Raw genomic sequence first — 57,671 nt, 5'->3', positions numbered from 1 at the left:
GCGCAATAGGTAAGCCGGGTGATGAATGACAATCAGCGGAATATCGTGTAATTGGTGTTGAACGCCGCGTAATTTTGCCAGAGGTTGTTGGGTGGTTAGCAAGCTTTGCGCAGCAATCCGGCCTACCGCCAAAATTATTTTCGGTTGTATCAATTCGATTTGCTGCTGCAGAAATCGATGGCAGGCGGCGACTTCTTCGGCTTGCGGATCACGGTTATTCGGCGGCCGGCATTTCAATATATTGGCTATATAGACTTCTTCCCGCTTTAAACCTATCGCCCGCAACATTTCGGTTAATAATTGGCCGGCTTTGCCGACGAACGGTTCGCCTTGTAAATCTTCATTTTGCCCAGGCGCCTCACCAATCAACATCCAGCTTGCCTGTTTATTACCGACACCGAATACGGTTTGGGTGCGGGTTTTACACAGCGAGCAGGCTTGGCACAAAGAAACCTCGAGTTGTAGGTCTCTCCATATTTGATCGTTGGCGTGTGATGATGGCGACGAAGCAGGATGTCGCGGAAATTCGATATTAACGGTTTCGATGATGCTTGATACCGTTTGCTCGGAAGGCTCAACTTCGTGGGCTGCAAAGGGGGTAGACGGTACTACGTGTTCGATTCGACTTTCACAATGAACGGCCGCTTGCGGAACTGCGATGGGTAGACGCCTGGGTGTCCAGACGTCAATGCCCATCGCCTCCAAGTACTGCAAGCGGGTCGCGTTATCCATGGCGGCTCAAAAATCAGACATCGCCTTTTTGCGGATGCTGACGTTGGTCGGGCGTTTGCAGTTTGTTAACCGCGTTAATGTAAGCCTTGGCCGAGGCGATCACGATGTCGGTGTCGGCGCCGGAGCCGTTAACGATACGGCCGGCATTTTCCAGTCGGACGGTTACTTCACCCTGAGCATCCGTGCCGGTGGTGATGTTGTTAACCGAGTACAACGCCAAAGTCGCGCCGGTTTTTACCAAACTTTCGATGGCTTTCAGGCTGGCATCCACTGCACCACCGCCTTGCCCGCTGCCGGTGACTTCCTTGCCGTCGACACGTATCGTGACGGTGGCGTTAGGGACTTCGCCGGTTTCGGAACAGACTTTTAAGGCTACTAGTTTGATATGTTCGTCTTCCGCTTCGAAGCCTTGCTCGGAAATTAAGGCCTGCAAGTCTTCGTCGAAAATATCGTGCTTTTTGTCGGCCAATTGTTTGAAGCGGAAAAAAGCATCGTTCAAATCGGCTTCGCCGGCAAAGTCCACGCCCAGCTCTGCCATTCGGGTTTTGAAGGCGTTGCGGCCGGAATGTTTGCCTAAAACCATGCGGTTGGTGGTCCAGCCCACATCCTCGGCGCGCATAATTTCGTAAGTCTCGCGGTTTTTCAATACGCCGTCTTGATGAATGCCGGATTCGTGGGCAAAAGCATTGGCGCCGACGATGGCCTTGTTAGGCTGCACCGGAAACCCGGTGATGGATGACACAAGCTTTGAGCAAGTGACAATCTCGCGCGCATCCAAGCCGGTATCGCAGCCGAAGAAATCCTGGCGGGTGCGCACCGCCATCACCACTTCCTCCAAAGAGGCATTGCCCGCGCGTTCGCCCAAACCGTTGATCGTGCATTCTACCTGCCGCGCGCCGTTCATCACCGCCGACAAGGAGTTGGCAACCGCCAAGCCCAAATCATTGTGGCAATGTACTGAGAAGATAGCCTTGTCGGAATTGGGGATGCGCTTGATCAAATTGGCGATAGTCGCACCGAACTGCTGAGGCATGCTATAGCCGACCGTGTCCGGGATATTAAGTGTCGTCGCTCCGGCATCGATCACAGCTTCCAGGATTCGGCACAAGAAGTCTTCTTCCGAACGGCCGGCATCTTCCGGGGAGAATTCGACGTTATCGGTGTACTGGCGGGCGCGCTTTACTGCCCGAACTGCGTATTCGATGACCTGATCCGGCTGCATATTCAACTTCTTTTGCATATGGATCGGCGAAGTCGCGATAAAGGTATGGATGCGCGAGCTGTTTGCGCCTTTCAAGGCTTCGCCAGCCCGGTCGATGTCTTTGTCCAGCGCCCGCGCCAAGCCGCAAACTGTGCTGTCTTTGATGGCATCCGCCACTGCTTGCACCGCTTCGAAATCGCCTTGGCTGGCGGCTGGGAAGCCGGCTTCGATGACGTCGACTTTCATGCGCTCCAGAGCTCGGGCAATGCGGACTTTTTCATCGCGGGTCATTGAGGCGCCTGGGCTTTGCTCACCATCGCGCAAAGTTGTGTCGAATATAATTAATTTATCTTTCATGAGAACTCCGTTCATGAAATGTTCGGCGCTGAGGCCGAGGAACAGAAAAGGGTGGTATTGTTTAAATGAGGATAGAGTGCGCCCCTCAGGGCAGCAATCTTAAAGACAGGCCGAACAATTGTCTGCCAATGGCTGGCATGAAAACTAAGTGACTATGAAATTCGTTTTTCTGATTGTTCATGGTTGGAAACTATACTTGATTGCCGACTAAGGCTCAAGCTTGCGATGCTGCGGCGTTTGAGGCTGCTAAATCCATTTTACCTTTTGTTTCGATTCGGAATCTAACTAGGCTATCGTCGTATTTTAGAAAATAAACTCAATCCGCAGCTATAAAGAGCGTGCGCTAAAAACTTAATCTGCAGAAAGTGAATGCCGTATTGGAAACTAGCCAGCATGGTTTTGACCGCTAGCAAGCCTTGGTTTTGATTGATGTATTCCCAACTCAAATCTTGGGCGGATTGGATGTAGTTGAGCCTGATCAGCTTGGCTAGATCAGGTCTGACATTTCGCTTAATCAGTTGTTTTTTTATTTCCAGATTGGATAAGGAGTGATCCATCCGGCGGCGAGGCTGAGACGAGTATCCCTGGCCCGCGCTACGTTGCAGGTACAAGCCTTCTGTCACTAATCCGCATCGGCCATTCAGCGCAGCGCGCAAAGCCCAATCGCAATCCCAAAGTAGGCAGTCTTCCTGATATAAGCCGATTTGCCTAACCTGTTCCCTGGTTGCCACTGGTCGTTGAAACGCCATAGGGACCCTTTTTAGCAAAGCTTTGAATAGACGGTCTGCGTCAAATTCCAGTAGGGTTTCCGTCACTTGCGTTCCAGCCAGATCTGCCAATATTTTGTTCATGGCGTCAGTGTAGGATTCGTGCGTCCATTTTGAATTTGGACCAAACCAAGCGACGCTCATGAACAGCGTGTTAATTTCTGGATGGTTTTCTAAAGTTGAAACAGCTTTTTCTAAATAAGTCGGTGCGTAAAGGTCGTCGTCGTCCAGAAACGCAATGTATTTGCCAGAAGCGGCTTTGATGCCGGTGTTTTTTGCTGTGGCTCCCCCCAAAGAGGCTGGGTGCCGCAAAACTTTAATCTTCGTTCCGAACTTTTCCTGGATCTGAGCGGGGTTTACCGGAGGGGTTGAGCAATCGTCAACGACAATGATCTCGCAATCCGCCAAGGTTTGATTGACTACGCTGCTTATGGCTTCGTCCAAAAGGTCGGGGCGGTTGTGGGTGGGTATGATGACGGTAACTAAGCAGCTCATAGCATCGATTAGGCCGATTAAATTACAAAAGGTTTAACGGAAATATTGTGATGCATAAGATGAATCAAATAAATGCTGGTAGTTGGGCTATTATATCTTTAAGTTGATGATGGTGTCGCTTATTATGTTTAAGTAGTATCGGGCAGTGCCAGTAAGATAAATAGGTTGTTGGAGCTGATCGGAATTAAGCGGTGCTTTGTTCGAGAAATTAAAACAGATAGGCATTAAAATAAATTGAACGATTTTTTGAGGAGGCTTATTTTTGAGTAATTTTTAACAATAGTGCAGGCTTCTCGGAAGTTTAGGTGCTGTTTTGTTGAAAGATATTCATTCATTAGCACAGATTCTTTTGCGGTCGAATATGCCGCGCCCTGAGGTCTCAGGCTGTGCTGTACAGGAGTCGCATCGATAATCCCCATGGTTTTTTCCGATGCACTCACCTTTATTGGCCAAACGAGGTCATATCCCCATCCCATTGGACTTTCAAGCTCAAACGGTAGTAATTCATTTACAATTGATTTATGCATGCTAAATAGCGGGCCAATTTCAACAAAATGTGTTTCGCGTGCATTTAGCCAAGGCCTGGAAACAACAAATGTATTATCAGCTGTACTGGTTCTCGTGCGGGCGGGTTGAGCCAAGCAAAAGTTTAAATGCTGTTGCCATCCGATAAAAGCATCGAGAAAGTTATCGTCAACAAAAATGTCGTCATCGGTAAAGACAAGATAATCGTATTTGCTTATGTCAACCTCTTCTAGAATTTCATTTAATATCGTAAATTTTGGTTTAAGCTCAAATATCTGCTTAACCAGAATTAGGTTGGCGTGGTTTTTATATTCGGCTTGGTTGTCTTTTAGAGAGTTTTTAGGGTTCAATGATACCCAGATTTGATCAACCGCACATGCTGTTGATTGATTAAACGCACTTATCAGGTGATTAAATGTGTTTTCTCTGTATTCTAAATATATTCCTAAAATTAGTACCTTCGGTTTGTTTTTAGGCACATGTTGTATTTTTAGTGGTTTGTGATGGGTAGGGCACCGCATCAATATTTGGGAAATTTTGATTTTTAAATAGCATTTAATTTCGTCTAAATAGTTCACGAATAATTCCTTGGGCCGTCAGCTAGTTGCGAAATGCTGTTCTTAAGGAGGTTGGCCGAACTCAGTTTCCAATTGGAGCAAGGAAACTTATGTTCTCATTGAATAAGATCTGCTGTGTTGTTTTGGATAGTCAGCATTTCGCCATTGCTGAATGGCGAATTTTAAAATATTTTTCGCCTATGAATATCCCAGTAAAAGCGTTTCAGACGCATGAAATAATGGGGGTAGAACAGAAATGTTTTGCAGCGGATTAACGGAGCGGAAATTAGCGTAAGCCAGTCTTCTAAGGCTGTAGGCGATAATAGCCCCAAACTTCTGACACCGCCTGGCGGCATCTCGATGCCGCGCTCGCGCTTAAATTCCTGCCAAATCTCTATACCTTTATTGACGGGCTCAACTTGATCTATTTTTCGAGGTTTTTGTTCAAGCCATTCGTCCGGGTTTACGCAAGGTACCGAATCAATTACCGCCACTCCGGTTTCGCGCTCTTCATCGGTCAGAAGGTGTAAATACCACCAATCAGTTCCGAAGGCAATTAAGCCCGGGTCGTAAGTTGCCATAAACCGATCCAGAATAGGCTTAGAGAACATTGGCACGCAGTTTTCCACGAAATTGGTAAGCCTCGCAAATCTGAAATGATTTGCTTTTGTGACTTCATGGCTTATTTTGCCGATGCTCAAGAAACCAGGCTGTAGCAAGACGAGTTTGTAGCGTTCTAAAATGCGGAATAACTGGCTAATTTGGCTGGCGCTCAATTCTATATCGTCGTCAAGTACGAATATTGCTCGATAGGGGGTGAGTAACTCTCCCCAGCGGTTATATATATCGTGTAGATTTGGATATTTGCCGCCTTTTCGCTCGTTGTAAAAATCAGCAACGCTCCGGTGATAATCACTTTCGCCTTCGTATTGAGTAACCCATAAGTCGAAATTTTTTTTGCCCGTGACCCATTTTTTTATATTGGATCGGTGGCCGGCTGAGGTGTAAACCAGATAGGGTGAAGACGGAACACCTATTTTAGGTGAGTTTCTATCATCTGATGCCATTGAAACCGCCTCTAATATTTCGTAATGCCACGTTATGAACTTTTTCTTGTTGATTTTGACGTTTGGGGATAGCGTTTAAGTTTGACGGCTTTAGTTTTTTCGGTAGCAGCTGATTGTCCTGAGGCAATGATAAAAAATAAACTCAATTGACAGTAGAGTTAATGGTTCGTAAGGTTTGCCGAGTCACATTGTTTTTCAATTGCTTAATAGAAAATTTTTTATTTCTGGTAGATCATCTCGTCGTTGGTGCCAATAAATAAGCCGACAATGAGTATAGCTAGTTTCTACGCGGATTCAAAAACCCAGTTTCTGTCGTTTTGGGTCACATGCCGAAACACCAAAATCTCCGAGCAACAGGTTATAAATGAGTCGATCAACTCTTGTTGTTGTCGTCGATAGTACTGCTCTACTGCGCTCGGTATCTGATGTTGAAAAAATAGCTCAAGGGTTTGCAACATGATTACAGAGTTTTGAATGTCACCCATGCGAGTTAACTGGCTTTTCAACAGGCTTGAGTCCATTTCAGCGTGAGTGGAATCAAGGCATTGCGCTGCTAAAAGCGTATAGCGCAATTTTTTAACAGCGATGCGCAGATGATGAATGCTGGCAGGTATGGTGGGATCCAGTGCTTCATAACGATTTATCACTAGGCCATAAATATTGTTAATGGCGCTTGGCAATGCCTGTTCAAGATCGATGTCGGTTGTTTGAGTTTTGAAGTATTTACCGGCTTTTTTCAACTTGCGACGCAGTTTCGGTTGATACAGGGTGGCAATAAATGAATGGTTTTCCAGCAGTAAACGCTGTTCGCAGCGATGCATGTACGCTAAAAAAGGCTCTAGCTCAGGAAGTATAGGCAGGGTCTTGGCCGCCTCGAACAGCATGACCTGGGTATCTCGCAATTCGTCGAAACCGTCGAGTTGCTTTTTCAACGCTTTGCGAATGCTTAGTAATGTGGGTTGTGGCTCCAAGGCATGTAGCAATTCTATCAGCGCCAACAAGCGCCGGGTGCTAATGCGTAATTCGTGGACGTTATCTTCGCTGGCGGTTTGGCGGCAGGCTTTCAAGCGTTTGCGATATTGGCGCCAGTGTATTTCCAAGGCGTCGAGCAACAGTTTGCCGCCGGTATTTTTCATCCGCTAACTTTTACGGCTTTGCAGCTTACGTTTGCGCAAAACCAAGGTAACTATAGGGCCGGATATGGCATAGCCGACCGATAGCAGGAACAGCATTCGCTGTGGTTGCGCCATTATGAAGCTGATAACCAGCATCGCGATAATGGCAACGATGAATGGCACTTTGTTTTTAAAATCGATTTCTTTGAAGCTGGAGTAACGGAAGTTGCTGACCATTAGCAAACCGGTAGTGATGGTGGTCAGCAATACCAGATACTTGATGTTTTCCACGTCATAACCGTTTTCCACGCAGAACCATAATCCACCGGCCAAAATAGCCGCCGCTGCCGGGCTGGGTAGGCCTTGAAAATAGCGTTTGTCGGCCACTTCCACTTGCGTGTTGAAACGCGCCAAACGTAACGCTCCACCGGCCATATGCACAAATGCGGCGAACAAGCCTGCTTGGCCCATGGTGGATAGAGTCCACAAATACATGACAATAGCCGGAGCAACGCCAAACGAAACCATATCGGACAAGCTGTCGTACTGCACGCCGAATTCGCTTTGCGTGTTAGTCAGGCGGGCAACTCGGCCGTCCAAGCCATCCAGTACCATCGCAATGAACATCGCAATCGCCGCTGTTTCGAAACGGCCGTTAATTGCCGAGGTGATTGCATAAAACCCGGCAAACATGGCGCCCGTGGTGAATAGATTGGGCAGTAGGTAAATGCCACGATGACGAGTAAGCGGTTGCTTCTTGATCATAATGTGTCTACAAAGGTTGAAAAGTTGGCGGCATTGTACATGCTGAATATGACAGATGCTTAACTAATGTGGCCGGTTTCGTGGGTATGAGAGAAGGCTTGTGATTATTGAGATTGTAGCCCGTATGCCGCGTAGCGATAGACATCGGTGATGTATTGCCACTATTGATAACGTTTGATTTTCAACCTGGATTTCCGTTGCGCTTCATCCAGGCTACGCTGACTGTCACGTTGACCGGAAGGTTAGGCCAATTTCTGGGGCGGGAAGTCTTCATATGACTTTGGAAAATAGCCCCAGATTCGTGCGACATCCCCCTTTACCTCATAATCAAAGCCGATGCTGGAAAGTTTTGAAGCAATCTCAGTGCTGTGATCAATAATCCTGGGCGGCGTTAAATGCCCCATGAATTTATGCTGATGCAGCCCAATATCAAACCACTCTACGCCAACAAATGGAAATGGCAGATGGTAATGCCACTCGGAATCCCATTCGGAGATATGACCATTTAGCCATTTACTTCTATACGAAGGCCGCCAGCCCGGCTTTTGCCGAAAGTAATTGATTAATTCATTCCACTTTGTGTCATTGGCAAGTGCGCCAAAATACTTGCATTTAGCTTGGAAAATGATCTTGTCTCGGTCCGAACCAAGTGGTGTTGCCGCGGCGTCGGGAAGTTCGCGCATCGAATTGGCCTACAGTAATGTTAATCTGCGCGGCGCTGTTTGCCGCGTTCGGTGGAATGAAGTGTTATATGCATGCTAACCAAATAGTTAATTGCCACGGCTGCTGTTCATTTTCATTTGCCTCAAAACTTCCACAACACCAGCGCCTGAGGCACGCTGTCCTGTAAGCCTCTAATCCCGTATTTGTTATGCCAATACTGGTATTCGATGCCGATATACAAATGGTCGCTATCGCCCCATAAGTTGCCGATGTCCAATCTAAGTTGTGGCTGCGCCAGGGCTTGGCGGGCGGCGGTGTGGTTATGGCCGATGAAGTCGGCAAAGCCTTCGAAGCTCCATTTGGTGCCGGCGATTTCGAACGGCAGTTTCCACACCGGGGTAATCTGCCAGGAGGTGCCGATGTCGGCGGTTTCGGTGACGCGCTGCCGTAAAAAGTCGATGTTGAAATAGTCGAAGCCCGGCAGGTCGAAATCGACGGTAACGCCATAAAGCCAAGCGCGAAAGCCGCTGTGCGAGCTGTTCATATTTTCCCCGAGGTTGACGCCGGCGGTCACGCCGAAATCCTTGAAAATGCCGTAAGACAAGTCCAAGCCGATGACTTTACCGAGGCTGAAGGTGCTGTATGCCTCGCCGTAAAGATTGGTTTGCGCGGTTTGGCCGGATTCGGTAAACAGCGTATCCATGAAGAAGAAATTGCGACCGTAAGCCCAGCCGTGGGCGTGGGTGACGGTGATAATGGACTGGCTGACGTCGTTGGCGTTGAACGGTTCCTGGTAGTTGCCGCCGTGCAGATATTGGATCTCGCTGTTACTCCATTGCATGAAATCAGCAGGGCAGGGCTGGGCCAAGGTTGCGGTGATGATGCCGAGATAAAACGGGTTGAAGCGAGAATGATCGGGCATTTGGCAAAATCCAGCGGGCAAAAAAAAGCCCATCGTGTAGATGGGCTTTAATCCTAGCCGATAAGCTTAGTTTTTGCTTTTATCGACGATTTGGTTAGCTTTAATCCATGGCATCATTGCCCGCAGTTTGGCACCGACGGTTTCAATCGGATGCTCGGCGTTCAGACGGCGTCTGGCGGTCATTTCAGGATAGCCGGTTTGGCCTTCCAGAATAAATTGCTTGGCGTATTTACCTTGCTGAATGTCTTCCAGCGCTTGTTTCATCGCCCAACGGCTTTCTTCGTTGATTACTTTCGGGCCGGTGACGTATTCGCCGTATTCCGCGTTGTTAGAGATCGAGTAGTTCATGTTGGCGATACCGCCTTCGTACATCAAGTCGACGATCAGTTTCAGTTCGTGCAAGCACTCGAAGTACGCCATTTCCGGTGGATAGCCCGCTTCGGTCAGGGTTTCGAAACCGGCTTTCACCAGTTCCACCGCGCCACCGCACAGTACAGCTTGTTCGCCGAACAAATCGGTTTCGGTTTCGTCGCGGAAAGTGGTTTCGATGATGCCGGAACGGCCACCGCCGATGGCTGATGCGTAAGACAAGCAGATGGCTTTGGCCATGCCGGAAGCGTCTTGATGAATCGCGATCAAATCAGGAATGCCGCCGCCTTTAACAAACTCGGAACGCACGGTGTGACCAGGTGCTTTTGGGGCAATCATGATCACGTCCAGGTCTTTACGTGGAACAACTTGGTTGTACAGAATCGCAAAACCGTGCGCGAAAGCCAAGGCCGCGCCTTGTTTGATATTGGGTTCGATTTCTTCTTTGTACAGTTTGGATTGAAACTCGTCCGGGGTCAGAATCATCACCACGTCGGCGCCGGCGATGGCTTCCGGTACGTCTTTGACAGTCAAGCCGCTGGCTTGAGCTTTGGCGACTGACGCTGAATTGGCACGCAAGCCGACAACGACGTCAACCCCTGAGTCTTTCAGGTTGTTGGCGTGCGCGTGGCCTTGGGAGCCGTAGCCGATGATCGCTACTTTTTTGCTTCTGATAACAGAAAGGTCGGCGTCTTTATCGTAATAAACTTGCATAGGTTTTCTCGTTGCTGGGTAAATAATAAATGTTACAGGTGTAAGCCTTTCTCGCCACGGGAGATGCCGGTCGGGCCTGAGCGCACCACTTCGATGATGCTGCCTTCTTCAAAGCCGTGGATAAAGGCGTCCAGTTTGCTGGATTGGCCGGTCATTTCCACCACGTAGCTGTTGGCGGTGACGTCGATAATCTTGCCGCGGAAAATGTCCACCATACGCTTTACTTCTTCGCGGGTATCGTGGCTGGTTTTGATTTTTACCAGCATCAGCTCGCGTTCGATATGCGCGGATTCCGCCAAATCGATCAATTTCACCACGTCGATCAACTTGTTCAGTTGCTTGGTGATTTGCTCGATAATCTCGTCACTGCCGCTGGTAACCAAGGTCATCCGCGACAGGCTGGAATCCTCGGTGGGGGCCACGGTCAAGGATTCGATGTTGTAGCCACGCGCGGAAAATAAGCCCGCGACGCGCGACAAAGCACCGGATTCGTTTTCAATCAGGATCGAAATGATGTGTCTCATTTATGACAACTCCCTGTCTACCGGTGTGCCGGGTGCGACGCGCAATTTCATGTCGTGATGGCCTTTGCCTGCTTCAATCATGGGGTAAACGTTTTCGGTGCGATCCGTGATGAAATCCAGGAATACGGTTCTGTCTTTCATAGCAAACGCCTTTTCAAGCGCACCGCGCACGTCTTCAGGTTTCTCGATCAACATACCGACGTGACCGTAGGCCTCCGCCAATTTAACGAAGTCGGGGATGGTATCCATGTAGGACTGCGAATACCGGCTTTGATAAGAGAATTCCTGCCATTGCCGCACCATGCCCATGTAGCGGTTGTTCAGGTTGATGATTTTCACCGGCGCGTTGTATTGCAGGGCAGTGGATAGCTCCTGGATACACATCTGGATGCTGGCTTCGCCGGTGATACAGGCGACATTGGCTTCCGGAAACGCCAGTTTCACGCCAATTGCAGCCGGCAAGCCAAAGCCCATCGTGCCCAGGCCGCCAGAGTTGATCCAGCGCCGAGGTTTGTCGAAGTGGTAGTACTGCGCGGCATACATTTGATGTTGGCCCACGTCGGAGGTGACGAATGCTTCCCCGCCAGTCACTTGATACAACTGCTCTACGACATATTGTGGCTTGATGACACTACTGGTGCGGTCATAGTCCAGGCAATGTACGTCTCGCCAACTGCCTATCAATTGCCACCAGGATTCCAGCGCTGACTTCGACGGCTTGGTTTTGCTGTCTTTGATCAGTTCTATCATTTGCTCCAATACCGGTTTGACTTCGCCGACAATCGGCACGTCGACTTTGACGGTTTTGGAAATCGAGGCCGGATCGACGTCGATATGGATAATCTTGGCGTACGGGCAAAACTCAGCCAGTTTGCCGGTGACCCGGTCGTCGAAGCGCGCGCCGACTGCCAGAATGACGTCACTCTCATGCATCGCCATATTGGCTTCGTAAGTACCGTGCATACCCAGCATGCCGACGAACTGTTTGTCGGTGGCCGGATAGCCGCCCAAACCCATCAAGGTGTTGGTGATCGGGTAACCCAGCAATTGGGTCAGTTCGGTTAGTTCTTTATGGGCTTCACCAAGAATCACGCCGCCGCCGGAATAAATCATCGGCCGCTGCGCGGTTAACAATATATCTACCGCGCGTTTGATCTGGCCCTTGTGGCCGCTTACCACCGGGTTATAAGAACGCATGCTGATCTTTTTCGGGTACTTATAAGGCACCTTGATGTTTGGATCGGTTATGTCTTTCGGCACGTCGACCAATACCGGGCCGGGGCGGCCGGTGGTTGCCACGTAAAAGGCCTTCTTCATGGTTTCGGCCAAATCGTTGACATCCTTGACCAGGAAGTTGTGCTTAACGCAGGGCCGAGTAATGCCCACCGTATCGACTTCCTGGAACGCATCGCTGCCTATTACCGGCGACGGCACTTGGCCCGAGATGATCACCATCGGGATAGAATCCATATACGCGGTGGCAATGCCGGTGACGGCATTTGTCGCGCCTGGGCCCGAGGTGACCAGCACCACGCCCGGTTTGCCGGTGGCGCGCGCATAAGCGTCAGCTGCATGGGCCGCCGCTTGTTCGTGGCGGACCAGGATATGTTTCACTTCGTCTTGATGGAAAATGGCATCATAGATGTGCAAGACAGAGCCACCCGGATAGCCAAATACAAATTCGACACCTTCATCTTTAAGACATTGGACAAGAATATGTCCGCCACTGAGTTCCAATTTTACGTCCTCAAAAAACTAATCGATCGGGGGAAATGCAGATTTTACAAAAAAGGTTGGATAAGCTACTGTTTTTGACCCTTTTCGTCAAGGAAAACCAAGGATTTCACTTGGGTTTTCTTGCCTACAGATAGGTTTTTCCGTTGGAAATTTGGTCAAATTTACAATTGGCGGAGCGGGACAGCGGCATTGTTTAACAGTTTACGCCACGCCAACGAGTGGCGAGCACATAAAGGATATTCAAGCTGGATTACCGTACTCTCGATTTGCTCAAACAAAATCATCCGGCGTGGCGGCTACTTAATTCGCCGCATGCGCCACTGGTTGCCGGCTTTTTGAACCGGGTGTTTGTCATCCCAAACCAGCGCTTGATTGCCCAGGCCGATCTTGCCGAGGCCTTGGAAGACGAATTATTCGGCTTGCGGGAACAATTCGGTAACGACATCTTTCCAAAGTCGGCGCTGGACTACCTCAGTGATTGGGCCGGCAACGACAAGGGCTGGCTGCGCAAATTTTATCGCCAAGGCTCGGATGAACCCTATTTCGACCTGACTCCGCCCACCGAAAGAGCCATCGCCTGGCTGGGTAGCTTGACCGAACGCAGCTTCGTCGGCACCGAGTCGCGCTTGCTGACCTTGTTCGAACTGCTCAAGCAAATCAGCGCAGGTAGCGAGACCGATCCCGAGACCCGCATCGCCGAACTGCGCAAGCGCCGCGCCGACATTGACGCCGAAATCGCCAGAGCCGAAGCCGGCGAACTGGCCTTGTTGGACGACACCGCATTGAAAGACCGCTTTCTGCAATTCACCGCGCTGGCCCGCGAACTGCTCGGCGACTTTCGCGAAGTCGAGCATAACTTTCGCGGCCTGGACCGGCGGGTGCGCGAGCGCATCGCCTTGTGGGAAGGCGGCAAGGGCGAATTGCTGCAAGACATCATGGGCGAACGCGATGCCATTGCCGATTCTGACCAGGGCCGTAGCTTCCGCGCCTTCTGGGATTTCCTGATGTCCAGCCGCCGCCAGGAAGAATTATCGGCCTTGCTGGAAAAAGTGCTGGCCTTGCAGCCGGTCGCCGAACTGCGCCCCGAAGCCCGCTTGCGCCGGGTGCATTACGACTGGCTGGAAGCCGGCGAACATACCCAGCGCACCGTCGCGGAACTCAGCCGGCAATTGCGCCGTTTCCTCGACGACCAAGTCTGGCTGGAAAACCGCCGCATCATGGAAATCCTGCACGGCATCGAGGCCAAAGCGCTAAGCCTTCGCGAAAGCCAACCGGCCGGCGAAGTGATGGCTATCGGCGAAGCCGCCGCCGACATCGAATTGCCGATGGAGCGGCCGCTGCACATCCCGGCCGTCAAACCGCGAATCGATAGCATCGTCCCGGAAACCGGCGACGGCGACCTGGACGCCGCCGCGCTATTCTCGCAAATCGTCATCGACAAGGCGCAACTGGCCCGCCACATCCGCCACGCCCTGCAAGACAAAACGCAAATCACCCTGGCCGAACTCTGCCGTAGCCGCCCCTTGCAACACGGTCTGGCGGAACTGGTCTCCTATCTGCAACTCGGCGGCGACAGTTTCAAAACCACGGTCGACGAAGGCGTGGAAGACGTCATCGTTTGGCAAACGACGGACGGTGAAGGGCGGGAAGTGAGCAAGCAGGCGCGCTTGCCGAGGGTGATTTTTGTCAGGTGACGCAAGCGGCACAGGATGTTCTTATCGAATAGGGGGGCGGAAATCTTTCCAAAATTTAGGCATATGCTAGGATAGGTAGGCGCTACATGCTGGCAATTAGAGTGGTTGTAGACACAAATGTCCTGGTTGCCGGCTTGAGCGGCGATAAAGGACCAAATCGAGAAGTTCTTCGCCGCAGCCTCCAAGGCGATTTGCAGTCATCTAGTCCGCGTCGAACTCTCCGCAGGCATGCTGAAACGAGTCGGCGAACGCTGTACGATGATCTGGCGGAAGCCGAACTCTGTCACTAGCTGGAAAACCATCCCGGTTCGATGTCATCGTTTCCGCCGACACCTTCCTCTATTTTGACCAACTCGAATCCTTGCTTACCCCTGCCGCGATGAAACCGGCAGGAGTTTGGCGTTCAACTTGGAGCAGGCTGTCGATGGTGCTCCGGCTTGCTTCGTGCGGTTTGACGTGCATGGGCGTTATGCTCACGGCAAGGACTATGTTGTGCACGCGCTAGCTTGGCCGGCTTGAATAGTAACAGCCGCGGTGACGATCCTTCCGCAGAGAAGCCGGCGCATCGACACCTGGATTGCGGGTTTTGGCGGTGAAACCCTGATTAAGGGCAGTGGTAGCGTGTAAATTTAAATTTAGCTGGAACGGGGGCATCAAGGCGGGCAATCTAAATACAAGATCGATAGTTCACCCATTAACTCGCAAGGAGAAATAATGAAGCGAAGAAGTACGAAAGAAAACCTTTTGAAGGCATCTGTGGGAGACGGCGCAGCCAACGATCCCAAGGACGTCCTAATCGTCGAATATCTATTCAATATCTGCAACAGCGTCATTCGCCGGCCGTTTCCGGAATCCGGGCGTTGTTCCACTGATTTGATCATGGAAATTCGGCGCTTTCAGCGCAACGAACTTAGATATCCTCATGCCGACGGGCGCGTCGATCCGGCGGGTAGAACTCTCCACGCCTTGGTCGAAAAGGCGCGGACGCTACGGCCTAAACGTACCGATCTGAACAAATCGTCGCGCCCCTATCTGGCCGGAGGATCTTGGTGCGGTCCCAGTGGTGAGGTCGCCGGATTATTGGAATTCTTGGAATTTAAAAGGCCGCCTGCCAGCCAGCAAACGCAAGAGCCCGGTACAGCGCACCGCGCGGTTGTTGATAGCTATTTGTCCTTGCGGGAGCGCGCTGCGGCCGGCAAGCTTCACCGTCTCAAAGCGGTCGTCAATAGTGGCGGTTCATTTTCCAAGTTGACCGATGCGGATTTTCAGGCCGCGTTGGTGGCTCTGGGTAACGGCATTACCCTGGCCATGGTCAAGGCCTTTGCCGAAGTGGAGTCGGGCGGGAAAAGCGGATTCGGCCCCGCCGGCCTGCCGGTCATTGCCTTCGAAGGGCATTGGTTTAGGAAATTGACGAATAAGAAATACGACCAAACGCATCCCATGCTGTCTTACAAATATGTCAAGAAAGCGGGGCCGGAGTGGCAAGCCAATAATAAGGATCAGGAAACCGCCTGGAAAACCCTCAACGACGCCATCGCCTTGGATTCCGACGCTGCGTTGCAGGCTTGTTCGTGGGGTATGTTTCAAGTAATGGGCTTCAACTTCAAAGATTGCGGCTTTAGCAAAGTCGAGGACTTTGTGGCATCCATGAAAGCGGGCGAACGCGGTCAACTCGATGCTTTCGTTGGCTGGTGCAAGGCCAAACCTGCTCGCTTACAAGCCCTTAAAGACAAGAAATTCGCGACCATTGCGACCTTATACAACGGAGAGGATTATGGAAATTATGATGTTTTGCTTGAACAAGCCTACAAGCGCCACGGGGGAAGCTGATCATGTTTAATCGTTTTGGTTTCATCATGGCAATATTGATGGCGACCGATGTCGGAGCCGTCGAAACCAACCAATTTCACTCGGGTGTTTATGAGCAACTCCGCTTGGCGGTGGCGCCGGACGGCCAAATTACCGGTTACTATCGTGAAGAGCAAGGGGAAGGCGTGAGCAAAACCTGCAGCTTTTACCTGCGTGGACAATCAAATGGAGATTCGGCCTCGCTGACGACATGGAATGTTGATCACTTTCCCGGCGAACTCCGCATCCAGGCCGCCGGAGTCAATTTGAAGGTGGAGCACGGTAACGAACATCCAGGATGCGGAATGCTGTTGCCACCGGCCATCGAACAAGGCCTGAATTACGATAAGGTGACGGAAACCCAATGGACTGAGTTGAGGGTCATATCGAGTCCCAAGACTTACTTCCATTCCGAACCTAAGGCTGACGCCAAACTCAAGTCTTATTTGGTGAAAGGGGATGTTGTTGGCGTGGTGGGTGCCGAGGGAGACTGGCTGCAGGTTGAGTACCCAGGGACAAAGAAAATGATCCGCGGCTGGATCAGTAACAGTGATTTAGCCGTATTTAAGTCAGGTCAATAGTCGTAGGCAAGATTCCCCTCTACGAGGAGGGTTTTGCTACCCAGCCATAAACATTTAAATATGGTCAAAGCAGCCATCCCCGTTTATAGCCGGTTGAAAAACCCGTCTGAAGATTCATGGGGCTTTGTTTGTTAAGCGCGTAAAATTCCGTTTTTCCAGTCCAGTTGGTCATGGATAGTGGCATCGAATCACAAAGCAGATTATCTCTGTTGGTTTTAGTTTTGCCCTAAAATACGCGCAATTCAACGCCTGCTCAATCAATACGAGATAAACATGACGGAAACCGACCTAGAGATGGCGCCGCAATACGACCTGTCGGCCTTGGTCATTCCGTTATTGAAAGGAGTGATCTACCAGGAAAGCGACGGCGGTTTGTGGAACGCCTTGCTGAATCTGCAGGCCAGGGTGCGGGATTACGTGGCGGTGTTGGGTTTGGAGTTGGTGTTGGATGAGGCCGAGGGTTATGCGTTTTTGCGTTCGCGGCAGGCGGATGCCGAAGACGACGAAGCGGCCGCCAAGTTGCCGCGTTTGATCGCGCGCCGGCCGTTGTCGTTTCCAGTCAGCTTACTGTTGGCCTTGCTGCGCAAGCGTTTGGCCGAGTTCGACCGCGGTGGCGGCGAGACTCGGTTGGTCTTGTCGCGCGAGGACATCGTCGAGTTGATCCGGGTGTTTTTGCCGCCACGCAGCAACGAGGCGCGGCTGATCGATCAGATCGAAACTCATATCAACAAGGTGGTCGAACTGGGTTTCTTGCGCAAACTCAAGGCGGCTTCCGGGCAGTCGGCCAATTATGAAGTCAGGCGGATATTGAAAGCTTTCGTCGATGCTCAATGGCTGTCGGAATTCGACGCCCGGCTGGCGGAGTATCAAACGCAGTTAGTTAGCGGCGGGGAAGGCGGAGAGTGATTGTTCGTAGATTGATCCCCGCCGCTCTTTCTCGCCGGGATAATCCCGTTAGGTATATCGTGGTTTATCCCCCTCTTTTTCAAAGAGGGGCTAGGGGAGATTTTCTAAATAAATCCCCCTCGATCCCCCTTTTGCAAAGGGGGAGGCTCCTTAACCTAAGCGGCATTCGCGCAGGGAGGGAGTACGTCCATTCCGTTTTACAGCGTCTTGACCAAAATTCCGCCGCGCCATGACCATCAATAACGACCTGCAATTCTCCCTGGACTTCGTCGACGACGACGCCTTGTCCGGCTTTCGTTTGCAACGCCTGGAAGTCTATAACTGGGGAACCTTCGACGGCCGGGTTTGGGTCTTGCATTTGAATGGCCGCAACGCGCTGTTGACCGGCGACATCGGTTCCGGCAAATCGACGCTGGTCGATGCGGTGACCACTTTATTGGTGCCGGCTCACCGTATCGCCTACAACAAAGCCGCCGGCGCGGATGCCAAGGAGCGCAGCCTGCGTTCCTATGTGTTGGGCCATTACAAATCCGAGCGCAACGAGGTCAGCGGCAGCGCCAAACCGGTGGCCTTGCGCGGCGACAATAGTTATTCGGTGATATTGGGCGTATTCCACAACGCCGGCTACGACCAGACCGTGACTTTGGCGCAAGTGTTCTGGATCGCCGACCGCCAGGGTCAACCGGCGCGGCTGTATGCCGGTTGCGAACGCGACTTGAGCATCGCCGCCGACTTCGCCGATTTCGGCAGCGACATAGGCCAATTGCGTAAAAAGTTGCGCGGCCTGGGCGCCGAGTTGCACGACAGCTTTCCGCCTTACGGTGCCTGGTTTCGCCGCCGCTTCGGCATCGACAACGAACAGGCGCTGGAACTGTTCCATCAAACCGTATCGATGAAATCGGTCGGCAATCTGACCGACTTCGTGCGTAGCCACATGCTGGAACCCTCAGAAGTCGCGCCGCGCATCACCGCGCTAATCAATCATTTCGACGACCTGAACCGCGCCCACGACGCGGTTCTGAAGGCCAAACGCCAAGTTGGCTTGTTGACGCCCTTGGTCGGCGACTACGACAAACACACGCAATTGACCGAACAAACCGAGGAACTGCGCGCCTGCCGCGAGGCGCTGCGGCCTTATTTCGCCGGTCTAAAGCTCGGCTTGCTGGAAAAACGTTTGGCCGGTTTGGCCGACGAGTTGAGCAAACAAGGCGCGCAAGTGGAACGCTTGAGCGAACGCAAGCAGCAACAGCAAAGCGAGGAACGCGAACTGCGCCGCAACATCGCCGACAATGGCGGCGACCGCATCGAGCGCATCGCCGAAGACATTCTGCGCCTGCAAGGCGAACTGAGCCGCCGCCGCGACAAGGCCAAACGTCACGAACAACTGGTGCGGACCTTGGACTTGCCGGCCCCGGAAGACGCCGACGCCTTTCTGGCCCAGCAACAGCAATTTGCCGCTTTGCAGGACAGCGCGGCGGCGCGCGAGGCGAATTTGCAGAATCTAGCCAGCGAAACCGGCGTCGCCTTCGCGCAAGGGATGAAGGAACATCAAGCTTTGCAAGCCGAAATCGACAGCCTGAAGGCGCGCCGCAGCAATATCGACGATATTCAAATCCAACTGCGGCGGATGCTGTGTTCGGCGCTGGGCTTGGCTGAAGACGAGATGCCTTTCGCCGGCGAACTGATACAGGTGCGCGACGAGGAAAAGGACTGGGAAGGCGCGGCGGAACGGTTATTACGCAGTTTCGGCTTGTCGCTGCTGGTGCCGGAGCAATATTATGCCGCAGTCGCCGAATGGGTGGACCAGACTCATCTAAAGGGCCGGCTGGTGTATTTTCGGGTGCGCCCAGGCCAACGCGCCGAACTGCCGAATCTGCATCGCGATTCCTTGGTTCACAAGCTGGCGGTCAAGCCGGATTCGGCATTTTACGACTGGCTGGAGCGGGAAATCGCCCACCGTTTCGACGTGGCCTGTTGCGCGACGCCCGAACAGTTCCGCCGCGAACAAAAAGCCATCAGCCGCGCCGGCCAGATCAAGGCGCCGGGCGAACGCCACGAAAAAGACGACCGCCACCGCCTCGACGACCGCAGCCGTTATGTGCTGGGTTGGTCGAACTCCGCCAAGATCGCCGTGCTGGAACATAAAGCCAAGGTTCTGGAAAACCAGTTGGCCGAGCTGGCCGCCCAATTGGCGCAACTGGACAAGGCAGCAACGGCCGTCAAAGAACAATTGAAAACCTTGTCCAAACTGGACGAATACCGCGACTTCCGCGAACTTGACTGGCGGCCGCTGGCCGGTGAAATCGCCAGACTGGAAGACGAAAAGATGCAGTTGGAGTCGGCGTCGGATCTGCTTAAGCAACTCACCGAGAGTTTGAATACCTTGGTCGAGACCTTGCAGGATACCGAGCGGCAGCTGGAGGAGCACAAGGATAGACGTTCGAAAACTGAACAGAAAAAAACCGACGCAGAATTACTGCTGCAACAAACCCAAACCCTGCTCGACAAAGCCGGTGATGCTCATGCCGAGCGTTACCCCAAACTGGAGGCGATGCGGCCGGAAGCCTTGGGCGAATATCATTTGTCGGTGGAATCCTGCGACAACCGCGAACAAGACATGCGAGGCTGGCTGCAGACCCGCATCGAAAACGAGACCAAAAAGCTCAATTATCTGCGCGACAAGATCATCGACGCGATGCGCGGCTATTGCGCGGCCTTCCCGTTGGAAACCCAGGAAGTCGACGTCGGCATCGCCGCTGCCCACGAATATCAAACCATGCTGGAAGGTTTACAAAGCGACGACTTGCCGCGCTTCGAGGCTCGCTTCAAGGAATTGCTCAACGAAAACACCATCCGCGAGGTCGCTAACTTCCAGTCGCAACTGGCCCGCGAGCGGGAAACCATCAAGGAGCGCATCGCCCTGATCAACGAGTCCTTGACTCAGATCGACTACAACACCAACCGCTTCATCGTGCTGGAAGCGCAACCGACGCCGGACGCCGACGTGCGCGACTTTCAAAGCGAGTTACGCGCCTGCACCGAGGGCGCGCTGACCGGTTCCGACGACGAGCAATATTCGGAAAACAAGTTTCTGGAAGTCAAAAAAATCATCGAGCGTTTTCGCGGCCGCGAGGGCCAGGCCGAGCAAGACCGGCGCTGGACAGCCAAGGTTACCGACGTACGCAATTGGTTCAATTTCGGCGCCAGCGAGCGCTGGCGGGAAGACGGCAGCGAACACGAGCATTATTCCGACTCCGGCGGTAAATCCGGCGGCCAGAAGGAAAAACTGGCCTACACGATACTGGCCGCCAGTCTGGCTTATCAGTTTGGTTTGGAATGGGGCGCGGTGCGTTCGCGTTCCTTCCGCTTCGTGGTGATCGACGAGGCCTTCGGCCGCGGCTCCGACGAATCGGCGCAATACGGCTTACGGCTGTTCGAAAAGCTCAATCTGCAATTGCTGATCGTCACGCCGCTGCAGAAAATTCACATCATCGAGCCCTACGTCGCGGCGGTCGGCTTCGTGCATAACGAGGAAGGACGTGCGTCCAAGCTGCGCAATTTGAGCATCGAAGAGTATCGTGCCGAACGCGCGGCACGCGGCGGATGAGCAAGCCGGCCTGGACCTCGCCGGCCGAGTTGCGCGGCGAACTGGACAAACGCTGGCAGCGCGGGCAAATCCTGACGGAAAGCTTGGCGCCCAGCGGATTGTTTCCGCTGCGGATTCCGTTAAAACCACCCAGCCCGGCGCAACTGGCCGCCGATTTCACCGCCGTACAGGTTTGGGTGGAGCCTTGGTTGGCCGTTGACGCCAAGCATTTTGCCGTCGAATGGCGCGACATCAATCATCGGCTGTCGGGGCGCAACCGTTTGCCGGCGGCGGTGGTTTTCGACAAGCCGGACGACGCGGCGGCGTATTTGAAAAAAGCCAAGGAATTGGCGGTTTTCGGGCAATTGGCGGCATCGCTGGTTGACGATTTCGCCGCCCTGCGGCCTTGGTTATTGAAATATCCGTTACGTGTCTTGGAGCACGCCGACGAATGGCAAAAATTGTTGAGCGTGGCTGGCTGGGTCGTAAAACATCCTCGGCCAGGCATTTATCTACGCCAAACCAGCCTGCCCCGTATCGACAGCAAATTCATCGAAAGCCGCAAGAAGTTGCTTGGCGAATGGCTGGATTTGCTGTTGCCGGCCGCGGCGATCGATGCTACGCAAACCGGCGTCGCCGGCTTCGAGTTGCGCTACGGCTTTTTGGCGAAGCCGGCGACGATTCGTTTCCGCTTACTGGATAGCCGGCTGCGGATTGCCGGCTTGAGCGATCTGACGGTGACCGCCGGGGAATTCGCGACTTTGAATTTGCAGGTCAAGCGGGTATTCGTCACCGAAAACGACATCAACGGCCTGGCGTTTCCGCCGTTTGCCGATAGCATGGTGATCTTCGGCAGAGGCTACGGGTTCGATGCCTTGGCGCAAGCCGAATGGTTGAAGGATAAGGAAATTCACTATTGGGGTGACATCGACACCCACGGCTTCGCTATCCTCAGCCAGTTTCGCCAGCATTTTCCGCAAGCCCAATCCTTGCTGATGGACGAGGCCACTTTAATCGCGCATCGCTCGCAATGGGTCGAAGAAGCTAGCCCGATTAACGCCGAATTGGCTTATTTGACAGTGGACGAGGCGGCGCTATACGACGTGTTGCGGGATCATCGTTATGGCCGTGGGCTGCGCCTGGAACAGGAGTATGTCAGCTTTGCGCTACTGTCGGAACGGCTGGCGGCGCTGGATTTGCTAACGGCTGGCGGCGAGGGCGCGTAGCGGTGAGTGCGTATTTCGTGGATGTTTGGCAAGGCAGATTGAGCGTATCTGCCGACACATTAGCGCGATTGGCGTCGCGATTATCGGACGACGAAATGTTGAAGGCGCAAGCGATCAAGCTTCCAACCTTACGTGATCGCTACGTTGCCACGCGCGGCATGTTGAGAGAAACGCTGGCCGGCTATTTGGCGGCCGATCCGGCGACGTTAAAATTCGTGTCCGGCCCCTACGGCAAGCCGGGTTTGATTGATGAGCCTTTACAATTCAATATCTCGCATACTGCTGATTTATTGTTAATAGCCATCGCTAATTTTGCTGACATTGGAATTGATGTGGAGACGGTTAAGCTGCGGCGCAATTTTGAAAATTTGGCGCAGCGTTGCTTTTCCGTGCGGGAGTATCAAGATTGGTGCGAACTGCCGGTGGAGTGGCAGGCGGACGCATTTTATCGGTTATGGACCAAGAAAGAGGCCTTTGTCAAAGCAGTCGGTCGCGGAATTGCTTTGGGCTTGGAGCAATGCGAGTTTGCAGTGGAGGCGGGTGGGCAGTTGCGAACTATTCCCGACGAGTATGGTTCGGCCAGTGCGTGGCTGGTTCACGAATTGAGTGTTGCTGCTGTTAATTCGGCCCTTAGCGTTTCGTGTTCCGGCGGTGGCTTGAGTTTGGCTCCTGAATTAGAGTCCGGATTTGGCGGTGATGACGGCTCTGGAGTATTGCAGAACCGAGTCGGCAACAACTGCGCGGCATTGGTTACGCCGGCCCGGTGCTATGCTTTGCGGCGGTTGTTGCTGCAAGCCGATTGAGGCTTACTGAAGCCTCGCAATCGGCTTGCAGCGATCGAAAACCCTTTGTGGTTTGTCCCGTCTATGTGGTTGCATTTGCCGGCTATGTGGGTTTTGTAACAAATATCTCTTCCTGTTATTAACGCGCCCCTCTGAATAATTGCCTTTGTTGAGCCACACAGGGCGCCGGATTGCTCACTAAAAGCGGTTTGCCGGCTTTGTTGCTGTCAATTAGTAACTTGGAACGGGATTTGCTGAGTAGACTAAAAAACGGACTATTTAGTGAGGTTGATATGACTATACACATTGCATCCATGATGCCGGACCGTGCGCTTGACGAGAGTGTCATCGCCAAAGCTATTACGAAAATTGCCGTTGATTTGGCAAGATTTCGTGATGAGCCGATACAAAAACGGACGCCGATCCTGGACTTGATATTTCTATTACCCAGCCGCCAGGAGAGGGCTGATTTCGAGGGTTTGCGTTTGCATTCGTTCGATAAAACCTCGCAGACTTTGCGGATAGAATGTGCCGTACCGGAAAAAATGGTGGCATCCACTCACGCTGAGCGTTTTGTGGTCGCGGTGATAATGGACACCATTGATGCCGCTGCAGAATTTTTCACCGAGCAGCGCATATTGTTTAATGCAGCCGGGCATTTGGCATTGGCGGAGGCGCTGGTGGTGCGTGAACACTATGCGATCAATTAATCGATAACTGAGTTTATCGAAGGGCGCGCCCGTCTGGGCTTCGGCGAGCTCAGCGCGAACGGAATACCCGTGATAAATAGCGCCGGGTTAATAGTGGCCTGCTTGAGCTGGATCGGTCAAGTCCAGTAAGCTAACCACATTCAGTTTGATCGCTAACCGCGTCAACTCGATGTCGCTGTTCACTCCCAGTTTGTTTTTGATCAGGTAATGGCAGTTGCCGACGGTTTTCCGGCTGATGTTAAGCGTATTGGCAATCTCGTCTTGCGTGTTGGCTTCGACCAGTAGGCGCAGAATTTCGAATTCTCTGGCGGTTAAACTATTCAGTGCTATCGAATCATTGCCGAGTTTTTCCAACGCCAACGCTTGGGCGATGTCGGTGCTGAGAATGTGTTTGCCAAGATAGACGTGCCGGATCGCCTGCAACAGCAAATCCGGTGTGCTGCTTTTGGTGACATAACCCAAAGCGCCGGCACGGCAGGCTTGGCGGGCAAAGCTGGGGTTTTGATGCATACTGAAAACCAGTATCCTGGCTTTGTGGTCGCGTTGTTTGAGGCGGCCTATCAATTCCAGGCCGCTTGAGCCGGGCATGGTTAAATCGGTTACGACCACGTCGGGTTGGCATTCCTTGTATAGGCAATAGGCGTCTACGCCGTTCGCGGCTTCGGCAATGACCTTTAAGTCTGTTTGTTTGCTGAGCAGCGAGCGGTAGCCCTCCCGGACTATTGCGTGATCGTCTACCAGCAAAATACTGATAGTGGTTTGCTCAGTCATTGGGCGCTCTCCGACTGCGCTGTTGGCAAGCGGGCTTCGATTATCAGACCATGCGGCTTGGCTATGCTTAAATTGAATTTGCCGTTTAAGGCAAGGATGCGTTCGCGCATGCCCAGCAAGCCTATGCCGTCGCCTGGCACAAACGGCAAAGTGCTGGCGTTGCCGTTGTCTTGTATGGTGATCGATGTCTCGGTGCCGTTGATTGTTAGTGTAATATCGGCTCGGCTGGCAGAGGCATGTTTGGCGATATTGCTGACGGCCTCTTGGGTGATGCGAAACAGACTGATTGCCAGCGATTCCGTCAACGTTCTGCAATCGCCGATGATGCGCAGGCTAAAGTGCGTCTTGCCCAGACGGTTCCAGCTTGCCACCAGGGTGCACAGGCTGGCGTCCAAGCCTAATTCTTCCAGCTCCGCCGGGCGTAAGCGAGTCAATAAGTTCCGCACACTTTGTTGCATGGCTTGGGTAAAGCGGGATATTTGCTCGGCCTCTGTGACTAGCTCAGGACAATTTTGCTGCGCCGTTTGAGCGATGACCGTCGTGACGGCGTGGATTGCAGTCAAGCATTGGCCTAATTCGTCGTGAAGTTCGCGTGCCAGGCAGTGGCGTTCCTCTTCCTGCAAGTTCATCAACATCACAGCCAGTTTTTGCCGTTCCGCTAAGAGTTGTTGCTGATTGTCGGCGAGTTGGTTGATTGCCGTGGCGGTGTGCCGCCATTCCACTAAGTCGAACGCGGGTAGTCGGAACGCCAAATCGCCTGTACTGAGCCGGTTTAATCCCGCCACAATAGTCTGAGCGGGAAGTAAGGCCCGGCTGATGGCCAAGTAAACCAGCAAGCAAACCGCTGTGATCGTTACCGCCGACAACGCCAGTAAATCTCGGACGTCGTCCCAAGCGCGGGTTATTGACAACTCTGCGCTAACCGAAACAGTTAATACGCCGTAAGCCTGGCCGTTGTAAGTTATCGGCCGCTGCCAGTCGAAGTTCGGTCCAAAAATTCGTCGATATAGTTCGGAAAAATACTCAGGATAGTGATGGGTGGACAAGTCGATGCCTTTGCAGTAGTTCCGCATCGTTTCGCCGTCATTAGCCAGATAGCTGGCACAAATGCCCGGTTCGCTAGCGGTCTGTTTCCATAAGTCAAAATCCGGGAAGGGGTTGGCCGGGTTTTCGCCCGCGCTGGCTTTGAATAACTGTAACTCCAGTTGTTTGCCCAGCGCGGCTAAGGTGTTTTGTGCTTGCGCTGCCGATTGTTGAGCGCTGCGATGCAGCACATAAGTCAGCGTCGCGAGTAAACACAGTAAGGCTACCCCCGCAATGCGGGTTAACAAATACAGTTTTAGATTCATGATCGATTCGTGGCGCGCTGATAGTCGGTGGATGTTGCTGAAAAGGCATTTTAGGTAGTTGAGTGGGTGCTGAATAGCTTGATAGCGAGATGCGGGCAATTTGCCCGAGTTTGCCGGGTGAATGTCGGCTTACGGGCGGCAGTTGCTTACTTAAGCTGAGATCCTCTAAATCGGCTTAATTGGGAGGCTCAACATGCTTAAAACAGTGACTGTCAGAAATATTATGGCTATACCGCGCGAAGCGGTATGGTCTGCGATGGCCGGTATTGGGGGTTTGGAGCGATGGTTTCCGGTGAGTCGTTATCTGGGTTCGGAGGTATTATGAATATTGTCAGCTTGATTAAATGCGTGTCGTTGGTTGTGGGTATGTCAGCCGCAGAGGTCAACGCCGCGCCGCGGATAGCGGTTTTGGATTTTGAATTGAACGACATAACGTCGCTGCCGAACACGTCGACGGAAATTAGCCGCACTTCCAGTATGGCGCCTTTGTTGATGGCAGCCTTAAGCCGGTCGGGTGCTTATCAAATCGTAGCTGTCGATGCGGAAAGTCAGAAAACCGCCAACAGCGGCTTTGGCTACTTGTTTCGCTTTCACGATTTGGCAGCAGACTTGGGGCAGCAGCGGGGTGCGGATTGGGTGCTGGTTGGTCAACATAGCAAACCGAGCTTTTTGTTCTCGTATCTGTGGGTATATTTGATCGACGTTAATAAGCGAGCGGCGGTAGCGCGTTATGACATCGAGTTGAAGGGTAGTCATCAGAAAGTCACTCAGCACGCTATCGATACCTTGGCTGGAAAGATCAGAGCTACGCTTGCTGGGCACAGGGTCAATTAGTTTTACGGTTGCAATAGGTATAAAAAAAGCCGCTGAGTAGCGGCTTTTCTTTGTTCCCAATAAGAAACGTTTAACGTTTTGAGTATTGAGGACGTTTTCTGGCTTTGTGCAAGCCGACTTTTTTACGTTCAACTTCACGAGCATCGCGAGTTACGTAACCGGCTTTTCTCAATGGTGGTCTCAAGGCTTCGTCGAAAACCATCAATGCACGGGTCAGACCGTGGCGAATGGCGCCAGCTTGGCCTGAAGGGCCGCCGCCGGTAACGACGATGTTGATGTCGAAATCACCGGTTTTACCCAACAACTCCAAAGGTTGTCTGGCAATCATTTCGTCGGTTTTGCGGCCGAAATATTGTTCAACAGGGAGTTTGTTGATGGTGAATTTTCCTGAACCGACTGTGGCGTAGACGCGAGCGATTGCGCTTTTGCGACGACCTGTTCCGTAGTATTGAGCTGCCATAAACTATCTACCTGCTTAGAATTCTAAAACTTTAGGTTGCTGAGATTGATGATTATGCTCAGAACCTGCGTAAACTTTCAATTTTTTGAACATGGCGCGGCCCAATGGATTTTTGGGCAGCATGCCTTGTACGGCGGTGGTGATGATCCGGTCCGGGAAAGTTTGTCTTAACTTGCCCAAAGAAGCTGACTTCATGTTGCCGACATAACCGGTATGGCGGTAATACATTTTGTCTTTTTCTTTGTTGCCGGTCACGCCGATTTTTTCGGCGTTGATGACGATGATGTAATCGCCGGTGTCAACGTGTGGTGTGAATTCGGGTTTGTGTTTTCCGCGAAGACGTCGTGCAATTTCAGTAGCAAGGCGACCTAATGTCTTTCCTTCTGCATCAATCACGTACCAATCGCGCTTAACTTCTGCGGGCTTTGCACTAAATGTTTTCATCTTTGCTTTTTAGTCTGTTGAGGCTATAAAAACCGTGAATTGTACTTAATAGGGGCGTTAACTTCAAGTCCAATTAAAGCTTAATTTTCAGGGAGTGCAATTTTCGGTATAAGTGCGTGCGCTCCATGCCGATAGCCGATGCCAGTTTGGCGACGCTGCCGCCGGTTTTTTCGAAATGATATTCCAGGTAGGATTTTTCGAAATGGTCGCGGGCTTCCTTCAGCGGCAAATTAAAAAACTCCGGTACATTCAAGCCTAGTTTGGGTTGTTCGGCGATCGAACCCAGCGCGGTTTTGACTTCGTCAAGCTCAATGTCGTCGCCGGCACCGAGTATCATCAGCCGCTGTACCAGATTACGCAGTTCGCGTACATTACCCGGCCAGCTGTAATTACGCAAATAATTTTGCGCGGCCATCGAGAAACGCCGGAACGGCAGCTTTTCCTGGGTGACGAAATGATCGACATAAAAATTCAACAGGCTGGGTACGTCTTCACTGTGTTCGCGTAGCGGCGGAATCTCCAGTGTCACGACGTTCAGCAAATAGTAAAGATCCTGACGGAAGCGGCCGCTGTTGACTTCTTCTTCCAAAGACATGCGGGTGGAAGCGACGACTCGTACGTCAACACGCACCGCTTGGCTGCCGCCAACCCGCAGGAACGAGCTGGATTCCAGCGCACTGAGCAAGCGAGTTTGAGTTTCCGGGTCCATGCCGCCGATTTCACCCAGAAATAGCGTGCCGCGATGAGCTTGTTCCAACAGGCCGCGATATACTCGGCCGTTGTCTTCGCGGCCGAAAAACTCCACCGCCGAGTTTTCCGGGGAGATACTGCCGACCGACACATCAACAAACGAGCCGTCGCGCCGCGAACTATTGTTGTGCAAATAGCGGGCGAACATTTCCTTACCGACCCCGGCTTCGCCGACGAATAACACTCTGGCGTCGTGCTGAGCCAGGCGCTTTAACTTATCCTTGGTACGTTCCACCACCGCGCTTTTGCCGACCGGGTCCACGCCTATCATCAGCTGTTGTTTCAAGCCGGCGTTTTCGCGCTGCAAAGAGCTGGTCTCCAGTGCGCGTTCGACGATCAGCAGCAACTTAGCCAGCGATAATGGCTTTTCCAAAAAGTCGTAGGCGCCAAGCCGAGTCGCTTCCACGGCTGATTCCACTGAGGCATGTCCGGACATCATAACCACCGGACATAGTGCGTCATCTTCGCTGACCCATTCCCGCAGCAGCGTGATGCCGTCGCTGTCCGGCATCCAGATGTCGAGCAGGATCAGATTAGGCGGGCGCTGATTTTTCAGGGCTTTAGCTTCCGTGGCGTTTTCCGCCATGGCGACATCGTAACCTTCATCCTCAAGAATTTCCGACACCAACTGACGAATGTCCTGCTCGTCATCGACCACCAAAATATACGGTGCTTGCTTATTCATTTAAAGTTCCCAAATTCAAAAACCGGCAGCTGGAGTAAAAACCCCGCGCCGCCATTATAAGACGTATCCACCCAAATCACCCCGCCATGTTCTTCCACGATCTTTTTGACAATAGCCAGGCCCAGGCCGGTACCTTTGGCCTTGCTGGTTACGTAGGGGTCGAAAATGGTTTCAAGCTGTTCCGCGTTCAAGCCGTTGCCGTTGTCGTAGATGCCCAATTCGACATAGTCGGTGTTGTTCCGGCTGACTTTGGCGATTTTGATCTCGATGCGGCAGGGCGCCGTGGTGGCCTCTTGGGCGTTTTTGATCAGGTTGTGCAGTACTTGGCGCAGGCTGACCGGGTCCGCTTCGACCAGCACCCGGTCGCTTGCAAACTTGGTGCTGAAAACAATGCCGGAGGGCAGGTATAAAGCCACGACTTCCTGAATCAGATCAACCAGATTGATTTTTTCCACTTGTTTCTTGGACGGGCGGGCGTATTCGGAAAAATCGTCCACCATCCGCTTCATGGCTTCCACCTGTTGGACGATGGTGCGGGTGCCGCGTTGCAGAAATTCGGCGGAACCGTCCTGTAATTCCTTGGAGAGCTTGTGCTGTAAACGCTCGGCGGACAGTTGGATCGGCGTCAACGGATTTTTGATTTCATGCGCCAGACGCCGCGCCACTTCGCCCCAGGCTGCGTTTTTCTGTGCCTGAATCAGGTCGGTGACATCGTCGAACACTACCACCGCGCCGGTGCGGGCGCCGTGCTGCGAGAACAGTGGCGTACCTCGGCACAACAGTTCCTGACGGCCGTTGGGGCCGAGAAACACGATGCGTTGCTCCCAAATATCGTCGGCTTTTTCCAGCAGGCTTTGGATCGCATTCAGTACATCGGCCAGTTCGCTGTGCAGGGTCGCCAAAGTCGGTAAAGTCTCGCCGACGAAATGACTGACCGGGATATGTAAAATCCGGTAGGCGGCCTGGTTGGCGGTACGGATGTAAAAGGCGGCGTCAAAACTGATGACCCCGGCCGTGAGATTGGCCAGGATGGTTTCCAGATACGCGCGTTGGTTTTCCACTTCCAGACCGGCAACACGGGTTTCGTCGCGGGAGCGGGCGATGCGCCGGGTCATTTGATTGAAGGATTCCACCAAAAAGCCCAGATCATCCTGATTCATCACCGGTAGTTGTTGCTGATAATCGCCGTCGGCGACCGCTTGCGTGCCTTTTACCAGCTCTTTAACCGGCGCGACGATGTTGCGGATGCTGATAAAAGCCACCCAAATCGCAGCCAACAGGCTGAGCAGCAACACCAGCAGCAGGATTAGCGAGAAGCTGGTTTTCAGTGAGTCGCGCAGGAAATTCATTTCCTGGTAACGGATGAAGGCAAATTCAATCGAGTCGGCCAAGTCGGTTACCCGCACCGGAATCGGAAACAAGGCTTGCAAAAATCGGCTTTGATCCGCTTCGATAGCCACGATGATACGTACCAGCATTTCATCATTATCGCCGGGATCGAAAGCAAAATATTCCTTATTCTGCCGCAGCTGTAGCCAGATTTGTTCATCGGGAAGGTGCGGCAAAATATCGCTGGGGTTGACGCTGCTGGAGGCCAATACCCGGCCTTGGTTGGAAAATACCGCAATCTCCAATGCCCCGGAATCCGCCCACAGCGAGCCCACTTCCATCGCGATCAGGGCCTCCGATTTGTCGCGGAGTTGATCGGCCATTTGCTTGGTTTGCTTGATATGCCAGTTCATGCGTTGATTCAGCGAGGACTGGCTCAACTCCAGTGCATCGTCCATCGCCCGGTCTACTTCCACGTTAAACCAGCTGTCTATGCCTTGATGCAGAAATTGCACTGAGAAATAAAACACGATGGCCGCCGGCGCCAAAGCCAGCAACACGAACAAGGACACCATGCGCGTGGTCAGCCGAGAGCCGGCCTCCTTTTTCTTTAATTCCCGCACCAGCGAATAGGTGTTGAACGCCACCAAGCCCAGCAAAATCACCGATCCCAGCGTGTTGATGACCAACAGCCAGGAATACATTTCGCCGAGTTCCGATGATTCTTGGGTGGCGCTGCTCATCAATTGCAGCGACAGCAATACGAAGCCGAACAGCAGGATAATCGTGGCGCTGGCCGGTAATTTTATTTTTGAATGGGCCATGTGTGCCAGGCGCTAGAAAGAAACCACTGGTTGTCCAGATAGGCGACCGGACGCAGCGGTATTGGCAACTGCTCGCGGTTGAATTGAGTTTTTACCGCCAGCAGGTAAGGCGTGCCGGCTGTCACTTGTTCGGCGGGAATTGGCATGCTGTCATGCACGGCCGCCATGAAATTCATGGCCGCGCTCAAGGTTAAAAACATTTCGCTGCGGTCGAACGGGGTTTGCACCACATATTGATTCAGCAAGGCATGGAATTGCAGGCTGTAAGTCAGTTTGTGTTTATGGATTATCGTATCCCACAGCACCCCGGGTTGGCGCAGTTCTATCGCGACGTCCCAGGTTAACCGCACACCTTTGTGCAGCGCTTCTTTGGCAGTCGGACTGAGCTGGTAATCGATATGAGCCTGCACGTCATAACCGTCATCGACACGATCCAAATCGGCATATTCGATGCGCGCGGCATATTCTCCGGCTTCAGCCATGCCTGGCGCAATGTGCAGGCAGAGCATCAATGCCGCGTAACTAAGGGGCTTTGTAAAGCTTGGCATAATAAAAGCCGTCCATTTGCCGGTCACCGGTGATGATTTGCCGGCCGTGCGGACGGGACATGCCCCAGTGCGCCTCGATATGAATTTCGCTGGCATTGCTATGCCGAGCCAGGAAAGCGGCGATTTGCTCTTCGTTTTCCTGTTTTAGGACCGAACAGGTGGCATACAGCAAGATGCCGCCGGGCTTCAGTAATTGCCAGGCGTTATCAAGAATCTTGGTTTGCAGCGCTTGCAGGGCGGCAATATCGTCGGCGCGGCGCAGTAATTTGATGTCCGGATGCCGGCGGATCACGCCGAAGCCGGAGCAGGGCGCGTCCAGCAGTATCCGGTCGAATTGGCGGTCGCCAGCCCATGATCCGGATTGACTGGCATCGGCGGCTAAGGTTTCGGCTTGTAAGTTTAAGCGCTGTAAATTATCGGTCACGCGCTGCAGGCGTTGTTGATCGACATCGACCGCCAACAGGCCGCCCAAAGCGGGTTGGTGCTCCAGAATCGCCGCCGTCTTGCCGCCCGGCGCGGCGCATAGATCCAGCACCTGTTGGCCGGGTTGCGCATCAAGCAGTTCTGCGGCCAGTTGGGCGGCAGAATCCTGTACTGAAACTCGGCCTTGACTAAAGGCGGGCAATTGCTCGACGGCCAAGGCTTGGTCTAGTCTTATCGCCGTCTCGCAGCAGTCTACCGGTTGGGCGGCGATGCCTTGCGCGGCAAGTTCGTCCAGATAAGCGGCTCGGTTGCCTTGCAACAGGTTGACACGCAAAGCCATCGGCGGTGCCTGGTCGTTGGCGTGGAGGATTTTTTCGTAATGTTCCGGCCAGTCGTGCTTCAGCACATCCACTATCCAGTTCGGATGGTTGTAGTGGGCTTGGGTGTCCGCGGCGCAGGCTTGCTGCAAGGTTTCGGCCTCGCGTAAATATTGTCGGAGTATTGCGTTAACCAAAGACTTGGCCCAAGGTTTATGGCTGGTGGCGGCGACCGTTTCCGACACGGCGGCGTGCGATTTAACCCGCATGTGTTGCAGTTGATACAGGCCGATTAGCAGCAATGCTTTAATGTCGCCGTCTTTTTGTTTGAGCGGCTTGCTGAGCAAGCGGCCCAGCATAAAATCTAGTGCGTAGTAATGGCGGATGACGCCGTAGCACAAGGCTTGGACGAAAGCTCGGTCTTTGACATCCTTGATTTTGGGCAGGCCGTGTTCCAGCGCGGCGGTCAGTGATTGGCCGTCGTTGAGAACGTGGGCGAGTATCTGTGCCGAGCAGCCGCGCAGATTCATAGGCCAAGCATAACGCGGTCAGAGGGGTGGGCATTCATAAAGTCTTTGCCGGATATGCGTTTGCCACCGGGGAGTTGCACTTCCAGCAGGCGCAGCACACCGTCGCCGGTGGCGACATCCAGTGCATGTTCCGCGCAACTGATGGTGCCGGGTGCTTGTTCTGCGGGTCGATCAAGCACCTGGCTGCGCCAGACCCGCAATACTTGGCCTTGATACAGGGTTTGCGCCACCGGCCAGGCATTCAGGCCGCGGACTTTACGATCCAGTTCTACAGCAGAGTTTTGCCAATCCAAGTTGGATTCCTGTTTTTCCAATTTGTGGGCGTAAGTAACCAGCGCTTCGTCTTGCGGTTCGGCTTGCAACGAGTCATTGGCTATCTGGTCGACCACTTTAACCAGCCCTTCGGCGCCCATTTGCGCCAATTGATCGTGCAGGCTGCTGGATGTGGCGTCGGCGCTGATCGGGCATTCGGCTTTGTATAGCATGTCGCCGGCATCGAGTTTTTTTACGACTTTCATGATGGTGATGCCGGTTTTAGCGTCGCCCGCCATGACGGCTCGGTGAATCGGTGCCGCGCCGCGCCAGCGCGGCAGCAGCGAACCGTGCACATTGATACAGCCTTGTTGAGGTATGTCCAAAACCGCTTGCGGCAGAATCAAGCCGTAAGCGACGACGACCATTAAATCGGCATCCAGTGCCGCTAATTGGGCGATAGATTCTGGGCTTTTGAAGTTTTCCGGCTGATACACCGGAATGTTGGCGGCTACGGCCAGGGCTTTGACCGGGCTGGCGGTCAGCTTGCGGCCGCGTCCGGCGGGGCGGTCGGGCTGAGTATAAACCGCGCAGACTTGATGCGGCGAATCCAGCAAGGCTTGTAGGGTAGGAACCGCAAAATCCGGCGTACCGGCGAACACGATTTTCATGAAATGTCCTGATTAGCCTTGCGACTTGTGAATTTTATCCAACTTAGCTTTGATACGGTTGCGCTTGAAAGCCGAGAGATAATCAACGAATAACTTGCCTTCCAGATGATCCATTTCATGCTGAATGCAGACAGCCAACAAGTCGCGCGCTTCCAGTTCAAAGCTTTCGCCGTCGCGGTTTAACGCCTTGACTTTGATATGTTCGGCGCGGCTGACTTTTTCGAAAAAGCCCGGTACGGACAGGCAGCCTTCTTCGGACTCTTCGACGCCGTCGCGCTCTATGATTTGCGGATTGATCAGGCAGATCGGTTCGTCCTTGTTCTCGCTGACATCCATCACGATCACGCGCTTATGCACATTTACCTGGGTAGCCGCCAAGCCCACGCCCTTGGCGGCGTACATGGTTTCGATCATGTTATCGACCAAGGTTTTGATGCTGTCATCGACTGTGTCTACCTCGGCCGCGACGTTGCGCAACCGTTTATCGGGAAACTCCAGAATTTTAAGAATACTCACCCATCACTCCACTTGCGAACTGTAATAGCGGGATTTTATCCGAAATTGCCTTGGGTTTGAATGTGAAGACTAAATAGGGCCGTGTTTAGTCTGGAACGGCTCGTGCTGGCATAATGCCCGAATTAATCTAAACTGTGCGGCAAATCGATGGTTGATTTTCTACGCATTTGTTTCAAATTGGACTGGGCGGCATGCAAAGCAGCGGCGCTTGCCGATTTTGCCTTTGGACGCTTCGTCCGGCGGATTTTGAACGGTTTTATAAGCTCTGGCAGGATAAATTATGTTTTTTCGCGCGATACTGGGAATATTGATACCACTGGTTTTTGCCGCAGTGGCTTGGGCCGACGAGCTGAAAATAAACCCCAATCATCCCGATCAGTACACGGTTGTTAAAGGTGATACCTTGTGGGACATTTCCGGGAAGTTTTTACAGCACCCCTGGGAATGGCCGCAGCTATGGCATAACAATCCGCAAATCAAGGATCCGCATTGGATCTACCCGGGCGACACCTTATATTTTTCCTACGTGAACGGTGTGCCGCGCTTGAGCTTCTCACCGGATGGTAATGACGAAAAACTGTTGCCGCGCGTGCGCGAGTCAGATATTGATCAAGCCATTAAAATGATTCCCAGCGATGCCATCGTGCAATTCTTGAATTCGCCGAAAGTCGTCACAGCGGAGGAGTTGCAGCAGGCGCCTTATGTCATCGGCTTTGTCGGTGAACATTTGATCGCCGGGGCAGGAGACGGTGTTTACGTTCGGGCCATCGAAAACCCGCCAGGCTTGGGGTATACCATTTACCGGGCAGGCAAGGCCTATGTCAGTCCGGTTACCAAGGAAATTTTGGGCTACGAAGCGCAATATATCGCTGATACCACGCTACAGGAACCGGGTGATCCGGCCACCTTGCTGATTAATAAATCCGATATGGAAATTCAACGCGGCGACCGCTTGATGCCTACTTCTGAGGGTGAGTTAGCCTTAAATTATTTTCCAAGACCGCCTAAACATCAGGTGGTGGGCAGCATCATTCAGGTGAAGGGTGGTGTGTCGCAGATCGGTCAGCGCGATGTAGTGGTTATCGATAAAGGTACTGCCGACGGTTTGGAAGTGGGGCATACCTTGGATGTGTATCGCAAAGGGCATGTCGTCGTGGATAGGTATCAATCCCAGGAAGCTGTGGCGGTGAAAATGCCGGATGAACTGGCTGGCGTGTTGATGGTATTTCGGCCGTTCGAACGGGTTAGCTATGCTTTAGTGATGCAGGCAACCGCTGCGATGCACACGCTGGATAGAGTGCAGACACCCTAATGGATGCCCGAGCTAACGATATTCAATCGGGTTGGTTTAAGCCGCTCCGGTTTGTTCTTTAACCTGTTTTGGAAGCCGCGCTCAATCCGCAAATCAAGTACTGGCTGGCGATGCTGCGTAGTCCCGGCGTCGGCAGTCAGGCCATTCAGCGCTTGCTGGCACATTTTGAGCCAGAACAGATATTCTCGGCGTCGCGAACCACTTTAACTGGCTTGGGTTTCAGCGAAAAGCTCATCAATGCGCTGCAAAAACCGGATTGGCAAAAGGTCGAAGACGATATTGGTTGGCTGGAGCAAGCCGGAAATTATGCGTTGACCTTGGACGATGCCGACTATCCGGCGCAACTGAGAGAAATTGCAAATCCTCCCCCGGTTTTATTTGTTAAAGGCAATCCTGCATTGTTGCTAGAGCCGCAGTTGGCAATAGTTGGTAGCCGTAACCCTTCTCCCGTCGGCGTCAGCACGGCAATTCAATTTGCAGAGACATTGGCTGCAGCTGGGTTTGTCGTAACCAGTGGCTTGGCCTTGGGCATTGATGCCGCGAGTCACCAAGGTGCTTTAAACGTAAACGGGCAAACCATAGCCGTGGCCGGCACCGGTTTGGATCGCGTTTATCCGGCTTGCCATAAGCAATTGGCTACCCAAATAGTTGAGCATGGTGCGCTGGTCTCCGAGTTTCCACCCGGTACTGGTGCCAAAGCCAATCACTTTCCCAGGCGAAACCGCATCATCAGCGGTTTGTGTGTCGGATTGTTGGTGGTCGAGGCCGCCCAGCAAAGCGGTTCGTTGATCACCGCGCGCTTGGCGCTTGAGCAGAATCGTGAGGTTTTTGCGATTCCCGGTTCGATCCACAACCCTTTGGCGCGCGGTTGTAATGCGTTAATTCGCCAGGGCGCCAAATTAGTTGAAACCGCGCAAGATATTTTTGAGGAATTAGGTCATTATAATCAAAGGTATATGCGATCCGAGTCGGAATTAGCGCAGACTTCGCTTGACCTGGAGCAGCAAAATCTATTGAAATTGATTCCGTACAGTCCCACAACGGTCGATGCTCTGGTCCAAGAAAGCGCTTGGTCGGCGGAAGAAGTTTCCTCGACGCTGTTGGTGCTGGAGTTACAAGGCTACATTGCCGCACTTGCCGGTGGTGGCTACCTCAGAGTCAAATAAAGGTTCTAATGAAAGAAGATATTTTCGATGTGCTCATTTATCTGTTTGAGAATTATCTGGATGGCGACAGCGATAACTATCCGGATACTGCCGTGATTGCCAGCGAGTTGCTGGATGCGGGTTTTCAGCAGCCTGATGTCAACAAGGCGTTCGATTGGCTGGAATCTTTAGCTGAAATTGAGAGCATCACACCGGCGGTTTCCTCTTCGTTCCGCATTTTTAGCGGTCAGGAAATCTCCGTGTTCGACATGGAATGCCGGAATTTCTTGATGTATCTTGAGCACAGCGGCATCTTGACACCGATTAATCGCGAGATAGCGATTGATCGGGCAATGGCCTTGAAAGACGAAAATATTACGCTGGATAAATTGAAATGGATTGTATTGATGGTGTTATTAAGTCAACCCGGCGATAGTGCCGCTTTTTCCCGAATGGAAGACATAGTTTACGACTTGATACCCACTTCTTTACATTGATTTTTCTACGGATAGCATGAGCAAAAGTTTAGTCATTGTAGAGTCGCCGGCAAAATGCAAAACCATCGAAAAATACCTGGGTAAGGACTTCCAGGTATTGGCCTCTTACGGTCACGTCCGCGACTTGATTCCCAAAGAGGGCGCGGTCGATCCGGAAAACGGTTTTGCGATGAAATACCAGGTGATTGATCGCAACCAACGCCATCTGCAAGAGATAGGCAAAGCGATAAAAAATGCCGATACACTTTATCTGGCGACTGACCCTGATCGCGAAGGCGAGGCGATTTCCTGGCATGTGTTCGAGCATCTCAAGGAAAAAAAACTGCTAAAAGACAAGGAAGTGCGGCGGGTGGTGTTTCATGAAATCACCAAAAAGGCCGTCACCGAGGCTATCGCTCACCCCACCGAGCTATCCAATAATCTGGTCAATGCGCAACAGGCGCGGCGAGCTTTAGACTATTTAGTCGGTTTTAATTTATCGCCGTTGCTGTGGAAAAAAATCCGCCGCGGATTATCCGCTGGTCGCGTGCAAAGCCCGGCGTTGCGGATGATCGTCGAACGCGAAATGGAAATCGAGGCGTTCAAGACTCGTGAATACTGGTCGCATACCGCCGAAGCCAGCGCACAAGGGTTGCCGTTTAAAGCCAAATTAACGCATTTCAACGGCGAAAAACTGAATCAATTCAGTTTTACCAACGAAGCGCAAGCGACTGAAGTCAGGCAAAACTTATTGGAAGCCGCCGATGGTCAGCTGATCGTCGCCAAGCTGGAAAAAAAGCAACGCAGTAAAAATCCGGCGCCGCCGTTTATCACTTCGACCTTACAGCAGGAAGCAGCTCGCAAGCTGGGTTTTACCACCAAGCGGACCATGATGGTGGCGCAACAGCTTTACGAGGGTATCGATTTGGGCGGTGAAACCGTCGGTTTGATTTCCTATATGCGTACCGACTCGGTTAATTTGGCCGAAGAGGCGCTTGCCGATATTCGGGCGCTGATCGCGGAAAAATATGGCGCCGATGATGTGCCGAAAGAGCCGCGCCGTTTCAAAACCAAATCTAAAAACGCTCAGGAAGCTCACGAGGCTATTCGGCCGACGTCCGTGCAGCGTTTGCCCGAACAGGTGAAAGACCGGCTCAGCGCGGAGCAATTCAAGCTCTACGATCTGATCTGGAAGCGTACCGTCGCCTGCCAGATGATCCACGCCACCTTGAATCAAGTGGCGGTCGATCTGAATTGCGGCAGCGATAAAAACGTATTTCGTGCCACCGGCTCTACGGTAACCAATCCCGGCTTCATGAAGGTGTATCTGGAAGGCGTGGACGACAGCAAGGAGGCAGCCGACGATCAGGATAGCCTGTTGCCGCCGATGGAAGAAGGGCGGCCTGTTGTATTGAATGAAATTGCAGCTACCCAGCACTTCACCGAGCCACCTCCGCGTTACAGCGAGGCGAGTCTGGTAAAAGCCTTGGAAGAACATGGCATCGGCCGGCCGTCCACTTATGCGACGATAATCTCGACCTTGCAAAACCGCGAATATGTGACGATCGACAACAAGCGGTTTTATCCGACCGACGTGGGGCGTATCGTGAATAAGTTCTTGACCGAGCATTTCACGAAATACGTCGATTACAGTTTTACCGCTAATCTCGAAGACGATCTGGATGCCGTGTCACGTGGCGAGAAGGATTGGATTCCGTTGATGAACGACTTCTGGCGGCCGTTCACGCAGTTGATCACCGAGAAAGAAGAGAGTGTGCAGCGCAAGGATGTGACTCAGGAAAGTATCGACGAAAAATGTCCGGAGTGCAGCAGTTCGCTGTCGATTCGTTTGGGGCGGAATGGCCGTTTTATTGGATGTACCAATTATCCGACGTGTTCGTATACACGAAATTTGGGGGATGACAATGCCGGCGCTACGTCTGCGGAACCGGAAGTGGTGGAAGGACGGGTGTGTCCGAAATGCGAGTCGACGCTGGTTATAAAGACTGGCAAGTATGGCAAGTTTGTCGGTTGTAGTGGGTATCCTAAATGCAAACACATCGAGCCCTTGGAAAAGCCTTCAGATACCGGGGTTGAATGTCCGCAGTGCAAGAATGGGGCGATCCTAAAACGCAAGGCGCGCAGCGGGAAGATTTTTTATTCTTGCTCGGAATATCCAAAATGCGATTATGCCTTGTGGGACGCGCCGATCAAGGAAAGTTGCCCAGATTGTAATTGGCCGATTTTGACCTTGAAAACCACCAAGCGCCGTGGCACCGAAAAAGTCTGTCCGCAGAAAGAGTGCAAATACGCAACACCGTACGAGGGTGATCCGGACGACGCAAACGGACCGGCTTGAGCCTAGGGTAGTGCGACTGTTTGCCCGACCTTAATTGCGTGTTTGTCGATAAAGCCGGCTGGTAGTTCCAGTATGTATCTGGCCGGGACTTTTGAATCATAAATTCGGCACGGGTCTTTGGCACAGGGCTGTAAATCTTTTAACAGCCCTACAATTTGGCCGCCTCCCGCTAAAAACACCACATCCAAAGCCAGTAGGGTATTTTTCATCCATACCGCGCGATGGGTCTGATCCGGATAGACAAACAGCATGCCCTGGTCCTCGGCAAGTGTCTGCCGAAACATCAGTCCGTGCTCGCGTTCGCTTTCGTTAGCGGCGATAGCCGCGTAGACGATACGTTGTTGATCTACAAATGTGATGGGGTGGTTGAACTCGGTAAACCCGTTTGCTGAAGCCTGTGCGCTACTGAGTGTCATAATAAAAGCGATGCCGAAAATGGTGCTGGAAAGATAAGAGTGCATGCGCGATGTCAATAATATAAGGTTGTCTTTAAAGATGCGGCTGATTATAATGCCGCGTTCAATTATTTAGCGAGCGTGGCGAAATTGGTAGACGCGCTGGATTTAGGTTCCAGTGGTAACCCCGTGGGAGTTCGAGTCTCCCCGCTCGCACCATATCCTGCGTTATTCGTAACGATACGACCTTAAGTTCCCCAGATCTAAACATCGCCGGCCGGTCTCCCAAAATATAAAACCGTATTTTTAATTTTTTGAGGTAATGCAATGCAAGTTTCTGTCGAGAAGACATCAGAGTTAAGCCGAAAAATGACTGTTAGCATTCCTGATGCCGTGGTTCAGGAGAAAATGGAAACTCGCTTTAAAAAACTCGCGCGCGAAGTCAAAGTGGACGGATTCCGTCCGGGTAAGGTGCCCGCGAGCATGGTAAAAAAGTTGTACGCCGATAGAGTGAGAAACGAAGTAACCGGTGACTTGATTCAATCGACTTATTTTGAAGCGTTGCAACAACAGGATTTAAACCCCGCCGGTCATCCGCATATCCAGCCTACCGAGAAAGCCGAAGGTTTTGAATATATCGCCGAGTTCGAAGTTTATCCGGAGATCGTTCTGGACGGCGTTAGCGCATTGAAAGTGGATCGCCCCTCAGCAACTGTGGAAGAGGCTGATGTCGATAACATGATCGAAAAACTGCGTCAGCAAAAGAAAACCTGGAATACGGTCGAGCGCGCTTCGCAGGATGCTGACCGCGTAACCATTCATTTCTCCGGCGTGGCCGACGGCGAGAATTTTACCGATGGTAAAGTCGAAAATTACCAGGTGGAAATCGGCGGCAAACAAATGATTCCCGGTTTTGAAGACGAATTGAAAGGCTTGGTCGCCGGTGCGAGCAAAACCTTTTCTGTGACATTTCCAGAGCAATACAACAGTGAAAAATTAGCCGGCAAAGTGGCCGAATTTGAGATCGAATTGGTTAAAGTAGAAGAGCCGGTTTTACCTGTCGTCGATGCGGAATTTATCAAGGCTTATGGCGTTGAAGACGGTGATGCGGCCAGTTTCCGTAGCGATGTGCGGGCTAACATGGAAAGAGAGCTGAACCAAGGTCTGAAAAACAAGTTAAAAAATGCGGTGATGGATGCTTTATACGAGAACATCGTGATAGCGATGCCTAACGCATTGGTCGATCAAGAAATTCAAGCGTTGATGAAGCCTTATGCCGAACGCGCGAAAAACATGCGTTTGAAATTGGAAGACCTGAACTTGCCTAGGGATGCATTTGAAGCTCAGGCCAAGCGTCGAGTGGCCTTGGGCTTGATTCTGGGTGAAATCATCCAAAAGAATGACATCAAGGTCGATGCCGATAAAGTGCGTGCGGTCATTGATGATATGGCGAAGAGTTATGAGCGCCCCGAAGACGTTGTGAACTGGTATTATGCCGACAAGGCCAGGCTAAATGATGTGCAGCAGATGGTCTTAGAGGACCAAGCTGTTGCATGGATTGTCAGTCAGGCTAAAATCACCGACGTAACAGTTGGTTTTGATGATGTCATGGAAAAACAGTAACGAATGAGGGCTAAACGTGTTTAACCAAAATGTGATGAGCGAAATGATGGCGCCGCAAGCGGCGGGCGGTCTAGTGCCTATAGTGGTTGAACAAACAGCCCGTGGGGAAAGATCGTTCGATATTTATTCCCGTTTGCTGAAAGAGCGGGTAATTTTTCTAGTTGGTCAAGTGGAGGATTACTCGGCTAATCTGGTGGTAGCGCAATTGCTGTTCCTGGAGTCCGAGAATCCGGATAAGGATATACATTTGTATATCAACTCTCCCGGTGGCTCAGTGACAGCAGGGATGTCGATTTACGATACCATGCAATTTATCAAGCCGGATGTCAGCACCATGTGTATCGGTCAGGCCGCCAGTATGGGGGCGCTGCTGTTAGCGGGTGGTGCGCAGGGTAAGCGCTATTGTTTGCCTCATTCCAGAGTGATGATTCATCAGCCTTTGGGGGGGTTTCAAGGCCAAGCCTCGGATTTTGATATTCATGCCCGGGAGATTTTGGCTATTCGTGAGCGTTTGAATAAAATCTTGGCCCATCATACCGGGCAACCCTTGGAAAAAATTCAGCAAGATACGGATCGAGATAACTTTCTGAGTTCTCAGCAAGCGGTTGATTACGGTTTGATCGACAAAGTATTGACTAGTCGTATTGCCTGATAAGTGTCGCGTCGCTTCGTCAAGACTGCGACGTGATTTGAATGTTGGTTTTTGATATATTTCATCGCCATGACGAGGTAATGTATCACGGTGGAGTCTGTCTATGAGTAGAGACAAGAAAGGTAAAGACGATGAAAAACTTCTTTACTGTTCTTTTTGCGGTAAAAGTCAAAATGAAGTCAGGAAACTGATTGCAGGTCCATCCGTTTATGTTTGCGACGAATGTGTGGAATTGTGCAACGACATCATCAGAGATGAGTTGCTGGAAGATGAAATGTCCGTGGCCGGTGGTGCGTTGCCTAAGCCGAAGGAAATCAAGCAAGAATTGGATGGTTATGTCATCGGTCAGGAAAATGCCAAAAAAATTCTGGCCGTGGCTGTTTACAATCATTACAAGCGCTTGCGCAGCAACAGCAAAAAGAACGAAGTCGAGTTGGCGAAAAGTAATATCTTGCTGATTGGGCCCACGGGTTCCGGTAAAACCTTGTTAGCCGAAACATTGGCCAGATTGCTGGATGTGCCGTTCACCATAGCAGATGCCACCACGCTGACCGAGGCTGGTTATGTCGGTGAAGATGTTGAGAACATCATTTTAAAGATTCTGCAAAAGTGCGATTACGACGTGGAAAAAGCGGAGACCGGGATCGTCTATATCGACGAAATCGATAAAATCTCTCGCAAATCCGATAATCCGTCGATTACTCGCGACGTTTCCGGGGAAGGAGTGCAGCAGGCCTTGCTGAAGCTTATCGAAGGCACTGTCGCTTCTGTCCCGCCACAAGGCGGTCGCAAGCATCCACAGCAGGATTTTTTGCAGGTCAACACTGCCAATATCTTGTTTATCGTGGGTGGGGCTTTTGCCGGTTTGGATAAGGTCATCAAACATCGTACCGAGAAGGGTGGCATCGGTTTTTCGGCGGAAGTTAAAACCAAGGACGATAAACGCAATGTCGGCGAGATTTTTGCCGATGTGCGCTCCGAGGATTTGATCAAATATGGTTTGATTCCGGAGTTTGTTGGTCGTCTGCCGGTTATCGCTACGCTGGACGAGTTGGATGAAGCCGCGTTGATTCAAATTCTGACACAGCCTAAAAATGCTTTGATCAAGCAGTACAAGCATTTGTTTGGAATGGAAGGTGCGGAGCTGGAGTTTAGAGATGATTCGTTAGCGGCGATTGCCCGCAAATCGATGGAACGAAAAACCGGTGCCAGAGGTTTGCGAACAATTGTCGAGAATGTGTTGTTGGATACGATGTACGAACTGCCTTCCAACGACAAAATATCGAAAGTTGTCATCGACGAAAACGTCATTTTGGGTAATTCGGAGCCAATTTTGGTTTACGAAGCAGAGCAAAAGCTGGTGGCTTCGGACGCTTCTTAGATAAGGGGCTTTGAACGTTTCTCGCGCTCTCGCGAAGAAATAACCAAAAAAGGGGGCTTTTTCAATAAAGCCCCCTTTTTTTTGCCTGAAATTAAAGATACTTGTTTTCTGGGAGTTCATCCTCATATAGGATGACATCTAATGTTTTGAGCTGCTCAAGGGAGCAAATGAAATGACCGAGTTAAAAACCAAAGATGAATTAATTCCTGTCTTGCCGTTACGGGACGTGGTGGTCTATCCGCATATGGTGATTCCATTGTTTGTCGGTAGAGGTATGTCTATTGATGCCCTTGATGCCGCCATAAAACAAGACAAACAAGTGTTGCTGATTGCCCAGAAACAGGCCGATGTCGATGAACCGGGTTTTGATGACTTATACAGGGTCGGGACCTTGGCCAACATCCTACAACTGTTGAAATTGCCGGACGGTACGGTGAAAGTATTGGTTGAAGGCAGTCAGCGCTGCTCCGTAACAAAATACCAAGAAGTTGATAATTATTGCGCGGCCAGCGTCGTCGAGTTGAGTGACGAATTAAATATTTCCGAACAGGAAGCGGAGGTTTTGCAGCGCACGGCGATTAATTCGTTTGATCAGTATGTGAAATTGAATAATAAAATTCCGCCCGAAGTGCTTAATTCCCTGGCCGGCATTGACGACCCAAGCCGCCTGGCCGATACGATGGCGGCGCATATGGCTTTAAAAGTTGAAGAAAAACAGCTGATGCTGGAAATGGTCGATGTGGCTAAACGTCTGGAAAATTTGATGACCTTGATGGAAGGTGAAGTCGATATTCTGGAGATGGAAAAGAAAATTCGCGGCCGCGTTAAAAAGCAGATGGAAAAAAATCAGCGCGAATATTATTTGAATGAGCAAATGAAAGCTATTCAAAAAGAGCTGGGCGAGATGGACGAAGCCAGCAACGAGATCGAAGAACTGGAAAGAAAAATTGCCGCGGCCGGCATGTCCGCCGAAGCGAAAACCAAGGCGACGGCCGAGCTGAATAAACTGAAAATGATGTCGCCGATGTCAGCCGAAGCCACGGTGGTGCGTAATTACATAGACTGGATGGTCAACGTGCCTTGGAAAAAGAAAACCAAGGTGCGGCACGATTTAAAACTCGCGGAAGAGGTATTGGAAGCCGAACATTACGGCCTAGATAAGGTTAAAGAGCGGATACTTGAATATCTCGCCGTGCAGCAACGTGTTAAAGCGTTGAAAGGGCCTATTCTGTGTTTGGTCGGTCCTCCGGGGGTTGGTAAAACCTCTCTCGGCCAGTCGATTGCACGGGCCACCAATCGCAAGTACGTGCGGATGGCGTTAGGCGGGGTAAGAGACGAAGCGGAAATTCGCGGACATAGGCGTACCTACATAGGCTCTATGCCCGGTAAAATTCTGCAAAATCTGTCGAAAGTCAAAACCCGGAATCCCATGTTCTTGCTGGACGAGATCGACAAAATGGCGGCAGATTTTCGCGGCGATCCGGCTTCGGCGCTGTTGGAAGTCCTTGATCCGGAGCAAAACCATACTTTCTCGGATCATTATCTGGAAGTCGATTTCGATCTATCCGACGTGATGTTTGTGGCTACCGCGAATACGATGAATATCCCGCCCGCCTTGATGGACAGGATGGAAATAATCCGTTTGGCTGGTTATACGGAAGATGAAAAAATCAACATCGCCCTGCGCTTTTTGATTCCGAAGCAGATCAAAAACAACGGTCTGGCAGAGTCGGAAATTTCCATCTCCGAAGCAGCGGTCAAGGATATTATCAGGTACTACACGCGGGAAGCGGGTGTGCGCGGACTGGAACGGGAAATTTCGAAAATTTGCCGGAAAGTCGTGAAAGACCTGTTGTTGAAATCCCGCAAAAGTCGAACCTCGGTTACCGAGAAAACACTGGACAAGTATCTAGGCGTCAGACGCTTTAGCTATGGCATGGCCGAAGACAGCGATCAAATTGGTCAAGTGACAGGTTTGGCATGGACTGAAGTTGGCGGTGAGTTGTTGACGATTGAAACTGCGGTAATGCCGGGTAAGGGCAAGCAGCTAACGACCGGTAAACTCGGCGATGTGATGAAGGAGTCGATTGAAGCGGCGGTCACGGTGGTCAGGAGTCGAGCTAATATCTTGGGAATCGACAGCGATGTGTTCCAAAAAAATGATATTCACATTCACGTTCCGGAGGGCGCGACCCCAAAAGACGGGCCTAGTGCCGGTATTGGCATGTGTACCGCTATTATTTCAGCTTTGACCAAAATTCCAGTGCGTGCTGATGTGGCGATGACCGGAGAGATTACCCTGCGCGGTGAAGTACTACCGATTGGCGGACTGAAAGAGAAATTGTTGGCTGCGCATCGCGGCGGCATTGCGACAGTGGTGATTCCGGCGGAAAACGAAAAGGACCTCGCCGAGATCCCGGAAAATATCAAACGTAATTTGGCGATTAAGTGTGTCCGTTGGATAGATGAAGTGTTGGAGTTGGCTCTACAGCATATGCCCACCCCCATTGCTGCAATCCCGGTGGCAGAAATAACTGAAACAGCTACCAGCAAAGTAGAGGTAAAAAAGCCGGGTGTTGTTGCCCATTAAAAGTTGAGTCGGGTCGGCGGAAACCATCAGCGTCGTGGCTTCCGCGGACTTCTGTGCTTGACATCGCTTGCAGGCGATTGATATAAATGTCGACCTCTCGCACCAGGAGAGGCTGTAAATCGGGTTGGTGGAAAACCGGTTAGTGGACAAATCCAAACATTTGTTTGCTGAGCATAATTAATACAACGACATCCTAAGGGGAAATAAATGAATAAATCGGAACTTATCGATGCAATCGCCAGTGCGTCCCAGTTAACTAAAGCTGATGCAGGGCGGGCTTTAGATGGTTTTATCAAAGCAGTAGAAGATGCTTTGAAACAAGGTGATTCCGTTGCCTTGGTTGGCTTCGGCACATTCGATGTTAAAGAAAGAGCAGAGCGTAAAGGCCGCAATCCGCAGACCGGTGAAGAGATCACCATTAAAGCCGCGAAAATTCCTTCATTTAAAGCTGGCAAATCTTTAAAAGATGCTGTAAACTAGCCGCTCTTTAGTCGGGTGCTTAGCTCAGCTGGGAGAGCATCGCCCTTACAAGGCGAGGGTCGGGGGTTCGAACCCCTCAGCACCCACCAGACTTTGGAGCGGTAGTTCAGTTGGTTAGAATACCGGCCTGTCACGCCGGGGGTCGCGGGTTCGAGCCCCGTCCGCTCCGCCAAAACAGAAACCTCGGGCCGTATGGTCCGAGGTTTTTTTTTGCCTGTTAATTTTATGGCCTGAAGCGATCGGGTTTAATACTGTTTAAGGACAGCGTTTATGCTTTTAGAGATTAGAGAAAAGGTGCACGGTCTGTTTGCATCAATCATATTGATTTTGATTTGTGTGCTTTTCGGATTGTGGGGCATCCAAAACTACCTTGGCGGCGGTAAAGAGGCCCCGGTAGTGTCTGTGGGAGACAAGGAGTTTTTTCAGCGGGATGTCAGTCAGGCCTATCAGCAATATGCGCAAAATCTGGCAGGCATGAAATTCGACGAAGAGACGATAAAAAAACAGGCTTTGCAAAAGCTGGTTCGCGACGAGGTGTTGTTGCAATACGTTCAGGATCAAAACCTGTTGGTTAGCGATGAGACGGCCAGGGACTTCATACAAACTCTCGAGTATTTCCAAAAAGACGGTAAGTTCGATAAGACGCAATACCAAACCATGCTCGGTTCGCAAGGCATGTCTTCAGCCGAGTTCGTCAATCGCATCAAAAAAGCTTTGGTGATGGAGCAATTCCAAAGAGCCGTGGTAGATAGCAGCTTTGTCACGCCGGCGGAAATCAACAACTTCTTTAAAATCCAGAACCAAACCCGCGATGTGGAATATTTGACCGTGCCGTTAACGGCTGTCAGTCAACAGCCCGGCGAAGAGGAAATTACCGCTTATTATCAGCAGCACCAGGATGCGTATCAGACTCCCGAGCAGGTGGCTATCGAATACGTGGAATTATCATTGGATAAATTGGCCGCAGATATTAGCCCTACTGAAGAGCAGTTAAAGGCTTACTACGAAGAACAAAAAGTCCAATTCACTACGAAAGAGCGCAGAAAAATCAGTCATATCCTGTTCGCATTCAGCAAGGATAAAGCCGCCGACGATTTAGCGCTGCAAAAAGCCCTGAAAGCCAAACAAGATTTGAAAAACAAGGATTTCGCTGCCTTAGCCGCCGAAGTGTCCGACGATAAATTAACCGCTAAAAATGGCGGCGACCTGGGTTTATTTAATGTCGGCGTGATGGAGAAAGCCTTTGAAGATGCCGCAAGCAGCTTAAAACTGGGCGAAGTCTCCGAGCCCGTTAAATCGGCTTTTGGTTATCATTTAATTAAAGTCACCGAATTGATACCGGGCGACGTAAAGCCTTACGAAGCGGTAAAAGCCGAAGTCAGCAAGGCTTATCAAAAAGCGCAGGCCGAAGCCAAATTTAATACCTTGGCCGAGAAAGTTGCCGAAGTCAGTTATGAAAATCCTGATAGTTTGGCGGCGGTTGCGCAACTATTGGGTGGAGCAACCAGCAAAACCCAAGCGTTTACTCGCACCGCGGGTGAAGGTATCGCTGCCGACGAAAAAGTTCGGGCGGCTGCGTTTTCCGAAGATGTGTTAAAAGGCAGCAACAGCGAGCCGCTGGAAATTGGCGGCGACAAAGTTGTGGTGTTGCGTATGTTATCGCATCAACCTGCCGCCAGCAGAGAGCTCAAGGAAGTTAAGGCTGAGGTCATTACTGCGATTCAGCAAGATAAAGCAAAACAGCAGGCCATCGCAACTGCCGATAAAATTAAGCAGGAATTGGTTGGCGGTAAAACGCTTGCGCAAATCGCCGAAGCGCTGCATTTGCAGACCAAAAAAATCAATGGCTTGACACGCACTACCAGTGAATTGCCGGCGGCTGTTACTCAAGAGATTTTTAGAACCGCCAAACCGAAGGCCGGTCAGCCTAGCGTGGCGGTAATTGACGAAGCCAAGGGCGGTAAATTGGTGGTTAGCGTCAACAATGTACACGAGGGTGTCATGTCGGATAGTGACAAGAGCAAACAGGCCTTGATTGCCAAAAACATCTCGGCCGCCTTTGGTAAGGCGCAGATGGAAGCGGTATTGAATGCGTTGCAGACTAAAGCCGAGATCGTTATCAATACGCAAAAACAGTAAACCGCAAGGTGGGCCTGCAAAAAGGGAGCTTAGTGCTCCCTTTTTTTTGCTTGATTAAGCAGTTAGCGCTTAGCAAAGAGGATGTTGTTGCGGATTCTAGTCAGCGACTTTTAGTTAGTCGCTATAACCATTGCCCGGTGAGTGAATAGCCAGCAGCGTCCGCCCCACATTGGCTTTTAGGCTGACGTTTATTAACATAGTCGCGGATAGCCGAATAAGGCGATTTTTCGCTTCGGATACCATCGATATTATTTTCCTGTTCAGCCATATCATGGGATAAACTTTAAAATTTGTAACAAACATCGCTGCGAAAGCGACACTCGTCTTAATTTTTAATAGCTTGATTTAAGGATCAACATGATTATCAAACCTCGCGTACGCGGTTTTATGTGCGTCACCACCCATCCGGTCGGCTGCGAAGCCAATGTCAAACAGCAGATCGACTACGTCAAAAGTTTCGGCGCCATCGCTAATGGTCCAAAGAATGTGCTGATTTTGGGCGCTTCTACCGGCTACGGTCTGGCATCTCGGATTGTCTCGGCTTTTGGTTCCGGTGCGAAAACGCTGGGTGTGTTTTTTGAGCGCGAGGGTACGGCCGATAAGCCGGGTACTCCCGGTTGGTACAATTCTGCGGCATTCCATAAATTTGCCGAAGCTGAAGGACTGTACGCGAAAAGCATCAATGGCGACGCCTTTTCCGACGAGATCAAACAAAAAACCATAGACGCTCTCAAACAGGACTTGGGCAAAGTCGATCTGGTGATTTACAGCTTAGCCGCGCCGCGTCGCACCAATCCTAGAACCGGCATCACCCACAATTCGACCTTGAAACCGATCGGCAAGGACTTGGTGCAAAACGGTATCGATACCGATAAAGAGATTATCAAAGAATTCACCCTGCCGGCAGCCACCGAGGAAGAAATAGCCAACACGGTGGCCGTGATGGGCGGTGAAGACTGGCAAATGTGGATCGATGCGCTGGCCGACGCCGGCGTCTTGGCGGAAGGTGCCAAAACCACTGCATACACTTATTTGGGCGAAAAAATCACCTGGGACATTTATTGGGACGGCACCATCGGTGCGGCCAAAAAAGATTTGGACAAACGTGTGATCGATATTCGCAATAAATTGGCAGCATTAGGCGGCGACGCCAGAGTGTCGGTACTCAAAGCCGTAGTCACTCAAGCCAGCGCGGCGATTCCGGTCATGCCTTTGTATTTGGCCTTGCTGTTCAAAACCATGAAGGCAGAGGGCACTCACGAAGGCTGCATCGAGCAGGTCAATGGCTTGTTCCGCGATAGTCTTTACGGCGCCAATCCCATTCTGGACGACACCGGCCGCCTGCGTGCCGACTTAAAAGAACTGCAACCGCAAGTACAAGACAAGGTCACGGCTTTGTGGGAACAAATCAACAACGACAATATCAACGAATTGAGCGATTTTGCCGGTTACAAACACGAGTTTCTGAAGTTGTTCGGTTTTGAAGTAGACGGCGTGGATTACGATGCCGACGTCAATCCCGAGGCACCGATTACCAACTTGCTGTAAAGATTACCCCGGTGGCTAGCGCGGCGGCGACCCACCGGGTTAAAAAGTAAGGCCACCTGACGTTTTTGCAAAGGCGGCTTTATCGGCGAACCCCAAACCGATGCGGATAGTGCTAGCCACAAGCAAAAGCGTCGCTCAAGTTTCTGTTTAATTTCTGCGAAACATTGGACACATGCAAACACAATCCTCAACCCGAGACTGGATTCTCTATGCGCTACTCAGTTTGACCATTTTGTTGGTCGTGTTGGCGATGTACCAAATCGATCGGCAATGGCTGAAATTGAGTGAAATGCAAGCCGCGCTGTCTGAGCAAGCCAAGGATATGCGCGAACTGCGCGGGGCTATCGCCTCCGGCGCGATTGCCGCAAACGCATCATCAAATTCGACGAATAGTGGCGAAGTCGCACAAGCATTTCAACGCGCTCATACTGCTACTCGTATGCCGGATTACGCCCAAGGCGACTGGAGCGTGGAAGCCTTTGGCACCAACCTCAAAACCATCACGCCGCTGGTGTCCAGTGATGCTTATGCCTCCAATGTACAAAGTTATGTGTTGGAAAGCCTAATCACCCGCAACCCCGACACCCTGGAATGGGAGGGTCTGGTCGCCAAGGACTGGACGATTAGCGAGGACGGTTTGGTGATTACTTTCCTGATGCGCGAAGACGTCAGTTTTTCCGACGGCAAACCCTTAACCGCCGACGACGTAGTGTTCAGTTTCAATTTCATTATGACTGACGCGATCCAGGCGCCGCGCGAACGGGCCTACCTGGAAAAAGTCAAAAGCGTCAAAGCCAACGGTAAATACGAAGTGATGTTTACCTTCAAAGAACCCTATTTCGAAGCGTTGTCCCTGGCTGGTGGCATAGGCATCATGCCCAAACATTTTTACGAGCCGTACTTGAAAGAGCCGCAAAAATTCAACGAGTCCAAAGGTTTGTTATTGGGTAGTGGCCCTTATCGATTAAACGATCCGAAAAACTGGACGCCGGACAAAGGCAATATTGAACTGGTCCGTAACGAGCGTTACTGGGGCGACGTGCAACCGTCTTACCATCGCATTCTCTGGAAAATCATCCAAAACGATAGCGCCCGTTTAACCACCTTTCGTAATGGTGATATCGACTCTTACTCCGCTAGACCGGTCGAGTATCAAGAGCTGAAAAAAGACCCACAAATCCAGGCCAAGAGCCAAAACTTCGAATACATGCCACCGGTCGTCGGCTATAGCTACATCGGCTGGAACCAAGAGCGCGGCGGCAAACCGACCCGTTTCGCTGACAAGCGCGTGCGGCAAGCCATGACTTATCTGACCGACGTCAGCCGGGTAATAAAGGACGTCATGCTGGACTACGCCGAGCCGGCCGTCAGTCCGTTCAGTAAAACCAGCAAGCAGCACGATGCGGCTTTACAACCTTATCAGGCGGATCTCGACAAAGCCAAAGCCTTGCTTAAAGAAGCCGGTTACCAGGACAAGAATGGCGACGGCGTATTAGAAGACAAGGCCGGGGCGCCCTTTGAGTTTAAACTGACTTACTTTCAAGCCAACGAAGACACCAAACGCATGGTGTTGTTGCTGAAAGACTTGTACGCCCGCGCCGGCGTCAAGTTGATTCCCACGCCGCAAGAGTGGCCGGTGATGCTGGAAAATCTGGACAAAAAAGACTTCGATGCCATCACCCTGGGTTGGACCAGCGGTATCGAAACCGATTTGTACCAGATGTTCCATAGCTCACAAGCAGTCAGCAAAGGTGATAACTACGTCAGTTACAAAAACCCGGCCTTGGACAAGTTAATCGACGATGCCCGCCGCACCGTCGACGAAGGCAAACGAATGCCGCTCTGGCAGCAAGCCGAGCACATTCTCTATGAAGACCAACCCTATACCTTTTTGATGCGGCGCAAGAGCTTGTTATTTGTCGACAAGCGCATCCACAACCTGCAAATGACCAAACTGGGTTTGAACTTCGGCTCCCTGCCGCTGGAAAACTACGTGCCGCTGGCGCAGCAAAAATACACCCAATAGGCCAAGGATTCGCCGATGTTGACTTACCTGTTGCGGCGTTTGCTGTTGATGATCCCCACCTTGCTGGGGATTACCGTGCTGGTGTTCAGTGTGATGGCTATGTCGCCGGGCGGCATCAGCGCCCAGACTTTGATCGGCGGCATGGACATGAAGCCACAGGAAAAACAGGCTTTGCTGGACTATTACAACAAACGCTATGGCCTGGATCAGCCGGCACCGGTGCAATATCTGCGCTGGCTGAACAATGTTTCGCCGATTGGCTTTGTCACAGACCCCCAAGGTCAGCGCGGCGAGTTTTCCTTCAGCAAGGGCATGGACTTGGGTACCAGTTTTCAATACGGCCGGCCGGTATCGGACATTCTGGCCGAGCGCATTCCGATTACCTTGCTACTCAATCTGGTCACCCTGCCGTTTACCTACATCATCGCCATCATGGTCGGCATGAAGGCCGCGACCCAACGTGGCAGCGCTTTCGACTTGGGCGCCGGCATGTCAATGTTGGCCTTGTGGTCGATTCCGACCATGTTGGCGGGCGTCTTACTATTGGGTTTTTTTGCCAATGTTCAGTACTTTCAATGGTTCCCGACCGCCGGCATCAGCAGCCGGGAAGCGCAGGATATGCCCTTCCTGCCGTATTGGGACGAGGGCGGCTTTGTAAGAGGTTTCTTGTTGGACAGAATCTGGCATCTGATCTTGCCGGTGATTTGCCTGTCCTACGGCGGTTTCGCGGCATTAACCAAACTCACCCGCACCTCGATTCTGGAAAACCTGCACGCCGATTACGCCCGCACCGCCCGCGCCAAGGGTTTGGCCGAAACCGACGTACTGTGGAAACACGTATTCCGCAATAGTTTATTGCCGTTGATTACCGTCTCGGCCGGCTTGCTGCCCAGTCTGTTGGCCGGCTCCTTGATCGTGGAAAATATTTTCAGCATCAACGGCATGGGCCAATTGGCGGTGGAAGCGGTGAAAGGCCGCGACCGAGAGTTGGTGTTGTCGATTACCTGGATCAGCGGCTTTCTGACACTGATCGGCTATCTGATCGCCGACTTCTGTTACACCCTGGCCGATCCAAGGGTGAGTTATGACTAAGCCCGTGATTAGCCGCGAATCTTTTTCTGCGCGTATCTGGCGCAAAACCCTGGCCGGCGTTGGCGTTAAATTTGGCTTGGGCTGGGTGGCGCTGTTAGTGTTCTGTACGGTGTTCGCGCCGTTTCTGGCCAACTCCATGCCCTTGCTGATGAGCAAGGACGGCGTGATTTCCGCACCGGTGCTGGAATACCTCAGCGTCGAAGACACCTGGATCTTGGCCAGCTTTTTCATTGCCCTGGTGGTTTACCGGCTAAACATAGACGGCGGTAAACAGATTCTGTTGTTTTTATTGGGTAGTGCTGTGGCGGCTTTGCTGGTTAATAGCTTCGTCAAACCGCCGGTGCTGGTGATCTACGACGATTTCCGAAGCGCCGCTTACACGCAAGTCGATTGGAAAATCATGCCGCCGATTCCCTATGCCCCCGTCGATTATCTGCGCGACTTGGGTAGCAAGGGCCTAGAAGCCCCCTTCGCCACTGAAGGCCACACGCATTTAATGGGCACCGAAGAAAACGGTGCCGACGTGTTAAGCCGGATGATCCATGCCTGCCGCATTTCCTTGAGCATCGGCCTGATTGCCTCTGGGATTGCCTTGGCAATCGGTATTGTAGTCGGTGGCTTGATGGGCTATTTCTCCGGCGTCGTCGATATGCTGGGTATGCGGCTGGTGGAAATCTTCGAAGACATTCCGACGCTGTTTCTGCTGCTGACCTTCGTGGCCTTCTTTGGCCGCAGTCTGTACATGATGATGGTGATTATCGGCGTCACCGGTTGGTCCGGCTACGCGCGTTACGTGCGCCAGGAGTTCCTGAAGCTGCGCAAACAGGATTACGTGCAGGCGGCGGTAGCCAGCGGCTTGCCGCTTACCTCAATCTTATTCCGACACATGCTCCCCAACGGCGTCGCACCTTTATTGGTGGCGGTCAGCTTTGGGGTAGCCGGGGCGATACTGTCGGAAGCGACCTTAAGCTTTTTGGGCTTGGGCGTGGTCGATGCGCCATCCTGGGGGGCGATGCTGGATCAGGCCGTCAAATCCTCGACCTTTAACTGGTGGATGGCGGTGTTCCCCGGCGGCTCTATCTTCATGACGGTGTTTGCCTACAACTTGATCGGCGAAGCGTTTCGGGATGCCATCGATCCGCGCTTGTCGGATAAGGCCGGGGTCAAATCATGAGCCAGCCCTTGTTGGAAGTTCGCAACCTGCGCACTTATCTAAGGTCCGGTGGCGGCGAAGTCAAAGCTGTGGACGACATCAGTTTCAGCATCCCCAAAGGCGAAACCTTTTGCCTGGTCGGCGAATCCGGCAGCGGCAAGTCGGTCAGTGCTTTGTCGGTGATTCGCTTATTGCCGGACGGTGTGGCGTCGCACCCCAGCGGCGAGATTTTGTTGAACGGCCAGGATTTGTTAAGCCTGGATGATGTCGGTATCCGAACGGTGCGTGGTTTAAAAATCGCCATGATTTTCCAGGAGCCTATGACCTCCTTGAACCCGGTGATGAGCATCGGCGAGCAAATCACCGAGGCTCTGCAATTGCATCATCCCGATATGGACGACGCCGAAGCCACCGAGCGGACTATCAAGGCCTTGGAGCAGGTGCAAATTCCCAACGCCGCCAGTCGCTTCCGCGACTATCCGCATCAGTTATCCGGTGGCCAGCGCCAGCGAGTGATGATCGCTATGGCGCTAGCCTGCCAGCCGCAGTTATTGATCGCTGACGAGCCGACCACCGCACTGGATGTGACCGTGCAAGCGGAGATTTTGCGCCTGATGCGCAAACTCCAGGACGACACTGGCATGAGCATGCTGTTCATCACCCACGATTTTGGTGTGGTGGCGCAGATGGCGCATTGGGTGGGCGTGATGCAGCAGGGTAAACTGGTGGAAGTCGGCGCGTGTAAATCACTACTGCGCAACCCTAAGCATCCCTATACCCAACAATTGCTGGCCGCGGTGCCGGAGAATCTGGCCAAACCGGGCAGGGCGGCCCTAGGTGCCAATCCTTCTGTTCCCGAAACCGCCGAATCGCCAAGCGCGGAAAATCTAACTATTTCACAGGAGCCCGTCGTAATAGCGAGAGCAGAACCCTCTCCCCTCGGGAGAGGGCAGGGTGAGGGGATGCAAATCAATGCTTCACCTTACTCGCCCCCTCTGTCGGATGAGTTGCTGAGTAAGAGCGATAAAAAACTGCTTTCCGTACTGGAGCGCGCCGGCTTAAGGCTACAGTCAACGCAAAACGTTTCGATGAACTCCCCTCACCCTAGCCCTCTCCCGGAGGGAGAGGGGACTACCAGCTCGGCTCGGATAGATGTGGATAGTCATAAGAGTTCCGCTCAAATAGTGACGAAGCAGGGCGAGCCGCTACTGCAAATCCGTGATTTGAGAGTCTGGTTCCCCATCAAAAAAGGTTTGTTCCGGCAAACCGTCGACTATGTAAAGGCCGTGGATGAAGTATCGCTGGATATTCCGCGCGGTGAAATCGTCGCCTTGGTCGGTGAATCCGGCTGCGGCAAAACCACTTTGGGCAGGGCGGTGTTGCAACTGGAATTGCCGACGGCCGGCAGCATCCGCATCGACGGTCAGGAACTCACCGGCTTGTCCGCCCGCGAACTGCGGCCGTTGCGCCGCAAGATGCAGATTGCCTTTCAGGACCCGCAATCTTCGCTCAACCCGCGCTTGCTGGTGGAAACCACGCTGATCGAACCGATGAAGGTGCATGGCATCGGCGCCAATCACGAACAGCGTATCGAACTAGCTGGGCAACTGCTGGAAGACATGCAACTCAGCCGCGAATCCTTGTGGCGCTACCCGCACGAGTTCTCTGGCGGCCAGCGCCAGCGCATCGGCTTGGCGCGGGCTTTGGCGCTAAATCCGGAGTTTGTGGTGTGCGATGAAATTACCAGTGCGCTGGATGTGTCGGTACAGGCGGAAATTTTGCAATTGCTGCTGGATATTCGTCGGCGACGGAATCTTACCTTGTTGTTTATCACGCATAATATTGGGGTGGTGGAGTATCTCAGTGATCGGACGGTGGTGATGTATAAGGGGAAGATTGTTGAAGAAGGCTTGACTGCTAAGGTTTGTGGGGCGCCGGAGCATGCTTATACTCAGAGGTTGTTGGCGGCGGTGCCGAGGTTAGTGGTATAGGGGGAGCTGGCATGATATACGGAAACTTTTTAATCACTTGTTAGGCCTCACAGCAATGCTTTTCGGTCACTCGTCGGGCCTTGCAATCGAAGCAGTGCCAGGCCCAGAGGCTGGGCTTCCGCGCTTCGTGGGCAGCAGCTTGGCAGGAAGGATGCAGGTCCATCTAGCCGGTCGCATCGTCGGCGACTTCAACGAGCCATGCTGCGTCTTCAGGCCTCTAGCGGATCACTTGACCACAATCTGTGCTTGTTCGGCGGGCTTGTGGCACGAGAGTCTGGACGGACTCAGGCCTTACGAGATGTTTGAATCTCTCGACCGGGCCTGCTTTCAGGGTCAAAAGGAACCCTACCCAGCTGTCTTCAATCTGATGGGCTTCCTGACGAACGTCTCGGAGTGCTTCAACAACGCAAAGGGGTTTGTCGTGGCACCAAAACCCGGTGTCCTATTGACGCTCGTGCAACTACAAGATGACGTGTTCTTCTCATGCGAGATTACTGTCGCTGAGTGGTGCGCTGCTTCAGCATCCTTCGCAGCATGGCTACTCGACGAAGAGCGCGCGCATGCCGCGGGTTGAGGCCTAGCCAGCGTAGGTACGATTAGCGATAGCGTAATCGTACGCATGTTTTGGAATATGCCATGGCTTATTTTGATGTCGGGTCTCGGCCCGACAGCCGAGATACTTTCTTTTGCTTGGCCAAAAGCCAAGTAGATACTCTGTTCAAAAGCAACAAATTTCATCATCTTTTACTCGGCGATGATGGAT

The 57,671-nt window shown here is 52.0% G+C and carries 49 protein-coding genes and 3 tRNA genes (1 of these 52 running past the window's edge); 29 read left to right on the top strand and 23 right to left on the bottom strand.

Going from position 1 to position 57,671, the window contains the following annotated elements; genetic code table 11:
• From CWO84_RS03945 to CWO84_RS03890, 12 genes are all read right to left on the bottom strand, one after another.
• Positions 1-732, bottom strand: partial view of a uracil-DNA glycosylase gene (locus CWO84_RS03945; protein WP_205800337.1) — the 5' portion only. It extends 75 nt beyond the left edge of the window; 732 of the gene's 807 nt are visible here — the first part of the coding sequence; it begins with the start codon at positions 730-732; its stop codon lies beyond the left edge, outside the window.
• Between the two features lie 13 nt (positions 733-745).
• Entirely contained in the window at positions 746-2,290 is a 1,545-nt protein-coding gene (locus CWO84_RS03940; RefSeq protein WP_033158855.1) for a 2-isopropylmalate synthase, read from the bottom strand.
• Between the two features lie 290 nt (positions 2,291-2,580).
• A complete protein-coding gene (locus CWO84_RS03935) occupies positions 2,581-3,552 on the bottom strand; it encodes a glycosyltransferase family 2 protein (RefSeq protein ID WP_051670419.1) in 972 nt (323 codons plus the stop codon).
• Positions 3,553-3,776: 224 nt separating this feature from the next.
• On the bottom strand, positions 3,777-4,655 hold the full coding sequence (locus CWO84_RS03930) for a hypothetical protein (RefSeq protein WP_051670421.1): 879 nt from the start codon (positions 4,653-4,655) through the stop codon (positions 3,777-3,779).
• Between the two features lie 161 nt (positions 4,656-4,816).
• Positions 4,817-5,701, bottom strand: a complete 885-nt coding sequence (locus CWO84_RS03925) for a hypothetical protein (RefSeq protein WP_051670422.1) — start codon at positions 5,699-5,701, stop codon at positions 4,817-4,819.
• 284 nt (positions 5,702-5,985) lie between these two features.
• Entirely contained in the window at positions 5,986-6,837 is an 852-nt protein-coding gene (locus tag CWO84_RS03920; protein ID WP_101051818.1) for a CHAD domain-containing protein, read from the bottom strand.
• 3 nt (positions 6,838-6,840) lie between these two features.
• Positions 6,841-7,581 carry a CDP-diacylglycerol--serine O-phosphatidyltransferase gene (gene pssA, locus CWO84_RS03915; protein WP_033158857.1) on the bottom strand — a complete coding sequence of 247 codons (741 nt, stop codon included), beginning with the start codon at positions 7,579-7,581 and terminating at the stop codon, positions 6,841-6,843.
• A 242-nt stretch (positions 7,582-7,823) separates the two neighbouring features.
• Complete coding sequence (locus CWO84_RS03910) at positions 7,824-8,264, bottom strand: DUF6678 family protein (protein ID WP_205800336.1); 441 nt, start codon at positions 8,262-8,264, stop codon at positions 7,824-7,826.
• 122 nt (positions 8,265-8,386) lie between these two features.
• Positions 8,387-9,166, bottom strand: a complete 780-nt coding sequence (locus tag CWO84_RS03905) for an outer membrane protein OmpK (RefSeq protein WP_240617953.1) — start codon at positions 9,164-9,166, stop codon at positions 8,387-8,389.
• Between the two features lie 66 nt (positions 9,167-9,232).
• Entirely contained in the window at positions 9,233-10,249 is a 1,017-nt protein-coding gene (gene ilvC, locus CWO84_RS03900; protein ID WP_033158860.1) for a ketol-acid reductoisomerase, read from the bottom strand.
• 32 nt (positions 10,250-10,281) lie between these two features.
• A complete protein-coding gene (ilvN, locus tag CWO84_RS03895; RefSeq protein ID WP_101051816.1) occupies positions 10,282-10,773 on the bottom strand; it encodes an acetolactate synthase small subunit in 492 nt (163 codons plus the stop codon).
• Entirely contained in the window at positions 10,774-12,510 is a 1,737-nt protein-coding gene (locus tag CWO84_RS03890; protein WP_101051815.1) for an acetolactate synthase 3 large subunit, read from the bottom strand.
• A gap of 266 nt (positions 12,511-12,776) precedes the next feature.
• On the opposite strand from CWO84_RS03890, the gene CWO84_RS03885 reads away from it, so the two are divergent.
• From CWO84_RS03885 to CWO84_RS03850, 8 genes are all read left to right on the top strand, one after another.
• Positions 12,777-14,204 carry a DUF3375 domain-containing protein gene (locus CWO84_RS03885; protein WP_225893031.1) on the top strand — a complete coding sequence of 476 codons (1,428 nt, stop codon included), beginning with the start codon at positions 12,777-12,779 and terminating at the stop codon, positions 14,202-14,204.
• Positions 14,205-14,918: 714 nt separating this feature from the next.
• The gene (locus CWO84_RS03880; protein ID WP_033158864.1) at positions 14,919-16,034 is read left to right on the top strand and encodes an N-acetylmuramidase family protein; all 1,116 of its coding nucleotides are present in this window, start codon (positions 14,919-14,921) and stop codon (positions 16,032-16,034) included.
• A 2-nt stretch (positions 16,035-16,036) separates the two neighbouring features.
• Positions 16,037-16,633, top strand: coding sequence for an SH3 domain-containing protein (locus CWO84_RS03875; RefSeq protein WP_051670424.1), 597 nt, complete (start codon positions 16,037-16,039; stop codon positions 16,631-16,633).
• Positions 16,634-16,906: 273 nt separating this feature from the next.
• A complete protein-coding gene (locus tag CWO84_RS03870; RefSeq protein WP_033158865.1) occupies positions 16,907-17,539 on the top strand; it encodes a DUF4194 domain-containing protein in 633 nt (210 codons plus the stop codon).
• Positions 17,540-17,768: 229 nt separating this feature from the next.
• Entirely contained in the window at positions 17,769-21,146 is a 3,378-nt protein-coding gene (locus tag CWO84_RS03865; protein ID WP_101051814.1) for an SbcC/MukB-like Walker B domain-containing protein, read from the top strand.
• The gene (locus CWO84_RS03860) at positions 21,143-22,351 is read left to right on the top strand and encodes a Wadjet anti-phage system protein JetD domain-containing protein (RefSeq protein WP_101051813.1); all 1,209 of its coding nucleotides are present in this window, start codon (positions 21,143-21,145) and stop codon (positions 22,349-22,351) included. The genes CWO84_RS03865 and CWO84_RS03860 overlap by 4 nt, the downstream gene beginning before the upstream one ends.
• Positions 22,352-22,353: 2 nt before the next feature.
• Entirely contained in the window at positions 22,354-23,154 is an 801-nt protein-coding gene (locus CWO84_RS03855; RefSeq protein WP_240348225.1) for a 4'-phosphopantetheinyl transferase superfamily protein, read from the top strand.
• A 272-nt stretch (positions 23,155-23,426) separates the two neighbouring features.
• Positions 23,427-23,843 carry a hypothetical protein gene (locus tag CWO84_RS03850; protein WP_225893035.1) on the top strand — a complete coding sequence of 139 codons (417 nt, stop codon included), beginning with the start codon at positions 23,427-23,429 and terminating at the stop codon, positions 23,841-23,843.
• A gap of 87 nt (positions 23,844-23,930) precedes the next feature.
• Here the strand turns inward: CWO84_RS03850 and CWO84_RS03845 are convergent, their stop codons facing one another.
• On the bottom strand, positions 23,931-24,614 hold the full coding sequence (locus tag CWO84_RS03845; RefSeq protein WP_033158867.1) for a response regulator transcription factor: 684 nt from the start codon (positions 24,612-24,614) through the stop codon (positions 23,931-23,933).
• Positions 24,611-25,963: a sensor histidine kinase gene (locus tag CWO84_RS03840; protein WP_033158868.1), complete on the bottom strand. Its 1,353-nt coding sequence runs from the start codon at positions 25,961-25,963 to the stop codon at positions 24,611-24,613. The genes CWO84_RS03845 and CWO84_RS03840 overlap by 4 nt, the downstream gene beginning before the upstream one ends.
• 193 nt (positions 25,964-26,156) lie before the next feature.
• Here CWO84_RS03840 and CWO84_RS25125 point away from each other — a divergent pair, with 193 nt between their 5' ends.
• Entirely contained in the window at positions 26,157-26,288 is a 132-nt protein-coding gene (locus tag CWO84_RS25125; RefSeq protein ID WP_256438966.1) for a hypothetical protein, read from the top strand.
• On the top strand, positions 26,285-26,797 hold the full coding sequence (locus tag CWO84_RS03835) for a DUF2380 domain-containing protein (RefSeq protein WP_033158869.1): 513 nt from the start codon (positions 26,285-26,287) through the stop codon (positions 26,795-26,797). Before CWO84_RS25125 ends, CWO84_RS03835 begins: the two co-directional genes overlap by 4 nt.
• Before the next feature lie 70 nt (positions 26,798-26,867).
• Here the strand turns inward: CWO84_RS03835 and rpsI are convergent, their stop codons facing one another.
• The 8 genes from rpsI to def form a co-directional block, all read right to left on the bottom strand.
• Positions 26,868-27,257, bottom strand: coding sequence for a 30S ribosomal protein S9 (gene rpsI / locus CWO84_RS03830; RefSeq protein WP_033158870.1), 390 nt, complete (start codon positions 27,255-27,257; stop codon positions 26,868-26,870).
• 15 nt (positions 27,258-27,272) lie between these two features.
• Positions 27,273-27,701, bottom strand: a complete 429-nt coding sequence (gene rplM / locus CWO84_RS03825) for a 50S ribosomal protein L13 (protein ID WP_020482941.1) — start codon at positions 27,699-27,701, stop codon at positions 27,273-27,275.
• A 73-nt stretch (positions 27,702-27,774) separates the two neighbouring features.
• Positions 27,775-29,136 (bottom strand): sigma-54 dependent transcriptional regulator, encoded by a 1,362-nt coding sequence (locus CWO84_RS03820; RefSeq protein ID WP_033158871.1) that lies wholly within the window; start codon positions 29,134-29,136, stop codon positions 27,775-27,777.
• On the bottom strand, positions 29,133-31,289 hold the full coding sequence (locus CWO84_RS03815) for an ATP-binding protein (RefSeq protein ID WP_033158872.1): 2,157 nt from the start codon (positions 31,287-31,289) through the stop codon (positions 29,133-29,135). The genes CWO84_RS03820 and CWO84_RS03815 overlap by 4 nt, the downstream gene beginning before the upstream one ends.
• Positions 31,271-31,837 (bottom strand): DUF4390 domain-containing protein, encoded by a 567-nt coding sequence (locus tag CWO84_RS03810; RefSeq protein WP_240617952.1) that lies wholly within the window; start codon positions 31,835-31,837, stop codon positions 31,271-31,273. The genes CWO84_RS03815 and CWO84_RS03810 overlap by 19 nt, the downstream gene beginning before the upstream one ends.
• Positions 31,812-33,107 (bottom strand): 16S rRNA (cytosine(967)-C(5))-methyltransferase RsmB, encoded by a 1,296-nt coding sequence (rsmB, locus tag CWO84_RS03805; RefSeq protein WP_101051811.1) that lies wholly within the window; start codon positions 33,105-33,107, stop codon positions 31,812-31,814. The genes CWO84_RS03810 and rsmB overlap by 26 nt, the downstream gene beginning before the upstream one ends.
• The gene (fmt, locus tag CWO84_RS03800) at positions 33,104-34,030 is read right to left on the bottom strand and encodes a methionyl-tRNA formyltransferase (protein ID WP_101051810.1); all 927 of its coding nucleotides are present in this window, start codon (positions 34,028-34,030) and stop codon (positions 33,104-33,106) included. The genes rsmB and fmt overlap by 4 nt, the downstream gene beginning before the upstream one ends.
• A 12-nt stretch (positions 34,031-34,042) precedes the next feature.
• The gene (gene def / locus CWO84_RS03795; RefSeq protein ID WP_033158876.1) at positions 34,043-34,546 is read right to left on the bottom strand and encodes a peptide deformylase; all 504 of its coding nucleotides are present in this window, start codon (positions 34,544-34,546) and stop codon (positions 34,043-34,045) included.
• A 280-nt stretch (positions 34,547-34,826) separates the two neighbouring features.
• On the opposite strand from def, the gene CWO84_RS03790 reads away from it, so the two are divergent.
• The 4 genes from CWO84_RS03790 to topA all read left to right on the top strand — a co-directional run bounded on the left by CWO84_RS03790 (position 34,827) and on the right by topA (position 39,838).
• Positions 34,827-35,858 carry a LysM peptidoglycan-binding domain-containing protein gene (locus CWO84_RS03790; RefSeq protein WP_033158877.1) on the top strand — a complete coding sequence of 344 codons (1,032 nt, stop codon included), beginning with the start codon at positions 34,827-34,829 and terminating at the stop codon, positions 35,856-35,858.
• Between the two features lie 68 nt (positions 35,859-35,926).
• Positions 35,927-37,024 (top strand): DNA-processing protein DprA, encoded by a 1,098-nt coding sequence (gene dprA / locus CWO84_RS03785; protein WP_225893038.1) that lies wholly within the window; start codon positions 35,927-35,929, stop codon positions 37,022-37,024.
• 8 nt (positions 37,025-37,032) lie between these two features.
• Positions 37,033-37,500, top strand: coding sequence for a DUF494 domain-containing protein (locus CWO84_RS03780; protein ID WP_020482932.1), 468 nt, complete (start codon positions 37,033-37,035; stop codon positions 37,498-37,500).
• A gap of 16 nt (positions 37,501-37,516) precedes the next feature.
• Entirely contained in the window at positions 37,517-39,838 is a 2,322-nt protein-coding gene (gene topA, locus CWO84_RS03775) for a type I DNA topoisomerase (RefSeq protein WP_033158878.1), read from the top strand.
• Between the two features lie 2 nt (positions 39,839-39,840).
• Here topA and CWO84_RS03770 read toward each other — a convergent pair whose 3' ends face one another.
• A complete protein-coding gene (locus CWO84_RS03770) occupies positions 39,841-40,299 on the bottom strand; it encodes a DUF192 domain-containing protein (RefSeq protein ID WP_101051809.1) in 459 nt (152 codons plus the stop codon).
• 69 nt (positions 40,300-40,368) lie between these two features.
• Here CWO84_RS03770 and CWO84_RS03765 point away from each other — a divergent pair.
• The 15 genes from CWO84_RS03765 to CWO84_RS24110 all read left to right on the top strand — a co-directional run bounded on the left by CWO84_RS03765 (position 40,369) and on the right by CWO84_RS24110 (position 57,482).
• Positions 40,369-40,452, top strand: a tRNA-Leu gene (locus tag CWO84_RS03765).
• Positions 40,453-40,560: 108 nt separating this feature from the next.
• Positions 40,561-41,856, top strand: a complete 1,296-nt coding sequence (gene tig, locus CWO84_RS03760; protein WP_101051808.1) for a trigger factor — start codon at positions 40,561-40,563, stop codon at positions 41,854-41,856.
• 46 nt (positions 41,857-41,902) lie between these two features.
• The gene (clpP, locus tag CWO84_RS03755; RefSeq protein ID WP_171697797.1) at positions 41,903-42,508 is read left to right on the top strand and encodes an ATP-dependent Clp endopeptidase proteolytic subunit ClpP; all 606 of its coding nucleotides are present in this window, start codon (positions 41,903-41,905) and stop codon (positions 42,506-42,508) included.
• Positions 42,509-42,611: 103 nt separating this feature from the next.
• Positions 42,612-43,889 (top strand): ATP-dependent Clp protease ATP-binding subunit ClpX, encoded by a 1,278-nt coding sequence (gene clpX, locus CWO84_RS03750; protein ID WP_033158881.1) that lies wholly within the window; start codon positions 42,612-42,614, stop codon positions 43,887-43,889.
• A 172-nt stretch (positions 43,890-44,061) separates the two neighbouring features.
• Positions 44,062-46,479, top strand: coding sequence for an endopeptidase La (gene lon, locus CWO84_RS03745; protein WP_033158882.1), 2,418 nt, complete (start codon positions 44,062-44,064; stop codon positions 46,477-46,479).
• Positions 46,480-46,686: 207 nt separating this feature from the next.
• The gene (locus CWO84_RS03740; protein ID WP_020482925.1) at positions 46,687-46,959 is read left to right on the top strand and encodes an HU family DNA-binding protein; all 273 of its coding nucleotides are present in this window, start codon (positions 46,687-46,689) and stop codon (positions 46,957-46,959) included.
• Between the two features lie 13 nt (positions 46,960-46,972).
• Positions 46,973-47,048: transfer RNA gene (locus CWO84_RS03735), tRNA-Val, on the top strand.
• Positions 47,049-47,054: 6 nt separating this feature from the next.
• Positions 47,055-47,131 (top strand) — tRNA-Asp (locus CWO84_RS03730).
• 98 nt (positions 47,132-47,229) lie between these two features.
• The gene (locus CWO84_RS03725) at positions 47,230-49,098 is read left to right on the top strand and encodes a SurA N-terminal domain-containing protein (RefSeq protein ID WP_033158883.1); all 1,869 of its coding nucleotides are present in this window, start codon (positions 47,230-47,232) and stop codon (positions 49,096-49,098) included.
• Between the two features lie 357 nt (positions 49,099-49,455).
• Positions 49,456-50,646: an enoyl-ACP reductase FabV gene (gene fabV, locus CWO84_RS03720; protein WP_033158884.1), complete on the top strand. Its 1,191-nt coding sequence runs from the start codon at positions 49,456-49,458 to the stop codon at positions 50,644-50,646.
• A 172-nt stretch (positions 50,647-50,818) separates the two neighbouring features.
• Positions 50,819-52,672, top strand: coding sequence for a peptide-binding protein (locus CWO84_RS03715; RefSeq protein ID WP_033158885.1), 1,854 nt, complete (start codon positions 50,819-50,821; stop codon positions 52,670-52,672).
• 15 nt (positions 52,673-52,687) lie between these two features.
• A complete protein-coding gene (locus CWO84_RS03710) occupies positions 52,688-53,764 on the top strand; it encodes an ABC transporter permease (protein WP_033158886.1) in 1,077 nt (358 codons plus the stop codon).
• The gene (locus CWO84_RS03705; protein WP_033158887.1) at positions 53,757-54,938 is read left to right on the top strand and encodes an ABC transporter permease; all 1,182 of its coding nucleotides are present in this window, start codon (positions 53,757-53,759) and stop codon (positions 54,936-54,938) included. Before CWO84_RS03710 ends, CWO84_RS03705 begins: the two co-directional genes overlap by 8 nt.
• Entirely contained in the window at positions 54,935-56,908 is a 1,974-nt protein-coding gene (locus tag CWO84_RS03700) for an ABC transporter ATP-binding protein (protein WP_033158888.1), read from the top strand. The genes CWO84_RS03705 and CWO84_RS03700 overlap by 4 nt, the downstream gene beginning before the upstream one ends.
• Before the next feature lie 298 nt (positions 56,909-57,206).
• Positions 57,207-57,482, top strand: coding sequence for a hypothetical protein (locus tag CWO84_RS24110; protein WP_129871358.1), 276 nt, complete (start codon positions 57,207-57,209; stop codon positions 57,480-57,482).
• The last annotated feature ends 189 nt before the right edge of the window (positions 57,483-57,671 follow it).

It is taken from the genome of Methylomonas sp. Kb3 (assembly GCF_002834115.1).
Lineage (GTDB): Bacteria > Pseudomonadota > Gammaproteobacteria > Methylococcales > Methylomonadaceae > Methylomonas > Methylomonas defluvii.
This window is presented reverse-complemented; position numbering and strand designations above follow the sequence as displayed.

Bases quoted from the DNA above. Each gene is read 5' to 3' on its own strand.
- CWO84_RS03940 (WP_033158855.1), bottom strand. From the start codon at position 2,290: ATGAAAGATAAATTAATTATATTCGACACAACTTTGCGCGATGGTGAG.
- CWO84_RS03935 (WP_051670419.1), bottom strand. From the start codon at position 3,552: ATGAGCTGCTTAGTTACCGTCATCATACCCACCCACAACCGCCCCGAC.
- CWO84_RS03925 (WP_051670422.1), bottom strand. From the start codon at position 5,701: ATGGCATCAGATGATAGAAACTCACCTAAAATAGGTGTTCCGTCTTCA.
- CWO84_RS03920 (WP_101051818.1), bottom strand. From the start codon at position 6,837: ATGAAAAATACCGGCGGCAAACTGTTGCTCGACGCCTTGGAAATACAC.
- pssA (WP_033158857.1), bottom strand. From the start codon at position 7,581: ATGATCAAGAAGCAACCGCTTACTCGTCATCGTGGCATTTACCTACTG.
- CWO84_RS03910 (WP_205800336.1), bottom strand. From the start codon at position 8,264: ATGCGCGAACTTCCCGACGCCGCGGCAACACCACTTGGTTCGGACCGA.
- CWO84_RS03905 (WP_240617953.1), bottom strand. From the start codon at position 9,166: ATGCCCGATCATTCTCGCTTCAACCCGTTTTATCTCGGCATCATCACC.
- ilvC (WP_033158860.1), bottom strand. From the start codon at position 10,249: ATGCAAGTTTATTACGATAAAGACGCCGACCTTTCTGTTATCAGAAGC.
- ilvN (WP_101051816.1), bottom strand. From the start codon at position 10,773: ATGAGACACATCATTTCGATCCTGATTGAAAACGAATCCGGTGCTTTG.
- CWO84_RS03880 (WP_033158864.1), top strand. From the start codon at position 14,919: ATGAAGCGAAGAAGTACGAAAGAAAACCTTTTGAAGGCATCTGTGGGA.
- CWO84_RS03875 (WP_051670424.1), top strand. From the start codon at position 16,037: ATGTTTAATCGTTTTGGTTTCATCATGGCAATATTGATGGCGACCGAT.
- CWO84_RS03870 (WP_033158865.1), top strand. From the start codon at position 16,907: ATGACGGAAACCGACCTAGAGATGGCGCCGCAATACGACCTGTCGGCC.
- CWO84_RS03865 (WP_101051814.1), top strand. From the start codon at position 17,769: ATGACCATCAATAACGACCTGCAATTCTCCCTGGACTTCGTCGACGAC.
- CWO84_RS03860 (WP_101051813.1), top strand. From the start codon at position 21,143: ATGAGCAAGCCGGCCTGGACCTCGCCGGCCGAGTTGCGCGGCGAACTG.
- CWO84_RS03850 (WP_225893035.1), top strand. From the start codon at position 23,427: ATGACTATACACATTGCATCCATGATGCCGGACCGTGCGCTTGACGAG.
- CWO84_RS03845 (WP_033158867.1), bottom strand. From the start codon at position 24,614: ATGACTGAGCAAACCACTATCAGTATTTTGCTGGTAGACGATCACGCA.
- CWO84_RS03840 (WP_033158868.1), bottom strand. From the start codon at position 25,963: ATGAATCTAAAACTGTATTTGTTAACCCGCATTGCGGGGGTAGCCTTA.
- CWO84_RS25125 (WP_256438966.1), top strand. From the start codon at position 26,157: ATGCTTAAAACAGTGACTGTCAGAAATATTATGGCTATACCGCGCGAA.
- CWO84_RS03835 (WP_033158869.1), top strand. From the start codon at position 26,285: ATGAATATTGTCAGCTTGATTAAATGCGTGTCGTTGGTTGTGGGTATG.
- rpsI (WP_033158870.1), bottom strand. From the start codon at position 27,257: ATGGCAGCTCAATACTACGGAACAGGTCGTCGCAAAAGCGCAATCGCT.
- rplM (WP_020482941.1), bottom strand. From the start codon at position 27,701: ATGAAAACATTTAGTGCAAAGCCCGCAGAAGTTAAGCGCGATTGGTAC.
- CWO84_RS03820 (WP_033158871.1), bottom strand. From the start codon at position 29,136: ATGAATAAGCAAGCACCGTATATTTTGGTGGTCGATGACGAGCAGGAC.
- CWO84_RS03815 (WP_033158872.1), bottom strand. From the start codon at position 31,289: ATGGCCCATTCAAAAATAAAATTACCGGCCAGCGCCACGATTATCCTG.
- CWO84_RS03810 (WP_240617952.1), bottom strand. From the start codon at position 31,837: ATGCCAAGCTTTACAAAGCCCCTTAGTTACGCGGCATTGATGCTCTGC.
- rsmB (WP_101051811.1), bottom strand. From the start codon at position 33,107: ATGAATCTGCGCGGCTGCTCGGCACAGATACTCGCCCACGTTCTCAAC.
- fmt (WP_101051810.1), bottom strand. From the start codon at position 34,030: ATGAAAATCGTGTTCGCCGGTACGCCGGATTTTGCGGTTCCTACCCTA.
- CWO84_RS03790 (WP_033158877.1), top strand. From the start codon at position 34,827: ATGTTTTTTCGCGCGATACTGGGAATATTGATACCACTGGTTTTTGCC.
- CWO84_RS03780 (WP_020482932.1), top strand. From the start codon at position 37,033: ATGAAAGAAGATATTTTCGATGTGCTCATTTATCTGTTTGAGAATTAT.
- topA (WP_033158878.1), top strand. From the start codon at position 37,517: ATGAGCAAAAGTTTAGTCATTGTAGAGTCGCCGGCAAAATGCAAAACC.
- CWO84_RS03770 (WP_101051809.1), bottom strand. From the start codon at position 40,299: ATGCACTCTTATCTTTCCAGCACCATTTTCGGCATCGCTTTTATTATG.
- tig (WP_101051808.1), top strand. From the start codon at position 40,561: ATGCAAGTTTCTGTCGAGAAGACATCAGAGTTAAGCCGAAAAATGACT.
- clpP (WP_171697797.1), top strand. From the start codon at position 41,903: ATGGCGCCGCAAGCGGCGGGCGGTCTAGTGCCTATAGTGGTTGAACAA.
- clpX (WP_033158881.1), top strand. From the start codon at position 42,612: ATGAGTAGAGACAAGAAAGGTAAAGACGATGAAAAACTTCTTTACTGT.
- lon (WP_033158882.1), top strand. From the start codon at position 44,062: ATGACCGAGTTAAAAACCAAAGATGAATTAATTCCTGTCTTGCCGTTA.
- CWO84_RS03740 (WP_020482925.1), top strand. From the start codon at position 46,687: ATGAATAAATCGGAACTTATCGATGCAATCGCCAGTGCGTCCCAGTTA.
- CWO84_RS03725 (WP_033158883.1), top strand. From the start codon at position 47,230: ATGCTTTTAGAGATTAGAGAAAAGGTGCACGGTCTGTTTGCATCAATC.
- fabV (WP_033158884.1), top strand. From the start codon at position 49,456: ATGATTATCAAACCTCGCGTACGCGGTTTTATGTGCGTCACCACCCAT.
- CWO84_RS03715 (WP_033158885.1), top strand. From the start codon at position 50,819: ATGCAAACACAATCCTCAACCCGAGACTGGATTCTCTATGCGCTACTC.
- CWO84_RS03710 (WP_033158886.1), top strand. From the start codon at position 52,688: ATGTTGACTTACCTGTTGCGGCGTTTGCTGTTGATGATCCCCACCTTG.
- CWO84_RS03705 (WP_033158887.1), top strand. From the start codon at position 53,757: ATGACTAAGCCCGTGATTAGCCGCGAATCTTTTTCTGCGCGTATCTGG.
- CWO84_RS03700 (WP_033158888.1), top strand. From the start codon at position 54,935: ATGAGCCAGCCCTTGTTGGAAGTTCGCAACCTGCGCACTTATCTAAGG.
- CWO84_RS24110 (WP_129871358.1), top strand. From the start codon at position 57,207: ATGTTTGAATCTCTCGACCGGGCCTGCTTTCAGGGTCAAAAGGAACCC.